The organism is Prevotella sp. P2-180 (assembly GCF_002251435.1).
In the GTDB taxonomy this organism is placed as follows: Bacteria; Bacteroidota; Bacteroidia; order Bacteroidales; family Bacteroidaceae; genus Prevotella.
Genome location: NZ_NPJI01000082.1, coordinates 57,672 through 115,342, shown reverse-complemented (window position 1 = coordinate 115,342; position 57,671 = coordinate 57,672). Strand labels below are relative to the sequence as shown.

The 57,671-nt window shown below is 46.3% G+C and carries 50 protein-coding genes, 1 tRNA gene and 1 riboswitch (2 of these 52 cut by a window edge); of the genes, 35 read left to right on the top strand and 16 right to left on the bottom strand.

The window, feature by feature from the left end; genetic code table 11:
• The 3 genes from CIK98_RS11815 to CIK98_RS11805 all read left to right on the top strand — a co-directional run.
• Positions 1–1,016, top strand: partial view of an outer membrane beta-barrel family protein gene (locus tag CIK98_RS11815; RefSeq protein WP_172409926.1) — the 3' end only. The gene continues 1,081 nt to the left of window position 1, outside the view; only the last 1,016 of its 2,097 coding nucleotides appear in the window; the start codon falls outside the window, past its left edge; its stop codon occupies positions 1,014–1,016.
• A 200-nt stretch (positions 1,017–1,216) separates the two neighbouring features.
• Entirely contained in the window at positions 1,217–2,491 is a 1,275-nt protein-coding gene (locus tag CIK98_RS11810) for an ATP-binding protein (RefSeq protein WP_094384457.1), read from the top strand.
• A 291-nt stretch (positions 2,492–2,782) separates the two neighbouring features.
• Positions 2,783–3,754, top strand: a complete 972-nt coding sequence (locus CIK98_RS11805; protein ID WP_094384455.1) for a lysophospholipid acyltransferase family protein — start codon at positions 2,783–2,785, stop codon at positions 3,752–3,754.
• Positions 3,755–3,818: 64 nt separating this feature from the next.
• On the opposite strand, the gene CIK98_RS11800 is transcribed toward CIK98_RS11805, so the two are convergent.
• From CIK98_RS11800 to CIK98_RS11795, 3 genes are all read right to left on the bottom strand, one after another.
• Positions 3,819–4,136, bottom strand: coding sequence for a heavy metal-binding domain-containing protein (locus tag CIK98_RS11800; RefSeq protein WP_094384453.1), 318 nt, complete (start codon positions 4,134–4,136; stop codon positions 3,819–3,821).
• 23 nt (positions 4,137–4,159) lie between these two features.
• Positions 4,160–4,351: a hypothetical protein gene (locus CIK98_RS17720; protein WP_141210526.1), complete on the bottom strand. Its 192-nt coding sequence runs from the start codon at positions 4,349–4,351 to the stop codon at positions 4,160–4,162.
• An 82-nt stretch (positions 4,352–4,433) separates the two neighbouring features.
• Entirely contained in the window at positions 4,434–4,952 is a 519-nt protein-coding gene (locus CIK98_RS11795) for a GNAT family N-acetyltransferase (RefSeq protein ID WP_253249716.1), read from the bottom strand.
• A gap of 94 nt (positions 4,953–5,046) precedes the next feature.
• Between CIK98_RS11795 and CIK98_RS11790 the strand changes: the two genes are divergently transcribed.
• The 6 genes from CIK98_RS11790 (at position 5,047) to CIK98_RS11765 (ending at position 13,395) form a co-directional block, all read left to right on the top strand.
• Positions 5,047–5,334, top strand: a complete 288-nt coding sequence (locus CIK98_RS11790; protein WP_141210525.1) for a hypothetical protein — start codon at positions 5,047–5,049, stop codon at positions 5,332–5,334.
• 99 nt (positions 5,335–5,433) lie between these two features.
• Positions 5,434–5,660, top strand: a riboswitch (cobalamin riboswitch).
• A 37-nt stretch (positions 5,661–5,697) separates the two neighbouring features.
• Positions 5,698–7,623, top strand: coding sequence for a TonB-dependent siderophore receptor (locus CIK98_RS11785; RefSeq protein WP_172409925.1), 1,926 nt, complete (start codon positions 5,698–5,700; stop codon positions 7,621–7,623).
• Positions 7,624–7,635: 12 nt separating this feature from the next.
• Entirely contained in the window at positions 7,636–8,769 is a 1,134-nt protein-coding gene (locus CIK98_RS11780) for a YncE family protein (protein ID WP_141210524.1), read from the top strand.
• A 3-nt stretch (positions 8,770–8,772) separates the two neighbouring features.
• Positions 8,773–9,918: a hypothetical protein gene (locus CIK98_RS11775; RefSeq protein WP_094384445.1), complete on the top strand. Its 1,146-nt coding sequence runs from the start codon at positions 8,773–8,775 to the stop codon at positions 9,916–9,918.
• A gap of 19 nt (positions 9,919–9,937) precedes the next feature.
• Positions 9,938–11,446: a DUF4465 domain-containing protein gene (locus CIK98_RS11770; protein ID WP_094384443.1), complete on the top strand. Its 1,509-nt coding sequence runs from the start codon at positions 9,938–9,940 to the stop codon at positions 11,444–11,446.
• Positions 11,447–11,823: 377 nt separating this feature from the next.
• Positions 11,824–13,395, top strand: coding sequence for an AAA family ATPase (locus CIK98_RS11765; protein WP_216358973.1), 1,572 nt, complete (start codon positions 11,824–11,826; stop codon positions 13,393–13,395).
• A 67-nt stretch (positions 13,396–13,462) separates the two neighbouring features.
• Here CIK98_RS11765 and CIK98_RS18230 read toward each other — a convergent pair whose 3' ends face one another.
• The 5 genes from CIK98_RS18230 to CIK98_RS11745 form a co-directional block, all read right to left on the bottom strand.
• On the bottom strand, positions 13,463–13,639 hold the full coding sequence (locus CIK98_RS18230; protein WP_172409924.1) for a hypothetical protein: 177 nt from the start codon (positions 13,637–13,639) through the stop codon (positions 13,463–13,465).
• Positions 13,640–14,361: 722 nt separating this feature from the next.
• Positions 14,362–14,856 carry a DinB family protein gene (locus CIK98_RS11760; RefSeq protein ID WP_141210523.1) on the bottom strand — a complete coding sequence of 165 codons (495 nt, stop codon included), beginning with the start codon at positions 14,854–14,856 and terminating at the stop codon, positions 14,362–14,364.
• Positions 14,857–14,865: 9 nt separating this feature from the next.
• Positions 14,866–14,976 (bottom strand): VOC family protein, encoded by a 111-nt coding sequence (locus CIK98_RS18535; RefSeq protein ID WP_253249715.1) that lies wholly within the window; start codon positions 14,974–14,976, stop codon positions 14,866–14,868.
• A 25-nt stretch (positions 14,977–15,001) separates the two neighbouring features.
• Positions 15,002–15,523 (bottom strand): GyrI-like domain-containing protein, encoded by a 522-nt coding sequence (locus CIK98_RS11750; RefSeq protein ID WP_094384435.1) that lies wholly within the window; start codon positions 15,521–15,523, stop codon positions 15,002–15,004.
• Positions 15,524–15,624: 101 nt separating this feature from the next.
• Entirely contained in the window at positions 15,625–17,775 is a 2,151-nt protein-coding gene (locus tag CIK98_RS11745) for an outer membrane beta-barrel protein (protein ID WP_172409923.1), read from the bottom strand.
• A gap of 498 nt (positions 17,776–18,273) precedes the next feature.
• Here CIK98_RS11745 and CIK98_RS11740 point away from each other — a divergent pair, with 498 nt between their 5' ends.
• Genes CIK98_RS11740 through CIK98_RS11730 form a run of 3 tightly spaced genes read left to right on the top strand, consistent with a single transcriptional unit; the run spans position 18,274 to position 22,153 of the window.
• Positions 18,274–19,281 (top strand): esterase-like activity of phytase family protein, encoded by a 1,008-nt coding sequence (locus CIK98_RS11740; RefSeq protein WP_094384517.1) that lies wholly within the window; start codon positions 18,274–18,276, stop codon positions 19,279–19,281.
• A gap of 32 nt (positions 19,282–19,313) precedes the next feature.
• Positions 19,314–21,509 carry a ribonuclease R gene (rnr, locus tag CIK98_RS11735; protein WP_094384431.1) on the top strand — a complete coding sequence of 732 codons (2,196 nt, stop codon included), beginning with the start codon at positions 19,314–19,316 and terminating at the stop codon, positions 21,507–21,509.
• Positions 21,506–22,153 (top strand): hemolysin III family protein, encoded by a 648-nt coding sequence (locus CIK98_RS11730; protein WP_094384429.1) that lies wholly within the window; start codon positions 21,506–21,508, stop codon positions 22,151–22,153. Before rnr ends, CIK98_RS11730 begins: the two co-directional genes overlap by 4 nt.
• A gap of 105 nt (positions 22,154–22,258) precedes the next feature.
• Here CIK98_RS11730 and CIK98_RS11725 read toward each other — a convergent pair whose 3' ends face one another.
• Positions 22,259–23,257 (bottom strand): malate dehydrogenase, encoded by a 999-nt coding sequence (locus CIK98_RS11725; RefSeq protein ID WP_094384427.1) that lies wholly within the window; start codon positions 23,255–23,257, stop codon positions 22,259–22,261.
• 305 nt (positions 23,258–23,562) lie between these two features.
• Here CIK98_RS11725 and CIK98_RS11720 point away from each other — a divergent pair, with 305 nt between their 5' ends.
• The 10 genes from CIK98_RS11720 to CIK98_RS11675 all read left to right on the top strand — a co-directional run bounded on the left by CIK98_RS11720 (position 23,563) and on the right by CIK98_RS11675 (position 36,612).
• Positions 23,563–24,816 carry a peptidase U32 family protein gene (locus CIK98_RS11720; protein WP_094384426.1) on the top strand — a complete coding sequence of 418 codons (1,254 nt, stop codon included), beginning with the start codon at positions 23,563–23,565 and terminating at the stop codon, positions 24,814–24,816.
• Positions 24,813–25,232 (top strand): SufE family protein, encoded by a 420-nt coding sequence (locus CIK98_RS11715; protein WP_094384424.1) that lies wholly within the window; start codon positions 24,813–24,815, stop codon positions 25,230–25,232. The genes CIK98_RS11720 and CIK98_RS11715 overlap by 4 nt, the downstream gene beginning before the upstream one ends.
• A 76-nt stretch (positions 25,233–25,308) precedes the next feature.
• Positions 25,309–26,412: a redox-regulated ATPase YchF gene (ychF, locus tag CIK98_RS11710; RefSeq protein ID WP_094384422.1), complete on the top strand. Its 1,104-nt coding sequence runs from the start codon at positions 25,309–25,311 to the stop codon at positions 26,410–26,412.
• Positions 26,413–26,457: 45 nt separating this feature from the next.
• A complete protein-coding gene (lgt, locus tag CIK98_RS11705; protein ID WP_094384420.1) occupies positions 26,458–27,267 on the top strand; it encodes a prolipoprotein diacylglyceryl transferase in 810 nt (269 codons plus the stop codon).
• A 34-nt stretch (positions 27,268–27,301) separates the two neighbouring features.
• Entirely contained in the window at positions 27,302–29,632 is a 2,331-nt protein-coding gene (locus tag CIK98_RS11700; protein WP_094384418.1) for an alpha-xylosidase, read from the top strand.
• A 2-nt stretch (positions 29,633–29,634) separates the two neighbouring features.
• On the top strand, positions 29,635–31,515 hold the full coding sequence (locus tag CIK98_RS11695) for an AAA domain-containing protein (RefSeq protein WP_094384416.1): 1,881 nt from the start codon (positions 29,635–29,637) through the stop codon (positions 31,513–31,515).
• Positions 31,516–31,526: 11 nt separating this feature from the next.
• Complete coding sequence (locus CIK98_RS11690) at positions 31,527–32,297, top strand: DUF1295 domain-containing protein (RefSeq protein ID WP_094384414.1); 771 nt, start codon at positions 31,527–31,529, stop codon at positions 32,295–32,297.
• 15 nt (positions 32,298–32,312) lie between these two features.
• On the top strand, positions 32,313–33,539 hold the full coding sequence (locus CIK98_RS11685; RefSeq protein ID WP_094384515.1) for an NADH:flavin oxidoreductase: 1,227 nt from the start codon (positions 32,313–32,315) through the stop codon (positions 33,537–33,539).
• A gap of 3 nt (positions 33,540–33,542) precedes the next feature.
• On the top strand, positions 33,543–35,771 hold the full coding sequence (locus CIK98_RS11680; RefSeq protein WP_094384412.1) for a cell wall metabolism sensor histidine kinase WalK: 2,229 nt from the start codon (positions 33,543–33,545) through the stop codon (positions 35,769–35,771).
• Position 35,772: 1 nt separating this feature from the next.
• Complete coding sequence (locus CIK98_RS11675; protein WP_094384410.1) at positions 35,773–36,612, top strand: SDR family NAD(P)-dependent oxidoreductase; 840 nt, start codon at positions 35,773–35,775, stop codon at positions 36,610–36,612.
• Between the two features lie 92 nt (positions 36,613–36,704).
• Here the strand turns inward: CIK98_RS11675 and rnc are convergent, their stop codons facing one another.
• The 4 genes from rnc to CIK98_RS11655 all read right to left on the bottom strand — a co-directional run bounded on the left by rnc (position 36,705) and on the right by CIK98_RS11655 (position 40,522).
• Positions 36,705–37,739 (bottom strand): ribonuclease III, encoded by a 1,035-nt coding sequence (gene rnc, locus CIK98_RS11670; RefSeq protein WP_094384408.1) that lies wholly within the window; start codon positions 37,737–37,739, stop codon positions 36,705–36,707.
• Positions 37,729–38,991 carry a beta-ketoacyl-ACP synthase II gene (fabF, locus tag CIK98_RS11665; protein WP_094384406.1) on the bottom strand — a complete coding sequence of 421 codons (1,263 nt, stop codon included), beginning with the start codon at positions 38,989–38,991 and terminating at the stop codon, positions 37,729–37,731. Before fabF ends, rnc begins: the two co-directional genes overlap by 11 nt.
• An 83-nt stretch (positions 38,992–39,074) precedes the next feature.
• Positions 39,075–39,311 (bottom strand): acyl carrier protein, encoded by a 237-nt coding sequence (locus CIK98_RS11660; protein ID WP_094380983.1) that lies wholly within the window; start codon positions 39,309–39,311, stop codon positions 39,075–39,077.
• A gap of 206 nt (positions 39,312–39,517) precedes the next feature.
• Positions 39,518–40,522 carry a 4-phosphoerythronate dehydrogenase gene (locus CIK98_RS11655; RefSeq protein ID WP_094384404.1) on the bottom strand — a complete coding sequence of 335 codons (1,005 nt, stop codon included), beginning with the start codon at positions 40,520–40,522 and terminating at the stop codon, positions 39,518–39,520.
• A 171-nt stretch (positions 40,523–40,693) separates the two neighbouring features.
• Here CIK98_RS11655 and CIK98_RS11650 point away from each other — a divergent pair, with 171 nt between their 5' ends.
• The 7 genes from CIK98_RS11650 to greA all read left to right on the top strand — a co-directional run bounded on the left by CIK98_RS11650 (position 40,694) and on the right by greA (position 46,530).
• Complete coding sequence (locus CIK98_RS11650; RefSeq protein ID WP_094384513.1) at positions 40,694–41,299, top strand: DUF4254 domain-containing protein; 606 nt, start codon at positions 40,694–40,696, stop codon at positions 41,297–41,299.
• Between the two features lie 3 nt (positions 41,300–41,302).
• Complete coding sequence (locus tag CIK98_RS11645) at positions 41,303–42,355, top strand: glycosyltransferase family 9 protein (RefSeq protein ID WP_094384402.1); 1,053 nt, start codon at positions 41,303–41,305, stop codon at positions 42,353–42,355.
• Positions 42,356–42,390: 35 nt separating this feature from the next.
• Entirely contained in the window at positions 42,391–42,555 is a 165-nt protein-coding gene (rd, locus tag CIK98_RS11640; RefSeq protein WP_094384400.1) for a rubredoxin, read from the top strand.
• Positions 42,555–43,493, top strand: a complete 939-nt coding sequence (locus CIK98_RS11635) for a cation diffusion facilitator family transporter (protein ID WP_172409922.1) — start codon at positions 42,555–42,557, stop codon at positions 43,491–43,493. Before rd ends, CIK98_RS11635 begins: the two co-directional genes overlap by 1 nt.
• Positions 43,494–43,511: 18 nt before the next feature.
• Positions 43,512–44,504 carry an NAD(P)-dependent oxidoreductase gene (locus tag CIK98_RS11630; protein WP_094384398.1) on the top strand — a complete coding sequence of 331 codons (993 nt, stop codon included), beginning with the start codon at positions 43,512–43,514 and terminating at the stop codon, positions 44,502–44,504.
• On the top strand, positions 44,495–45,463 hold the full coding sequence (locus CIK98_RS11625; protein WP_172409921.1) for a phosphatase PAP2 family protein: 969 nt from the start codon (positions 44,495–44,497) through the stop codon (positions 45,461–45,463). Before CIK98_RS11630 ends, CIK98_RS11625 begins: the two co-directional genes overlap by 10 nt.
• A gap of 596 nt (positions 45,464–46,059) precedes the next feature.
• A complete protein-coding gene (gene greA, locus CIK98_RS11620; RefSeq protein ID WP_094384394.1) occupies positions 46,060–46,530 on the top strand; it encodes a transcription elongation factor GreA in 471 nt (156 codons plus the stop codon).
• A gap of 95 nt (positions 46,531–46,625) precedes the next feature.
• On the opposite strand, the gene CIK98_RS11615 is transcribed toward greA, so the two are convergent.
• The gene (locus CIK98_RS11615; protein WP_094384392.1) at positions 46,626–47,015 is read right to left on the bottom strand and encodes an HIT family protein; all 390 of its coding nucleotides are present in this window, start codon (positions 47,013–47,015) and stop codon (positions 46,626–46,628) included.
• 73 nt (positions 47,016–47,088) lie between these two features.
• Complete coding sequence (locus CIK98_RS11610; RefSeq protein ID WP_094384509.1) at positions 47,089–48,180, bottom strand: mannose-1-phosphate guanylyltransferase; 1,092 nt, start codon at positions 48,178–48,180, stop codon at positions 47,089–47,091.
• Between the two features lie 139 nt (positions 48,181–48,319).
• On the opposite strand from CIK98_RS11610, the gene CIK98_RS11605 reads away from it, so the two are divergent.
• From CIK98_RS11605 to CIK98_RS11580, 6 genes are all read left to right on the top strand, one after another.
• Positions 48,320–48,401 (top strand) — tRNA-Leu (locus CIK98_RS11605).
• Between the two features lie 210 nt (positions 48,402–48,611).
• On the top strand, positions 48,612–49,934 hold the full coding sequence (locus CIK98_RS11600; RefSeq protein ID WP_094384390.1) for a TolC family protein: 1,323 nt from the start codon (positions 48,612–48,614) through the stop codon (positions 49,932–49,934).
• A 54-nt stretch (positions 49,935–49,988) separates the two neighbouring features.
• Positions 49,989–51,074 carry an HlyD family secretion protein gene (locus CIK98_RS11595; protein WP_094384388.1) on the top strand — a complete coding sequence of 362 codons (1,086 nt, stop codon included), beginning with the start codon at positions 49,989–49,991 and terminating at the stop codon, positions 51,072–51,074.
• Positions 51,075–51,078: 4 nt separating this feature from the next.
• The gene (locus CIK98_RS11590; protein ID WP_094384386.1) at positions 51,079–52,767 is read left to right on the top strand and encodes an MFS transporter; all 1,689 of its coding nucleotides are present in this window, start codon (positions 51,079–51,081) and stop codon (positions 52,765–52,767) included.
• A gap of 125 nt (positions 52,768–52,892) precedes the next feature.
• Complete coding sequence (gene cysS, locus CIK98_RS11585; protein ID WP_094384384.1) at positions 52,893–54,383, top strand: cysteine--tRNA ligase; 1,491 nt, start codon at positions 52,893–52,895, stop codon at positions 54,381–54,383.
• A 20-nt stretch (positions 54,384–54,403) separates the two neighbouring features.
• A complete protein-coding gene (locus CIK98_RS11580) occupies positions 54,404–56,380 on the top strand; it encodes an OPT family oligopeptide transporter (protein ID WP_094384382.1) in 1,977 nt (658 codons plus the stop codon).
• 860 nt (positions 56,381–57,240) lie between these two features.
• Here CIK98_RS11580 and CIK98_RS11575 read toward each other — a convergent pair.
• A protein-coding gene (locus CIK98_RS11575; RefSeq protein ID WP_094384381.1) for a glycoside hydrolase family 32 protein crosses the window boundary here: on the bottom strand, positions 57,241–57,671 show its 3' portion. 1,132 nt of this gene lie beyond the right edge of the window; only the last 431 of its 1,563 coding nucleotides appear in the window; the start codon falls outside the window, past its right edge — the gene reads right to left on this strand; its stop codon occupies positions 57,241–57,243.

Sequence of the window (57,671 nt, the reverse complement as noted above, 5' to 3'; positions counted from 1 at the left end):
ACATCATCGACCACAGCCGGCAGGACTATGAGCCGACAGAAGAGACGACCGCCGACAAACTCCCTGCCTCACTATCTTCCCGCCGCACGGAAAACATATTGAACATCTATGGCGGAGGAACTGTGAATCTGAGCGACAAACTATCAGCTGAACTGTCGCTTGCCGCTGAACATTCCAAGACAACGCTATGGGACGAATGGGACCTCTATCCAACACTGTCAGCCACCTACATGCCAAGCTCAGGACACATGTGGCAACTCTCATTCTCCACCGAGAAGAAATATCCCGAATTCTGGGCAATGCAGAATGTAACATCATATTACGGAAGTTACTACGAGCATATTGTAGGCAATCTTGCACTCAAGCCGTCGAAGGAGTACTCTCTTTCGCTCGTACATGTGCTTCACAACAAATATATGTTCCGCGGATGGTTCAGCCATACCAAGGACTACTTCACACAGACCATGTTCCAGAATCGTGACCAACTTGTGGAGATAGCCAAGTTCGACAATTTCGACTTCTACCAGAATGCTGGTATAATGATTAGCTCACCATGGAGACCGGTTTGGTGGCTCGACACACAGACTACCGTCTTCGGCGAATGGATGCGCGTGAAGGACAGCGACTACTACGACTGTCCCTTCGACCGCAACATTGCCTACGCAATGCTGTCGGCCAACGCCACCTTCCGTTTTGTGCGAAGCCACGACCTCTCGCTCACCGTCAACGGCTTTGCGCGCACCAAGTCGTATCAGGGACCGCTCGACCTTCCCGCATCTGGTAATCTCGACCTCAGACTCCGCTATGCCTTCCTCGGAGGCAACGCCTTCCTCACCCTCTACTGCAACGACATCTTCCAGACAATGATGATCACTCCTGAGAGTCACTGGGCTGGACAGAACATGCGCAGCCAATACTCCTGCTTCCGTACCGTAGGCCTCTCCTTTACCTACCGCTTCGGCGGATACAAAGCAAAGAACCGCGAGGCTGTTGACACGTCGAGGATGAAAAAATAAAAGCAGGTGCGGTGTCTCACCGCACCCCAATGAATATGTTGGTTAGGCGGGACAGGGGACAGGTCAGTGATCTTTTCCACAAATCACCGAATAAATCTTCCACAAATCACCGAATAAATCTTTCACAAATCACCGAAAATTACAAAAAACTTTGGAAGATAGTATTTTATTTATTAACTTTGCACCCAAAACTACAGAATATGGCAGAATATAAGAAAAGAATATCTGACAGGATATTAAAACGTAAGGTGCAAGGAAAGGGAGCTGTATTGATTGAAGGTCCCAAATGGTGTGGCAAGACCACGACAGCCAAACAATTGGCTAAAAGTGTTCTTGACTTGGGAAACTCCACTGTGCTTATGCAAAGTAGGCAAATGATAGAGATTAGCCATAAGGCTCTTCTCGACGGTGACACTCCACGCCTGATTGACGAATGGCAAGCCTTGCCACCAATATGGGATTCCATCAGAAGTGAGGTGGACAGCAGAGGTGAGCCGTCTCAATTTATCTTGACGGGATCATCAGTATTACCTGAGGCAAACACTCTTATTCATAGCGGTACAGGACGCTTCGGCCACATAAGGATGCGCCCGATGAGTCTTTTCGAGTCAGGAGAGTCAAATGGTAAAGTAAGCCTGTTGGACTTGTTTGAAAACAGACCTTTTGAACTGCAACGTAATGAGCTTACTATAAACGACATTGCTTTTCTCACTTGTCGTGGTGGATGGCCGTGGGCAACGTTGATATCCAAGGATTTGGCACTCGACCAAGCATTTGACTATGTGGATTCTGTTGTAAACAGCGACATTTTGCGTGTGGATAAAGTCAGACGAAGTCCTGAACGCACTAAACTTCTTTTACGGTCGTATGCAAGAAATATATCCCAACAAATTTCATACGCCACAATACGCAAGGATATGCTTGCCAATGATGCCAGCACACTTGACGAAGACACAGTGGCTGACTATATAAAGGCATTGAAAAAACTGTTTGTCGTAGAAGACCTCGCGGCATGGAATCCAAACATCAGAAGCAAGTCTGCCATAAGGACAAGCGATACGAGGCATTTTGTTGACCCAAGTATCGGTACTGCGGCATTGGGCTTGGGACCGAAGGACCTGATGAATGACCTGCAAACATTTGGCTTGTTTTTTGAAGACCTTGTCGTACGTGACCTTCGAGTGTATGCCGATGCTTTGGACGGTGAGTTATATCACTACAGGGACAGTAGCGGTTTGGAGTGCGACACCGTTCTGCATCGTCGCAACGGCAGCTATGCTTTGTTTGAGGTGAAGCTTGGAGGTGAGGAACGCATCAATGAGGGGGCTACCAATATGCTGGCTCTTGCAAATATCATAGACCGCAACAAGATGCCTTCGCCGTCGTTCATGGCTGTTATTACCGCAGTAGGGCAATATGCATACCAGAGAAAGGATGGTGTGATAGTATTGCCGATAGGATGTATAAAGGATTAACTTTCCTCATAAAGAGGTGTAACGGAATGGTTTGATAGGTTGAGCGGGACTGGGGACATGTAAGGGTGTCCCTCTTCGCCGCAGCCGCCCCAGTGGATAACATCTCCCTGCCCGATGATTTCCGTGAGAAGATAGGGCGTTTTTTTGGGGGGATGTTCCTTGGAATTGTTAAAATGGTGGAAATAAACCCGACGTTGCGTTATAATGGCGTGTTATTATTTTGCGATAATGGATATTTTTTGTACCTTTGCGGTGTAAATATGAACAGAACAATTCTCCGAAATAACGATTATGAAAAAAACTCTTTATTATATCCTTCTCTCGATATGGTATCTCATGTCATTGCTGCCATTTTGGGTGCTATATGGCGTGAGCGATTTTCTTTATCTGATAGTATATCGGTTGTGGGGTTACCGCAAGAAATTGGTACGTAAACATTTGGCGGAGTGCTTCCCTGAGAAGGGTGAGGCTGAGCGCAGGAAGATAGAGCGGGAGTTTTACCACTGGTTTTGCGACTATCTTGTAGAGACGCTCAAACTGCTAACAATAAGCAAGGAGAACGTGAAGCGCAGGATGAGGTTTGAGAATGTCGAGATGATGAAGCATAGTTTCGACAAAGGGCAAAACGTGTCGATTTTCCTTGGTCATTATTGCAATTGGGAGTGGGTGTCGTCAATTACAGTGAATTATGAATGTTATCTCGATAAGGTTGTCTTTGGACAAATATATCATAAGTTGGAGAATGAGGCGATGGATAAGGTGTTCCTGAAACTCCGTGGACGTATGGGAGCCGTGTCTATACCTATGGCAGAGACTTTGCGCAAGATTGTCGATATCCGCAAACATAACCAACAGTGGATAATAGGATTCATAGCTGACCAGGTGCCGATGTGGAACAACATTCATCTTTGGCTTGACTTCCTCCATCACGACACACCTGTATTTACCGGCACAGAGCGAATAGCACGCAAATTCGATACCGATGTCTATTATCTTGACGTTAGGCGTGAGCGTCGAGGCTATTATGTGGCACGCTATGAGCTTCTGGCCGAGCACGCCTCACAGTCGTCGGAGTCAGAGTTGACAATACGCTATTTCAGCCTTTTGGAAAAAAGCATCCGTCGCCAACCAGCCTTCTATCTATGGACTCACAACCGCTGGAAGCGCACCCATGAGGAATACAATATCCGCTATGATGCCGAGACAGGACGAGTGGATTTGGGCGACTTGGAGGAAATCAAGAGACGCAAGGGGATAGTGTAACTGCTCTCAAAGGGTCAGTGGGACAAAGGGTCAGAGGGACAGGTACCTCGACCCTTTATGGATATTAAATCACCACTGCCGTTCCACTTGCCGTAACCATAAGCATAGAGCCATTGGCTCCCAGCGCCTCGTAGTCGAGGTCGATGCCTACTATGGCATTCGCCCCCATCATCTGCGCACGCTCCTGCATCTCACGTAGCGCTGTATCCTTGGCCTCACGCAGCACGCTCTCATACGATCCGCTTCGTCCGCCCACAATATCGCGGATGCCGGCGAAAAAGTCCTTCACGAAGTTGGCGCCAATGATGGTCTCACCAGTCACCAAGCCTTTGTACTCTCTGATTGGATGTCCCTCAATAGTGGGAGTTGTTGTTACTATCATAATATAAATTTTCTATTCTGTTATCAACTTTCTTTTGATTTATTATTCTTGTTCTTTACCAACAATAGTGCATTTACCGACAAGATACAGCACATGGCTATTGGCAACGGATGGTGGTTTTCCTGATTATCACCAAACATTGAGATGCAAAGGAAAACTACGCCCAATACCAATAAAACCACAACGACTATTACAAACATTTTGTCCTTATTCATATTTTTCGTTTTTATTCATTAGACGCTTTCATGCATGTTAATACTACAGTTTTTCTCGATTTTTTGTACCAAGATAGATAATTCAAAAAACCAATCTCAGTACCCTTATCGGTTTGTCGGCACCTTGATAGAGTTTATTGTCAAAGGCGGTTTCACCAGTAGGTATGAATCCGCATTTCTCCATCACTCGTCCCGAAGCTGGGTTGCTGATGAAGTGTCCGCTGATGAGAGACTTGATGTCGGTTGTATTGCGGATATGCGTTATCATCAGTCGAAGCGCCTCGGTGCATACGCCCTTGTTCCAATATGGTTTGCCCACCCAATAGCCCACTGTCGGTTCTCCTTCCCGAGCAGGGAGAGAGCATTCGCACGACGGTCCGTAGCCCATGGCTCCTATTGCCTCGCCTGTCTCATTCCATACGATAGCCCATGTGGTGGGATTGTTAAACACGTTGCGGATTATCTCCAGGCTATCATCTTCTGAAAGATGCGGAGGCCAACCAGCCCGCGGCCCTACCTCAGGGTCGCTGGCATACTTATACAAAGCCTTGGCATCTGTGTCAAGCCAATGGCGAAGGGTTATTCTTTCTGTTTTCATCATTCTTTAATTTGGATGCAAAAGTACTGCGTTCTTTGCAAATATCAAAATAACTGGGACAGAAAGCAAGAATATGTGACGAATGGTATGAAGCAACATGATAAAAAGAAGTGAAATTTACCTCTCCTGCAACAGTCGCAAACCTATGGGTATGTACATCAATAAAGGCAATAACGATTTCTGTGACATCGTGGCTCACGATAATGACGAAAATTCCTTGGCATGTGTGCTTTCTGTGGTATATATTTGGGCAAGGAACGAGTATGTCATTCACCGTGAATACGCCACTGGCAAGGATTATGCCGATCTTGTGATGATTCCTCGCCGCAACGTCAGCAAGCCGGCACTCGTCATTGAATTGAAGTTCAACCATTATGCAAGATAGAAAGTAATTACCCAATAGGTAATGTATGAATTTTATTAAAAAAAGCAAAAAGTATCATCATTTTTCTCTTCCTATTTTATCTTTTTCAAAAAAAACTATAACTTTGCAACCGCATTTGGTTCTCCCCCTTATAGATATTATTTATGAGGCTACGGAGCTAAGATGGGAACGCAGTGAGAATCTGCGACATTACCCGATGCTGTAAATCCTTTTTAGGCTGACCAATTGTGTCACTGGATAGCAAAACACCAGAGTTTTGCAGATGTCCGGGAAGACCGTGTCAGCGAGGATAAGTCAGAAGACCTGCCATTTGCCAGTAATAACATGTGTCTGCGGGACTACGGACACGGAAATACAATATTTATGATGTTATTGTGTGGCAATAGTACTGCCCATACTTGCGTTGTGGCTATGCTCTTGTTCTTGTTCAGTATTACTGTGCAAGCGCAAAACGTGCGTCTTGACTCCGTGTATCACATCAATGAGATTGTCGTTGATGGACATAAGGAGGTGAGTGCCAACCAAGTTATTGGCTATGAGCAGATACAGGCATTGCCATCGTCATCTGTTGCCGATGCATTGAAATACATGGCGGGCGTGCAAATCAAGGACTATGGTGGTCTGGGTGGACAGAAGACCATCAACGTCCGCTCGCTTGGTTCCCAACATGTAGGGGTCTATCTTGACGGTGTGCGCATCACCAATGCACAGAACGGCACTGTTGACCTCGGCAAATATTCCTTGACAACGCTTGAGTCGGTCAGCCTCTTCAATGCCAACAAGACCGAGATGCTCATGACCGCCTCGGAATACGCCTCCGCTTCCACGGTCTATCTGAAGACACACCGCCCCGACTCCACGTCACTCTCCGCCTCATACGCTTATTCTTCGTTTCACACCCATAAGGCTGCGGCAACTTTCAGCTACAAGAATTGGCTTCTTCTCGATGCTGCATATACATCATCGGTTGGTGATTATCCCTTTGAATATCATACAGAGTATGAAGACACAACGGGAACCCGACGCAATTCAGACATCAAGATGTTCCGCATAGAAACCTGTGCTTTTTGGAAGGGTTTCCAATGGCACACGTATTACTTCGACTCTCAAAGAGGACTGCCAGGAGGTATTGTCCGTCGACTCTCCGACACCTATACTGATGTGGGGCGCGAGTGGGACCGCAACTTCTTCTCCCAGCTCACATGGCGTGAGCAATATGGCGACCTGAGCCTCCGTGCCATCGGCAAATATACCAATGACTACCTGCACTACCGCTCCGACTATCCGGAGAACATTTCCGTTCACTCCAACAACAAGTACCACCAGCAGGACATCTATGGTGCCGCAACGGGAGCATACCGTTTCGGAGATTTCGGTGTCTCCGTGTCATCAGACCTCCGCTGGTCGGATTTGACGTGCGATGTGAAAAACTTCCACTATGTCTATCGTCTTGACAGCAAGACTTCCGTCTCCGCCTTCTACAACCATCGCGGACTGAACCTCACGGCAAGCGGACTATATACCCTCGTGAGCGACCACACGAAGGGCAGTGCCAAGCCGCTTTCCCGGTGTACATGGAATATGCTTGCCTCATACGCCATTGGCCGATGGCAAGCGCGCGCATTCTACAAGAGTGTCTTCCGTGTACCTACTCTCAACGACCTCTACTATACGCTCGTGGGCAACCGCAATCTTAAACCGGAATACACAAAGCAGTTGGATCTGGGGATAACCTACCAGGACAACATTTTCAACATCCAGTTAGACGGTTATTACAACCGTATAGAGGACCGCATCGTGTGCCTTCCCCTTAAAGGCTCCTACCAATGGACCATGCTCAACTACGGCTATACCCGATGCCTCGGCTTAGACCTCTCGGTGAATGCGCATTACAAGAACCACTCCCTCCTGCTGACAGGCACCTTTCAGGACGACCGCAACCGCACCGACCCAACAGAGGATGCGTATAACGACTTTATAGCGTACTCACCCCGGTGGTCGTTCACCGCCGTCTATACCTTTATATATAAGGGGCTGACAGCTTCGCTTTCCCACATGTTTGTGGACAAGCGATACTGGACAGCCGAGAATGCCATCGATGATCCGCTCACGGCTTACAACTGTACGGACATAAAGGTTGGCTATCGCTTTGCCCCAAAAGCATGGCATGGGCATAGTTTGACAGCCGAGGCAGAATGTCAAGACCTCTTCGATGTGAGATACGAGATGATACAGCGATGGCCAATGCCAGGCAGGCGTTTCGGCATAACGATAAAATATACACTATAAATATATATAAAGATGAAGAAGTTTTTACTGTTTTTGCTGCCTTTGATGCTCCTTGCATCCTGCAGTTCAGACGATGCTCCAGACAATGAGACACCTGTCATCGACCCAGTGCTGACGGGTGAAGACCTGATTGTCTGCAACGAGGGCAACTGGCAGTCGGACAACGGACAACTGTCCTACTACAACTCTGCAACTGGAGTACTGACCAACCAGTGGTTCCGCTCCATCAACGGCATGAAACTGGGCGACACTCCCAACGACATCCTTCAGGTGAACGACACGCTGATAGCTATTGCCGTCAACTGGTCGAACATCATCCAGTACATCCACCCCGATGGTACAGCCTGCGGTGCCACAGAGAACGTGCCCAACAACCGCCGCATGTGTTCCGACGGAACGTATCTCTACATCACCAGTTATGCCCATCGGTGTGGCGACAAGACCTTCGAAAAAGGCTATGTTGCCAAGATAGATGTCATGACAAAGGAGGTGGTGGCCACGTGTGAGGTGGGATGGGAACCCGAAGCCGTCAAACTCTATGAAGGACGACTCTATGTCTGCAACACGGGAGGATACGCCTTCTCGGAGAATCATGAATATGAGACGACGATAGAGGTTGTAGATGCTAAGACGATGCAGTCCCTGCGCAAGATTGACACAGGGTGCATCAACCTCTATGCTGAAGCCTCCCAGGCCGGGCCATATCTCTGTGTTAACTCCTGCGGCGATTATTACAGCGTGAAGCCCCATACCATTGTCCTTGACTGTAGGACGGAGACATTCCGCACATACGACTTCCCCTGCACCTACAATACCACCGACGGGGAGAAATTCTACACCGTAGGGTCGGAATTCTCTTATGATACAGGAGAATACAACTATTATCAGAAGACCATCAACCCGACGGACGGCACCGTGACCGACGGAATATTATGCGATGCCATCACGGAGAAACTCCGTTCGCTGGTGTCACCCTATGAAATATACATGTCGCCTTATACGGGAAACATCTATTTTACCGATGCCCGGAGTTATGCCACGGCTGGCTACCTCTATGGCTACAGACCTGACGGTACGCCGGTGTTTGCCGAGCAGAAAGTATATATCAATCCTGCACACATAATTGCATTACCAAAATATAAATAAAAGATGAAAACAAAAATTTTCCTTACAATGTCATCCCTGCTCATGAGTCTTGGGATGACGGCGCAGACACAGACAGTTACTGTCGTTGAACTGCATCCCGCACCGGGGCAGTTTGTCAATACGCTGCCTGTGGCAAGCGAAAGTGTCAAGCTGCCAACCTTTGATGACGGCATCGAGGTAACCCACGAGGAAATGTGCCAAAGGGCCACTGAGAGTCTCAACAACAACGAGTTGGTCCATCTCGGTACGTATGGCGGCTACGTCACCGTCAAGTTCGACCATGCCGTACAGAATCTCCGAGGTTCCGATCTCCGCATCACTGGAAATGCCTTCTATGCAGCCTCCGACCCTGTATATGGCAGCGAGACCATCGGCGGAAGCATAGAACCGGGTATCGTCTATGTCGGAGTCGGCGACGATGTGGAGACCTGCCAATGGTATGAACTGGCAGGCTCGGAGTATTACACCAGTGAGATACACGACTTCTCCATCACTTACTACAAGCCAACGGCAGAGACTGGCGAGCACCACCTGTCATCCTCTCTCTATGATGATTACATCCGATGGGAGGCAACGTGGACAGAGAACGGTGAGCGTCGCGACTCCACGGGCTATCACATGAAGAACTCCTTCCACCGTCAGACCTACTGGCCGCTATGGGAAGAGGGCGAGACACTGACATTCAGCGGTGGCAAACTGCCCAACAACGCCATCGACCAGTCGGGCAATGGAACCTACTGGGTGCAGTATCGCTATTCGGCCGACTCATACGGATATGTTGACGCGGCAGGTAATGACGAGGACGCTTCGACCTTCGACATTGACTGGGCGGTGGACAAGGACGGCAACCATGTTGACCTCAAGGAGATAAATTTTGTCAAGGTGGTGTGCGGCATCTTCCAATACTGTGGCTGGCTTGGCGAGACAAGTACCGAGGTAAGCGGGGTTCAGGATCTTCACCTCGTGGAAGGTTATGACGACAATCCCATCATCATCACTCCAAGAGAGAAACCCTCTGGCATAGAGAGCGTGTCAACGTCAACACCTTCACCTGCCAACGGCTTGTGGTATGACCTCACCGGACGCAGGGTGAGCAAGCCGACAACAGGACTTTATATACGCAACGGGAAAAAGGTTTATATTAAATAATCATTAAAAATTCAACATTATGAAAAAGATTTTTACTATCATGGCATTATGCCTTTTTGTATTGTGCGCTTATGCACAGAACTACACGCTCCGCACCCTCACATTCGAGGACGCAGACTATGTTTCCACAACCCCCAACTATCTTGGTTTCTACAACTGGTCATCGCTCATCGACTCACCGCAGTATGGCGGCGACCTCCTCTACGGAGAGAACCATGGAGATACCACACAACAGTATTCAGACGTAAACTATCGCTGGTATGACAACGGAAATACTTATCTCTACTCTGAACTTCCCGAGAACTGGGGAACTAAGATGTACTGGGGTGGTGGACATGCCATTTCCAACTATTGGAATGGTAACCTGTCTGACGGAGATTATTCGCACCAACTTTCCGTATATGTTCCCAACAACAGCGGAAACGGACAAGGAGGACACGGGCATAACGGTTCAAACAATTTCTGTGTACACTATGGCTATCATGATGATTCAGGTTACTCAGCTGACAATTTGCCATTTATCTGTTTTGCTGATAGCGTAGAACGTACTATACAAGGCATGTACATAGACAATACAACATATTTTGTCAATAGCATTACAAATGGCAATGGATTAACCACATCTCTTTCTTCCACACAATATGTAAGAGTTGTAGCTACCGGATACAAACTTGATGGAACACAAACTGAATCAGTGAGCAAAAATCTTGCAGTGGGTAATAGTTTTATAAACGATTGGGACTATTGGAATCTTAGTGATCTTAGTAGTGTTTATAAGGTGACATTTAATATAGTCAGCAATTGTGAAAATGAATACGGAATGTCACAACCTGCCTATTTCTGCTATGATGATGTAACCGTCAGAGTCAATAATGAAGAGGGTTCTTTCTCATCTGCAATAATGACACGTCAAAACAATGCGAGCCAATCGGATGAATCCTTGAGGTGTTTCACTGTAACAACCGATCCAGATGGATGTGTTCTTTCAGGCGATGTACCGACAGATGTTAAAATTTCATTAACTCACAATGGAAAGTCTTCTTTACAACATTATCTTCATGGCGGTGATAACAATATTATAACTATTGAAGGTCTTTCGCCAAATATGGAAATACAAAAAATAGAAACCAATATTTTTATAGATGATTTGTTTGGTATTTCTGAGATTACTGCGTCAATCGGAGACAACGAGATTGCAAAGTTAAGTATGCAGGGACTGTTTGCAGGTGCTGACGAAAGTTTCATTATTGCAGAAAATGACAAGACATACGAACTGAGCTTAGACGAAAGCGTATCGCACTTGTGTACAGACAATCTCATCATTACCCAAACATGTGCGGCAGAATATGCTGGAACGCACTATTTCAATATCTACTACACCTTGTCAGCCCCCACGGGTATAAGCAATGTCATTGACAGCGACAATGAGCGTAAAGACAATTCTTATTATTCACTTGGCGGCACACGGGTTGCCAATCCAACCAAGGGTCTATATATCCAGAACGGAAAGAAGATTCTCATCAAATAATCCAACCATTTTTTCACAGCTAATAGGTAATCAGCCGACATTGCGGCTGATTACCTATTGTTGTGAAGAAATACTAATTCCTAAGAATCCAATCTCAGTACCCTTATCGGTTTGTCGGCCCCCGTGATAAAGTTTGCTGTAAAAGGCTGTTTCTCCAGTTGGGTTGGCATCTAAAGACTATCTACTATTGTTAATTACAAAGCTGCGGGTGATAAAAATCGCTGTAGACGAATGGTATAAACAATATCAGAAAACCAGGCGAAATGAGACAAAAAAGAAAAAATCTTTCTTCATTGGATGATTTCTTATTTTTTATTTGTATCTTTGCCACCAAATCGCAGGCTTACCTCTCCTGCAACAGTCGCAAACCTATGGGTATGTACATCAATAAAGGCAATAATGATTTCCGTGACATCGTGACTCACGAGTATGTTGACAAGTCGTCATTGATACCACTCATCAATGCCATGCTCAACTCTGAGAACCGATATAGTTGCGTTACACGCTGCCGCCGCTTCGGCAAGTCGATGGCGGCAAAGATGCTGTGTGCCTACTACGACAGGTCGTGCGACTCACGGGAGCTGTTTCGGGGATTGGAAGCGGAAAGGGACGCATCGTTCGGAACTTATCTGAACAAGTACTATGTCATCAGCATAGACATGACCGATTTCACTACGAAATACAGGGGTGAGAAGAACATCGTGAAACTCATTCAACAGGAAATCATGGATGAGGTGTTGGAGATATTCTCTGAGATAAAGGTAAAAGATCGGGATGACCTGATGGACATCCTCTATCGCATCAGCGAGAGCACAGGCGAGCGTTTCTTTATGATAATAGACGAGTGGGATGCGATACTGCGTGAGATGGGAACAGACGAATTCATCACTACATCATACGTTGACCTGCTTCGCCGCCTCTTCAAGGGCTCAGGTTCAAACACCGTCTTTGCCGGAGCCTATCTCACCGGCATTCTGCCAATCAAGAAATACGACACTGAGTCGGGATTGAACAACTTCTGCGAGTACTCAATGATTGACCCAGCCTTCCTTGCCCCCTGCTTTGGATTTACAAAGGAAGAAGTGAAGATGTTATGCAAGAAACACGGAATGGACATGAACGAGATGGAGAGTTGGTATGACGGATACCGTATCGGAAAGGCATCACGTATGTTCAATCCATATTCTGTCATGAGGGCAATCAACGACGAGGAATTTGGAAGCTACTGGACAACCACGGGAGCCTACGATTCTGTTATTACCTACATTCAGATGAATTTCGATGGACTGAAGGATGATATCATACGTATGTTGTCGGGGGAGCATGTATATGTTGATACAACGGAGTTTCGTAATGACATGCGAATAATAAGGAGCAAGAACGATGTTCTCACCGTGCTGATACACCTTGGCTACTTGGCATACGATGGAGACGCACAGGAATGTTATCTCCCAAACAAGGAGGTGGCTGATGGATTCCTTAATGCGGTGGAGGATACCTCATGGGTACGGCTTGTCGAAGCACTCACTGCTTCCCGGAACCTTCTCACCGCCACCCTATCTGGCAATGAGCAAGCCGTGGCAAAAGGCATCGACCAGGCTCATGACGAGCACACCAGCATACTCTCCTATAATGACGAAAATTCCTTGGCATGTGTTCTTTCTGTGGCATATATATGGGCAAGGAACGAGTATGTCATTCACCGTGAATACGCCTCTGGCAAGGGTTATGCCGACCTCGTGATGATTCCCCGTCGCAACGTCAGCAAGCCAGCATTGGTAATAGAACTGAAGTTCAATCATTCCGCCGACACTGCCATCGACCAAATAAAACGCAAAGAATATCCCACGAAGATAGCCGAATACACAGGCGACTTACTCCTCGTGGGCATCAACTACGACAAGGAGACAAAGCAGCATACTTGTAAGATAGAAAGATACACGATATGAAAAAAAAACTCAAATTGAAGTCCCAAGCCTTGCATAACCTATTTTGTTTTTCTAAAAGGAAATATCTTCATCTTGATATTTTCTTGTTCTCATAAGCAAGCAGAAACACAAACAGAAATTCCACTACAAGCATTACTACCGCAAGAATGAACGGCGGAAATGCGAGTCCCACCAGCACTATTGTTTTACATTCTATGGGTTCCCCAACGATGGCCGTACCTACTGGCGCAAGCTGGTGTTTCATATTGCCGGACAGTCTCACTACACCACCGCCTACTCTTTATTTCGTTATGTTGTGGTGGTCAACCTTCAGAGTGAACAATGACAAGTAGAGTCAACGTGTATCATAAATAATAAATTAACTTGTCAACCTGTTTTATGAATAAGACGATAAGTAGTCAACATAAATAGTTAAACTACAGTCATGGTCGTACCATAGCTGGTGTCACGGTCGTACCATAGCTAGTATCACGGTCGTACCATAGCTAGTATCACGACCGTTCCACAGTTATGGAACACTCGTCTCAACAGTTATGGAACGACCGTCTCAACAGTTATGGAACGACCGTCTCAACAGCGTTCCTTGCGGATTCCAATCCGTAAAGGAAGCGCATCGTGATGTTCGTCTACAGGTTCTTAATCAACTCTTCATTTTCCATAGGTTATAGAGTATTTTCCTTGCAAAATTTCCCCCAAAAACAGCGAAAATGCAAAAAAAAGGTAGAAAAGACACAACCATTTTCATCAAAAAGCCCTATGGCTATGCGGTCTTAGCCCCTTTTTCAGAACCTCTGTCATCACGACGGAAAGTCAACATGTTGATAAACAGATATTTAATAAAGCAAGGTGACAGTGACAGACGTTTTGTAACTTTTTATTTTTTCCATTTCAAGCTTCGTTTGTCTGATTGCACCCTACCTTTCAGGACGAATACTACTTCCGAAAATCAATTAAATGACTTAAATTTCATATTAATTCGTGTATCTGCCCAAAGTGTAGATTCAGGTGATTGATATATCCGCGTATCATGGCGTCGAGCGTAACCCTACAACCCTCGTAGTCAATCCAGTAGTTGTTGAGTTTCTTCTCATCCACGGAGCGTATAAGATGGCAGATGTGCTCATTGTAATATTTCAACAGCATCACCAGCGTATGCCAATCCTCATGCTGATAGTCCTGTAAAGCTATCCAGAGGTCGTTGTCTTGAGTGTAGTCAGGGAAGACGAGCATGCCCATCTCTGTATTTGGCATCGAGTGTCCGCAACGAGGTGCATACTGCAGGCGCACCATACGCTGGTGGTTGTTGGATGCCGAGTCTATCAGATGTCCCACGAGCATCTTCACCGTACGGTTTTGGCTGTTCCTTTTCAGGCTCACTTGCTCTTCTGAGAGGGAGAGCAACATTGGAATCTCCCTATTCATAACCGTTTTAATATTGTCAATTACTTCTTGGTATTTCATATTTCTCTTTTATTTAATAAACGACGATATCTCTATCAAGTTGCCTTCCGGGTCAGCCACATAGTAGGTGTGTTGCCCCCATGGCTCTGTAGTAGGGGCAAAAACAGGCTTTGCGCCCATGTTTTCCGCACGCTCATACTCCTTGTCAACATCTGCAAATGTGGGAATTATCCAACACAGGTACCATCAGTCCACACTTATAATCGGGAGAATTGAAGTCACCCATCGTGTACCATTCCACATTCACTGCCATTACTGCCTTGTATTCAGGATGTTGCGGCAACCATTCATTATATACATAGGTGTAGTTGTTGTGGAAAGCTGCCATACCGCCCTCAAAATGGAATTTCAGCCATTTCTTGTAATCCACCTTGCGCACTTCCATTCCCTCGGGCACATTGCCACCCTTGTAGTTGCCACTGATGAAATAGTCGAAAGTGCCGGCTGCCATATCGCAGTCGCATAGTGCATATTCACCGATGTTGTTTTCAGCCACAGCTGCCTGCTTGTCGTCGAGCGGCTTGCCGGCCTGCATCATCGGGATACACAGTTGTTCGCTAAACTCTTTCCAGAAAGCAGGGCATTCCTCCACCCCTTTCTTCATCTCAATCTTCTTAACGATGCCTATCAGTTCAAGGCCTTTGTTCTCAATAATTTCAAATTTCATATTAATTATTATATTAAATTCGGATGCAAAAGTACTGCGTTCCTCGCAAATATCAAAAAAACTGGGACAGAAAGCCCATGAATGTGACGAATGACATCGGGTTACATTCTGGCTTTCTGACTCTTACCGGCTCCTGTGCCCTTATATTTGCTTCGAGCCTCATTGAACTTCCAGGTGAGGTCGAGCGAGAACATTCTGCGGGCACGGTTTTCTATGGTCAGTTCGCGAATGCCATATACGGTGGTACCGGTCTTGTTGGTGTTGAATATGTCATTGCAACGGATGTCGGCAGTAAGTGTTCCGAGAGCCTTGAGATTGAAGTCGCGCTGCACACCTATAGCCACATTGAACGCCTGGGTTGACATGCGGAAGTTGTCATAGTCGCCCTTGCTGATATATTGCATAAAAGCATTAATACGGAATCCCTTTGGCAATTCGATGTCGTTGTTCCACTGCACCTGCACAAACGGATGGTTCATCTTCTTCTCCGTGCCATCGACGGTTAATGTCTTGTAGTTCTGCATCACCAGGCCAGCCGACCACATCGGGTGCCACTTGCCAATAGTGGGCTTATACGACGGCATGATAACGAGTTGGTCATATCCATCTGAGCAGTTTTTGGGGTGTAAGATACTGAGCAGTGGATCATCGCTTCCAGGATAAGGTTCGGTGAGCAGAGTAACCACGTCCTTTGTGCGAGCATAGTCAATCATCATACTAAATGCCTTGTAAGCCGCATTCAACACCACATTGTGCGTATATGTCGGTTTCAGATAGGGATTACCCGTCTGATAGTTGTATTTATTGATATATAAGGTAGAGCTTGTGAGTTGGTCGTAAGCCGGTCGCTTGATGTCCTTGCGGTAGGAGAGGCTCAACTGCCATTTCCCAATAGGCATAGCCACTACAGCCGTAGGAAACCAATCGCCATAAGATCTGCTCACGTCCTGCTCCTTTATACCAAAGTTGTAGTAATCGTTGCAGATATTCTCATATCTCAATCCCACCTGTGCAAAGACACGTCCAAACTGTCTTCCATATTCCACGAAAGCCGATGTTGCCGTCTCCTTGATTTTGTTGTCAGTAGCCTTCATGGGCAATGTCTCCGTTGTCTCATACGAGTAGGCATCCTTACGGTTGTTGTGGCTATATTCGCCTCCCACCGAGAGATTTCCCTTGAGCACGGGATAGGTGAAGATGAGCTTTGTGGCCCAGAAGTTATTGCCGCTGAGAGTGAGATTATCTACAGAGCGCATCGTCTTGTTGCCTTGAGGGTCGATAGTAGTCTCGGTGGTGCCGTTGGGTTCGTTGACATCATCGAAGAGTCCGTCGATGTTGAAGTCGATACCGAGCTTCCCCACCTTACCATTATAATAAGCGTTGAAGATATGCTTCTTGGATGATGTGTGTTTGAAGATGTCGCTCTCCGAACGTTCTATGAATATGCCGTTCTCGTAGGTGTCGGTGTGCAACCATCCGTCATAGCTATCCTTCGGATGTCGGTCGTATTTGTAGAACGCACCTATCGAGTGATTATCGTCGAACATATAGTTCACTTGCAGCTGTGGCGACCATGCGCTCCACTTGTTCTTCATATTCTGATTGCTGTGGCCTACATAGAAGTCATTACCGGCATAATAAGTAAGGTCATTTTTCTGATATGACTTATAACTGTTGTAAGAGCCACACCAGAACGAACCCGTGACGTCGAGCCCACCCACACGATAGTTGAGGTCGAGATTGTTACTGATGGCCGGACCATACTGATATTGAGTGCCAAGATTCTCCCTGAAACTGAATCCCTCGCCCTGAGCCTTCTTCAACTGAATCCTCACCACAGCCTTCACGCTCGCAGCATAGCGGGCACCGGGATTCTGCACCACATCCACACTCTTGATCTGCTCCGAAGAGATGCGGGTGAGTTCCTTCATGTCCTGCACCTTCCTGCCATTGATATACACCTCGGCACCTCCACGTCCGAACACCTCCACGCCACCGTCCTTGTCGGCTTTGAGTTGTGGTATGCGGTTGAGCACATCGGTTGCCTTACCGGCCTTCACAAGGATAGTACCATTGACAATAGTGCGCATGGCGTCGCCCTTCGCCCTCGACTTAGGCAAACTGCTTTTCACTGTCACCTCATTCAGAGTGAAAGTGGTGTCGTTGAAGTTGGTCAACTTCTTTTCTGTCTGTGCATCAGCTGCCTGTGTGGTCATCATCATTGCGACAGCCAAAATCATAATTGCTTTCATATTCTTTTCTATTATAATTATATTCTTTTTAATTTTTCCATAAATGCGATATTCATTATGTTTTTGTTCTTTTGACGTTAGAAACATACGATTAGCTGCAAACTGTCGACAAAAATGTGACGAAAAGACCGAAATTGTGACGAAAAGCCCCAAAATGTGACGAAATGATGTTTTTTTGACGATAAAAGTCCAAAATGCCGTTGGACAGGTGTGGACAGGAAATGGACTGGAATACTCAAGCGAGATTCCTCCACGCGAGACTTTCGCTTCACTACCCGCCGACGTACTGCCGCCTGAGAATATCCTTTCATGTGTCTTTATGATAATACAAAATAAAAGACTCTTGTCCGTATGGCAGGGATCTTTATTAATATATAAGGAATTAACAATAAACGTTAAATAAGTGAAGATTTTGCATTTCTTATATTTACAAATAAAGTCATTGTCAAAAACATTAGCTATCTTTGCAAAAAATAAAAGTATATGACAATGAATTATATGAAATTGGTTTTTACATGCTTTGTGGGGCTGGCTTCACTTTCTTTGCAGGCTCAGGAAATAAAGAAAGAACTTAGGGCGGAAGAAAACACTCAAGTGGCTTTCCCGCAAACAGTGGCTGCCGGAAACTATAGCGGAATAACATGGCTCGGGGGAAACGAATATGCCGTCGTGTGCGATAAGTCGAGGTCTGATGGTTTCTTCGTTTTCCACATTAATACCGATCCTGATACGGGACAGATATCACATGCTTATTGTGACGAGTTTCGAAGTGCTGATAGGGCCAATCGCGACCAAGAAGGTATTTGCTATGTGCCTAAAGACTCGGCTATATGGATTAGCGGTGAGGGCGACAACCGAATAAGGGAATACAACCTCAAAACCGGAGAACGTACAGGACGGGAACTGGATATTCCAGATAGTCTCAAACAGTCGTATCCGAACATGGGATTTGAGGCGTTGACATATAATGCAAAGACTGGACGCTTCTGGACCGTGAGCGAGAGTGTGCTGCCAATAGATGGAAAACCATGTACACCAAAATACAAGACAAAGAACCGCTTACGCCTGCTATGTTTCGACGAGAGCCTAAAACTGGTGGCGCAATATCCTTATGAGATGGATATGCCAGAACTAAAATCAAATTCTGCCGAAAACTATTGTATTGGAGTAAGTGACCTCTGTGCCTTGGATGACGGCCGCCTGATAGTGCTGGAACGCGAACTCTATGCACCGCGACTGATATTAGGCTCGTTTGTGGTGTGTAAACTCTATGTGGTCGATCCTGAGGAAACAGGTTATGCCACATCGCTCCACAAGAAACTCCTTCTTAGATTTAAGACCCCCAGCAGCGGCTTGAAAAAAGATTTCGCTAACTATGAGGGAATGTGTCTCGGACCGAAACTTAACGACGGAAGACAGGTGATAGTAATGATGGCTGACTCGCAAAACCAGATGCAGGGTGTTTTGAAGGATTGGTTGAAGACTGTGGTGGTGAATGAACAGTGAGGAATATAGTAAAACTTGCAAATAATATAACTATGGGAAAGAAAAAAGGTGGAAAAAGAATGAAGAAAAAAGACTTGGAGAACGCTTTGACCAAGTTGTTCAGAGATAATCCCGAGTCGACTTTCAGTTATAAATATATATTCAAGACTCTCGGTCTTGACACACATCCGCTTAAGATGATGGCCATCGACATAATGGAGGAGATGGCATGGGATGACTTCCTTACCAAAGTGAGTGAGTTCTCCTATTGCCTCAATACCAAAACACAGGTGCAAGAGGGAGTCTTCAGGCGTAAGTCAAACGGAAAAAACAGTTTTATACCTGACGACGGAAGCCAACCTGTATTCGTGGCAGAACGTAACTCAATGTCGGCGCTTGACGGAGATAAGGTGAAGGTGACCTTTATGGCAAGGAGGCAGAAACATATGAAGGAAGCCATGGTTATAGCTATTCTTAAGAGAGCGAAAGACCAGTTTGTGGGTAAGCTGAAGGTGGACAAGGACTTGGCTTTTCTTATTACACAAGACGGATTGCTGCCCTATGACATAATCATACCAAAGGGAAAGACTAAGGGTGGTAAAACAGGCGACAAGGCTGTTGTGAAGATAAAGTCGTGGCCCGACGCCGAACATAAGAACCCTATTGCCGAAGTGGTGGACATACTGGGACCTCAGGGCGACAACAACGCGGAAATGCACTCCATTCTCGCTCAATATGGACTGCCATACAAATATCCGAAGAATGTGGAAGCTGCAGCTGAAAAAATCTCAGAGAAGATAACCGAACAGGACATTGCCGAGAGGGAAGACTTCAGAGATGTGTTTACCTGCACCATCGACCCTTACGACGCAAAAGACTTCGACGATGCCCTGTCTATCAGACTGTTAGACAATGGTCTATGGGAAGTGGGCGTGCATATTGCCGACGTGTCGCACTATGTTAAAGAGGGTTCGGTGATTGACAAAGAGGCGGTAAAGAGGGCTACGAGCGTATATCTCGTAGACAGAACCATACCGATGCTTCCGGAAAGGCTTTGCAACTTCATCTGCTCGCTTAGGCCAGACGAGGAAAAACTGGCATACAGCGTGATATTCGAAATGGACAACAATGCAGACATAAAGCGGTGGCACTTGGCACATACAGTGATAAAGAGTAACCGACGCTATGCTTACGAAGAGGTGCAGCAGATACTTGAAGACAATGGAGTGGTGGACGGACAGGGAATGCCTGCTCCTCCAGCTCCAAAGGGTGGGTACAAAGGAGATAATGCCGCAATGCTTGTTCAACTTGACAAACTTGCCAAACTGCTCAGGACTAAGAGGTTTAAGAACGGGGCCGTGAAATTTGACCGGGAGGAACTGCACTTCGACGTTGACGAGAAAGGAAAACCAATACGCTGTTTCTTCAAGAAGTCGAAAGACGCTAACAAGCTTATAGAGGAGTTTATGTTGCTGGCTAACCGTACCGTGGCGGAAAGCGTAGGAAAGGTGAAGAAGGGGACAAAGGCAAAGACACTGCCTTATAGAATACACGACCAACCTGACCCTACAAAACTGGAGACTCTAAGGCAGTTTGTAGTGAAGTTTGGATACAAACTGAAAACATCGGGCACCAAGGGTGCAATATCGAAGAGCCTTAATTCGCTGATGGACGAATGTGCGGGAAAGAAAGAGCAGAAACTCATAGAGACTGTGGCCCTGAGAGCTATGATGAAAGCGAAATACAGCATACATAATATCGGACACTATGGACTCGCTTTTGACTACTACACTCACTTCACGTCGCCCATCAGACGATATCCTGACACCATTGTCCACCGACTGCTCACGAAATACCAGAATGGCGGACGGTCAGTGAACAAAGACCACTGCGAAGAGCTTTGCGAACACTGTAGCGATATGGAGCAGGTGGCTCAGAATGCTGAGCGAGACTCTATTAAATATAAAATGGTGGAGTTTATGGCCGACAAGGTTGGCGAAGTGTATGATGCCCATATAAGCGGTATACAGAGCTATGGCATATATTGTGAGATTGACGACAATCACTGCGAGGGTCTTGTATCGATGCGCGACCTCGACGACGACTATTATGAGTTTGACGAAAAAAACTATTGTCTCGTGGGACGCCGCCGTCACAATGTCTACCAGTTGGGTGATCCTGTTCGCATAAAAGTGGCTGGCGCAAACGTTGAGCGCAAGCTGTTGGACTTTACACTTGAAAAGAAATGATACGTTATACACAACGGGAGGAACAGTGGAACTCATGGTCGCACGCAGCTGGAATTGTGATGGGTGTGGTCGTGGGTTCCATTTTCCTTTATCTGTGTTTTAAGGGTGACAATCCTTGGGCTCGTACAGGAGTTATTCTATACCTCTTCGGCATGCTCGCCTCGTATGTCGCCTCTACGGCATATCATGCCACACGGATGAGGAGCAAATGGAAGGAGAGATTGAGAAAATGGGATCATGCAGCCATCTATTGGCATATTGCCGGCTCTTACTCACCGCTCACGCTTGTGGCTTTGAGACAAGAGGGCTATTGGGGTTGGAGCCTGTTCGCCTTTGTATGGCTTTGCGCCATTGCGGGCACTGTTGTGAGTTTTAGAAAACTAAAGGAACACAGTAACCTGGAGACGTTTTGTTTTGTGGGGATGGGATTATCTGTGCTCGTGGCTTTCAAACCACTTATTAATAGCGTGAGTACTGCGGCTGTGTCGTGGATTATTGCCGAAGGCGTGATGTATATCACGGGAGCCGTGTTTTATAGTCTCAACCGCCGCCGCTTCATGCACTCAGTGTTTCACTTCTTCGTGCTTGCAGGCAGCATCTGTCATATAGTTGCGGTGTGGGACGTGCTTATGGAGTACATATAAAAAAGAAAGAGGCAAATCTCACGATCTACCTCTTCCTACATGAAAAAAAAATTAATGTGTTATGACAAAATTTACAATTCGTCTTTGACCAATGCAATGTGAAAATTAGAGATTTGGATTAATCTCATTCCACTTTTCTACTGGAGGTACAATGTTCAATGTAACAAGCTCGTCACGCATCTTGCAGAGGTGAGCATAGCTTGCATCGAGCAAGGCCATCTCCTCAGCAGTGCCTTCCGGCATCTTGTAGCTGCAACCGTTGGTGTCGAGAGTGGTGTCCATTGCCATCATGATGTTTTGGTACTTCTCGTTCTTTACGTATGTTCCAGCAGGCCATGCGAAAGGCTCACCGCCCATGACGGCACGAATCATCTCAACAGAGCAGTATGCTGGACTCTGCCATGAACTGCGTCCGCGGAGCTGGATAATCTTGGCGCCACCCTGTACTACATCGTTGCGCAGTTTCTCCCACTCTTCCTGTGGCAGTGCGTCTGTACCTATTATTTCGCTCAGCGGCTTGCCCTGAATCTTCACCTTGCTACCGAATACAGCCATCTGCTCGCCGTGACCGCCAAATGTGCGGCAACCGGTAACCTCGTCGCTTTTTACGCCAAACTTCTTGCAGAGCTCGCTGCGCAGGCGTGTAGAGTCAAGAGCCGCCAATGTAGTTACCTGAGATGGTTTCAGACCAGAGTAAAGAAGAGTAACAAGGCCTGTGAGGTCTGCAGGGTTGAAGATTACAACCACGTGCTTTACGTCAGGGCAGTATTTCTTGATATTCTGGCCCAGTTCCTCAGCTATCTTGCAGTTGCCGGCAAGGAGGTCTTCGCGTGTCATTCCTGCTTTGCGTGGAGCACCACCCGAAGAGATGATGTATTTTGCATCCTTGAAAGCTTCGGCAACGTCGGTCGTGGCGGTGAGATTCACACTGTCATATCCACAGTGGAACATCTCTTCCATCACACCCTCCATACCTGGAGCATATACGTCGTAAAGACACACATTGGGAGTCAGCTTCATTGTAAGAGCTGTCTGAACCATTGTTGAACCGATGGCGCCGCCGGCACCAACAATCACTAATTTGTCGTTAGTTAAAAATGCCATTTTATTTATTAATTTAAAAAGTTTATGCCTTCTTATTCGTGTTTCGGGTGGTGTCATTGTCACATTCCCGCACTTTCAACTGCAAAGGTAATAAAAAATACTTGACTATGGATATTTTTTATCTTTTTTTAATTCTTATTTCTCAGTTTTTTAGATTACTGCAATGTAGACTTTACATAACTTACCCAGTACGCAATAAATAATGTATTAAATAACCTTATTCCCTTGGCTATTACGAAAAAAAAAGCTAACTTTGCACCCTCGAAACAACTATCTTGTTGTCGCATAAAGAAAAATCGGTTTTAATGGATAATATCAGAAACGAATATGAAATAATGGCTCCTGTGGGGTCAAGGGAATGTCTGCAAGCTGCTATACAGGCTGGTGCCGACTCGATATACTTTGGAATTGAGCGGCTGAACATGAGGGCTCATTCGGCTTCCACGTTTACCATCGACGATCTGCGCGACATTGCATCCCAATGTCAAGAGCACGGAATGAAATCATATCTTACCGTCAATACCATCATCTATGGGGAGGATATTCCTCTGATGAGAGAGATAGTGGATGAGGCATACAAGGCAGGCATAACCGCAGTAATCGCAAGCGATGTGGCTGTAATGACATATTGCCGGCAGGTTGGGCAGGAGGTGCATTTGTCTACTCAGCTGAACATTAGCAATATTGAGGCCTTGAAGTTCTACGCTCAGTTTGCTGACGTAGTAGTGCTGGCGCGTGAACTGAATATAGAACAGGTGGCTGAGATATTCCGGCTTGCAGAGGAACAGAATATTTGCGGACCAAGCGGCAAGCGCATTAGGATAGAGATGTTTTGTCATGGGGCTCTCTGCATGGCAATAAGCGGAAAATGCTACTTGAGCCTCGCTAATGCCGGAAGGTCGGCCAACAGGGGGGAATGTGTGCAGATTTGCAGAAGGTCGTATCTCGTGACTGACCGTGAGACAGGCAACGAACTCGAGATAGACAACAAGTATGTGATGAGTCCTAAAGACCTGAAGACCATACGATTTATCGACCGTCTGATGAATGCCGGGGTGAGAGTGTTCAAAATTGAAGGAAGAGCTCGTGGGCCGGAATATGTCTATACAGTGGTGAAATGCTACAAAGATGCTATACAAAGCGTGATTGATGGCACATTCACAGAGGAGAAGAAAGATGTGTGGGACGAAAGGCTGGCAACGGTGTTCAACCGGGGATTCTGGGACGGATACTATCAAGGACAGATGATCGGGGAATGGAACAAACACTATGGGTCGTGTGCCACGGAAAGGAAGGTGTATATCGGACGAGGTGTGAAGTATTTCAGTAAACTAGGAGTGGCTGAATTCACTGTTGACGCTGCCGATTTCAAACTTGGCGACAAACTGCTTATTACGGGTCCAACCACTGGAGTGATATATTTAGATGCTACTGAAATACGCCTTGAACTTGAGCCAGTGGACAAGGCTCCGAAAGGCACTCATGTGTCTATACCAGTTCCTGGAAAGATACGCCCCAGCGACAAATTGTTTAAATTGGAAAAACAAGAAGAACTATGACAATAAATGAAATTCAAGATGAAATAATCGAAGAGTTCTCTGGATTCGACGATTGGATGGACAAATACCAGTTGCTTATAGACTTGGGCAACGAACAGGCACCGCTCGACGAAAAGTACAAGACTGAGAGTAACCTTATAGACGGATGTCAAAGCCGTGTGTGGCTTCAGTGTGACTATGAAGATGGAAAACTCGTGTTTACTGCCGAGAGCGACGCTCTGATAGTGAAAGGCATCGTGGCCCTGCTCATAAGGGTTCTTAGCGGTCATACTCCAAAGGAAATAGTAGATGCAGACCTGTACTTTATTGACCAAATTGGACTGAAAGACCATTTGAGCCCCACAAGAAGCAACGGACTGCTCGCAATGATGAAGCAAATGAAAATGTATGCTGTAGGATACAGCTTGAAAAATTAAAAAATTAAAGGATTAAAGGATTAAGGTGGACATACGACTTGTCAACTCGTTCACTTGTCAACTAAATAATAAATTTATGTCATTAAAATGTGGTATTGTAGGACTGCCTAACGTAGGCAAGTCAACACTGTTCAACTGTCTGTCAAGCGCAAAGGCACAGGCAGCAAACTTCCCCTTTTGTACTATTGAGCCTAACGTAGGAGTAATCACTGTGCCAGACGAGAGGCTTACAAAGCTTGCCGAACTGGTGCACCCAGGAAGAATAGTGCCGGCAACATGTGAAATAGTAGACATTGCAGGACTTGTGAAGGGAGCAAGCAAGGGAGAGGGTCTCGGAAACAAATTCTTGGGAAACATAAGGGAGACCGACGCAATCATCCACGTACTCAGATGCTTCGAGGATGATAATATTACCCATGTAGACGGGACAATAGACCCAGTGCGCGACAAAGAAATTATTGACACCGAACTACAACTTAAAGACCTTGAGACCATTGAGTCGAGGCTGCAGAAACAACAGAAAGTTGCGGCCATCGGCAACAACAAGGACGCAAAGATTGAAGTGGCGGTGTTACAGGCTTTTAAAGAAGTCCTGGAACAGGGGAAAAACGCTCGAACTGTAGCGTTTGACTCAAAAGAAGAACAAGATGCTGCGCGCAACCTCTTCTTGCTCACCGCAAAACCAGTGCTCTATGTGTGCAACGTGGACGAGGCTTCTGCTAAGAGTGGAAATGAGTTCACAAAAAAAATAGAGCAACTCGCAAAAGAGGAAGGAGCCGAGGCTATGGTTATAGCTGCAAAGACAGAAGAAGACATAGCGGAACTCGAGTCATACGAAGACAAGCAGATGTTTCTAGAAGAACTCGGACTGGAGGAAAGTGGCGTAAACCGTCTCATCAAGAAGGCTTACTCACTGCTCAACCTTGAGACATTCATCACTGCCGGAGAAATGGAAGTGAAGGCTTGGACCTATCACAAGGGATGGAAGGCTCCTCAGTGTGCAGGAGTGATACACACAGACTTCGAAAAGGGTTTCATACGTGCTGAAGTGATAAAATACGATGACTACATCCAGTTCGGATCGGAAGCTGCAGTGCGAGAGGCTGGAAAACTTGGCATTGAGGGTAAGGAATATGTAGTGCAGGACGGAGACATCATGCATTTCAGGTTTAATGTTTAGTATTTGTCAACTTGTCAACTTGTCAACTTGTCAACTTTTGAAAATATGGAACTATACATTAATTGGAATCCCAGTGTTACCACCATTTTCGGACTCAGGTGGTATGGATTGTGCTGGTTGCTCGGACTGCTCGGGGCCTACCTCATAGTGAAGAAGCTATATAAGCATCAGGGTTTAAAGGACTCACTCTTTGAGCCCCTGTTCTACTACTGCTTCTTCGGAGTGCTTGTAGGAGCACGACTCGGCCACTGCATCTTCTACCAACCCGACTATTATCTTACCTCATTCCCGCATTTAGTGGAAATGATTCTTCCTATACATTTCATGCCTGAAGGAGGATGGAAATACACCGGATATGAGGGACTGGCAAGCCATGGAGGAACACTCGGACTGATGATAGCCCTGTGGCTGTATGTGAAGAAGACCAAGCTGAGCCTATGGACAGTGCTTGACAACATTGCAATAGCGACTCCTATTGCAGCCTTCTTCATACGCATTGGAAACCTGATGAACTCAGAGATAATAGGAAAGGTGACCGATGTGCCTTGGGCTTTTGTGTTTGAGCGTGTGGACATGCTGCCTCGACATCCAGGGCAACTATATGAGGCCATTGCCTATCTCATACTTCTTTTCATTGGTTTTGCCATATACAAGAAGCACCCTGGGCGTGTGGGCACTGGATTCTATTTCGGACTTTGTCTTACATATATTTTCACCGCCCGATTCTTCATCGAGTATACAAAGGAGATACAGGAAGCCTTTGAAGCCTCTCTCCCGCTCGACATGGGACAATTGCTGAGCATACCATTTGTGATACTGGGAGTGACTTGCATGCTAAGATATAAAAAGAGATAAATGACTTGAATAAAACGAAACAATATTATTAACAATGACCAAAACATCTATCATCGCAGCATTGCTGTTCGGGACTATGCTTAACACGCAGGCCCAAATCAAAACTAATGAGGGAATAAGCTACCTCATGAATCAACCAAAGGATGTGTCGGCTGACTTCAGCGATATTGCCAATACCTACTTTTTTGCCGATAGCCTTGCGGCCTTCGACGCTGAAAAGGGCGTTGGAAAGGTGAAGTGGGAACGATATCGTATCGCACCAAGACAGGCCTTTAATACTAATGGGTTCTGGCCACAGAAGCAACACATGCTTGACTTTCCTGAAACAGCTTACGATAATGCGCCGGAGCTGAAGTTCCAACTGAGGTTTGTCAGCCCGCGTACTGTGCGCATCACCATGCTCACCACACCTATAGAACCAAAAGACAACGATGCCGATGACCTGATGTTTTGTTCCGTGCCGAAAGACAATGACAAGTCGTGGAAAATGACCGACAAGGGAAAGGCCTTTGCATGGTCGTCGCCTTACGGAACCATAGAGGTGCAGAAATACCCTTGGCGCATCGTTTTGAAAGACAACAAGGGACGAGTTCTCACTGAGTCAAGAACACTTGCTGACAACGATTCCACACAAGTAAAAATCCTTCCGTTTAACTTCATAAAAAGAGGGTCCGACAACTCAAGAAGTATTAACCCGGTATTCTCACTTGCACCGCAGGAGAGAATCTATGGCTGCGGCGAGTCGTTCACATCACTTAATAAAGTAGGACAGAAAGTGCAACTCTTCGTGACCGACCCGCAAGGTCCTGAGACTCCAGGAATGTACAAGCCTGTGCCATTCTATTTCAGCAATCGCGGATATGGAGTATTTATGCACACTTCCGCACCTGTCACAGCCGACTTCGGCAAAAGCTACATCGGCACTCAAAGCTTGTATATGGCAGACGAGAAGATGGATTTCTTCGTGTTCTTCGGACAACCAAAGGACATTCTCGACGAGTATACTGACATTTCGGGAAAGAGTCCTATGTTGCCGCTATGGACATTTGGTACATGGATGAGCCGCATCACATATTTCTCACAGAAGGAAGGACTCGACATTGCCGCCAACCTGAGAAAATATAAGATTCCCGCCGATGTGATACACTTCGACACCGGATGGTTTGGAGTTGACTGGCAGTGTGACTACCAATTTGCAGCTGACCGCTTTGAGAATCCTGTAGAAATGATGAAGAAGATGCGTAGCGACGGATTTCATGTGTGTCTCTGGCAATTACCGTATTTCACTCCCAAAAACAAATTTTTCGATGAACTGCTCGATGGTGGCATGGCAGTGAAAAATGCATGTGGATCGTCTCCATACGAAGATGCAGTGCTTGATCTTAGCAATCCTAAAACTGTCAGTTGGTATCAGCAAAAGATTGCAGGACTCGTAAGGCAGGGCGTAGGAGCCATAAAGTGTGACTTCGGCGAGGCTGCACCGCTCGACGGATTCTATCATAGCGGAAAGGGTGGACTCTATGAGCACAATCTGTATCCGTTGAGATACAACAAGGCTCTGTGGGAGGCTGTAAAAGAAAACTCAGCCGACAGCGAGGGAGTGATATGGGCACGAAGTGCCTGGGCAGGGTCGCAACGATATCCATTGCACTGGGGAGGCGATGCTGCCACGACCAACACTGGCTTCATTGGTGACCTGCGTGGTGGACTCTCATTCGGACTCAGCGGTTTCTCCTTCTGGAGTCATGACATAGGTGGATTTGTGACAGAAACACCCGAAGATCTCTACCGGCGCTGGCTGCCATTTGGATTTCTGTCAAGCCATAGCCGTGCACATGGTGCTCCCCCCACCGAACCTTGGCTTATTAGCAAGGGACTTACCGATGCATTCCGTGAGAGTGCAGAAATGAAATACAAACTCATGCCTTATGTTTATGCACAGGCTAAAGACTGCTCTGAGCGAGGACTGCCAATGGTAAGAGCACTGCTCGTGGAGTTTCCCGATGACCCTGGAGCATGGCTCGTGGAGGATGAGTACATGTTTGGTTCACAAATGCTCGTTGCCCCACTTCTCGAAACTGGCAAGTCGCGTATGTGTTATCTGCCTGCTGGAAAGTGGATTGACTATCAAAGCGGAAAGGTGTACGAGGGCGGTTATAGGGAAATAAGCGTAGGAAAGATTCCTTGTGTCATTCTCGTTCGGGATGGAAGCATCATTCCTCACGCTCCTCTCGCACAGCGAACAGACCAGATACGTTGGGACAAAATAGAAATGAAACATTACCGCTCGGCTGACAACATAAAGTGTAGCGGAATCGTTTATCGCCCTGGCGATGCAAATATTGAAAAGATCTCAGATCGTTAAAAATGACAGAATCTCCCATACTCGCACTTCAGCAACAACGCATACTCCTTGAAATAGAATATAACGTGGACAAGGAGGAACATAAAAAACAAATGGAAGCCAAGGGACTCGAGCGCTTGGCCAAGAGGGGCGATGTGTGGCTTAACGTAAGATTCGGCCGCAGCTACTACAATTCGTTAAACCAGCTCTCGGTGGAAATACTGAGAACACAAGACAATGAGATTGAACACAATTTCGAGTTCGGACGACCGGTATATATCATCTTTACTGAAAAGCCGAGCAACAAAAACGAAAAGAGGACAAAGTCGATAAATGGTACAGTGAGCTACGTGGATGGTGACAGAATGGTGGTTGTAGTGCCTGACGGCACCGACACAGTAGGAATGCAGACTGCATCGTCGCTCTACGTACAGCTTGGCTTCGATGAGACAACCTATCGCCTTATGTTTGAGGCTCTCGACCGGACCATCAGTGCCAGAGGCCGTCTTGGCTATCTGCGCGACCTCTTCTATAGCAACCATAAAGCCGAAACATTTACGTTTGCCCCGCTAAGCTTCCCGTTTCTGAATGTGTCACAGGAAAGGGCAGTAAACGAGGTGCTTAGGGCAAAGGATGTTGCGGTGGTGCACGGACCGCCTGGAACAGGAAAGACCACTACGCTCGTGGAAGCCATCTATGAGACATTGCGACGAGAGAACCAGGTTCTTGTCTGTGCGCAAAGCAATATGGCTGTTGACTGGATTTCAGAAAAACTAGTGGACAGGGGAATTAATGTGCTGCGAATAGGCAATCCTACAAAGGTGAACGACAAAATGCTTTCCTTTACCTACGAACGACGCTTTGAGAGTCATCCTGACTATCCACAGCTTTGGGCTATAAGGAAAGCCATACGCCAGTTGCGGGCAAACCGAAAGCGAGGCGACAACAGCTTCCACCAGAAGATGGAACGACTGAAGGAGCGGGAGATAGAACTCGAACTGAGAATAAGAAACAAACTCTTCGGAGAGGCGAGGGTCATTGCATCCACTCTTGTGGGCAGTGCAAACCGACTGCTCGACGGAATGAAATTCGGTACGCTCTTTATCGACGAGGCGGCACAGGCTCTCGAGGCCGCATGCTGGATTCCTATTCGGCGTGCCACAAGGGTGATACTTGCGGGCGATCATTGCCAGCTACCGCCTACAATAAAAAGCATTGCTGCCATGAAAGGCGGACTCGACAAGACGCTTATGCAACGTATAGTAGAATGCAAGCCTGAGGCAGTAACACTGCTGAAAATGCAATACCGAATGAACGAAGACATAATGCGCTTCTCTTCTGACTGGTTCTACAATGGACAAGTGGAAGCGGCACCAATGGTGAAGTATAGAGGTATACTCGATCTTGATAAGGCAATAGAATGGAAAGACACGTCTGGCAATGCTTACCACGAGGAATTCGTAGGCGATAACTTCGGACGTATAAACAAAGAGGAAGCTCAGCTTACACTACTTTCGCTTGCTGAATATTTTGTGCGCATAGGCAGACAGCGAATCATTGACGAGCGTATCGACGTGGGAATAATATCACCTTACCGTGCACAAGTACAATATCTGCGGCATCTGATAAAGAAGACCGACTTCTACAAACCTTTCAGAAAGATAATATCCGTAAATACCGTTGACGGATTCCAAGGTCAGGAGCGTGACATCATCGTGATATCAATGGTGCGCAGCAACGAGGAAGGACAGATAGGATTCTTGAGAGACCTGCGCCGAATGAACGTGGCTATCACGAGGGCAAGGATGAAACTCATCATCCTTGGAGATTCTGCCACTCTCATCCGGCATCCATTCTATCGTCGACTGAAAGAATACATTGACAGTTTGAGTGAAACATATTAATATCAATCGTTATGGATCATACCTTATATATATATAACGCGACGCTTTGGACGATGACAGTCATCGCTGTCTTCGTATTTGCATGCCTTTATTTCGTGAAGGCAGGCTATGGTATATTTCGAACCAAGGCATGGGGATGGTCGATAGACAATAAGGTGGCATGGGTGCTAATGGAAGCACCTGTGTTTATAATAATGCTATGGATGTGGACAAGCAATGGGGCGACAACCGCTTTGCCAGCTTTCTTTGCATTCCTGCTTTTCCAGATGCATTATTTTCAACGATCGTTTGTCTTCCCCCTGCTGATGAAAGGAAAGAGCCGGATGCCCATTGCCATCATACTTATGGGTGTCACGTTTAATGTAGTGAATGGCATCCTCTTGGGCAAGGGACTCTTCAGCTTTCCTCCGTCTAGTTTCAACGAGGGAACGGCATTTTTCCTCCGTCCACTGTCACTATTTGGCATCGCTGCTTTCTTCCTTGGCATGGGCATCAACCTACACTCCGACCATGTTATCCGCCATTTGCGAAAGCCTGGCGACACCAATCACTATCTGCCCTCCAAGGGGCTATACCGCTATGTCACCTCAGCAAACTATTTTGGAGAACTCATAGAATGGATAGGTTTCGCTCTCTTCACCACCATACCCGCCGCATGGGTTTTCGTCATCTGGACAGCTGCCAACCTAATTCCCCGTTCAGCTGCCATACATAAGTGCTATCGCAAGGAATTCGGCGATGCCGTGGGAAAAAGAAAAAGAATTATTCCATTTATATATTAATAAATAGAGATGATTATGGTATCAAAACTCTTCACACCAGTAAACATAGGACCGCTGACTCTGAGGAACAGAACAATTCGCTCTGCAGCCTTTGAGAGCATGTGCCCGGGCAATGTTCCGAGCAAACAGTTGCTTGACTATCATCATTCGGTAGCCGAAGGAGGCGTAGGAATGACCACAGTGGCATATGCCGCAGTGTGCCAGAGCGGACTCTCCTTTGACCGTCAGCTTTGGATGCGCCCGGAAATTGTCCCAGGCCTCAGGGAACTAACCGATGCCGTACACAAGGAAGGTGCAGCCGCATCTATCCAACTCGGTCACTGCGGCAATATGTCGCACAAAAGCATCTGTGGTTGTTTGCCCGTGGGAGCCTGTAGCGGTTTTAACCTCTATTCGCCCACTTTCGTCCGCGGATTGCGTGCCGACGAACTGCCGGAGATGGCACGTAACTATGGCAATGCCGTGCGTCTGGCTCGAGAGGCTGGTTTCGATGCTGTTGAGGTGCATGCTGGACATGGATATCTTATCAGCCAGTTTCTTTCTCCTTCCACTAATCACCGCAAGGATGAGTTTGGAGGATGTCTCGAAAACCGAATGCGCTTCATGGATATGTGTATGGACGAGGTTATGAAGGCAACAGGGAACGACATGGCTGTGTTAGTGAAGATGAATATGCGCGATGGATTCAAGGGTGGAATGGATATCGATGAGGCTCTTTTAGTGGCAAAAAGACTGCAGCAGGATGGTGCACACGCACTGGTGTTGAGCGGTGGCTTCGTTAGCAAGGCTCCGATGTATGTGATGCGTGGCGAGATGCCAATACGCACCATGACACACTACATGGACTGCTGGTGGTTGAAGTATATGGTGAGATTAGTGGGCAAGATGATGATACCTTCGGTGCCATTCAAGGAAGCTTATTTTCTCGACGATGCACTGAAGTTCCGCATGGCTCTGCCCGATATGCCGCTTGTGTATGTGGGAGGATTAGTCTCAAGAGACAAGATAGACGAGGTGCTCAATGCCGGTTTTGAGGCAGTACAGATGGGCCGCGCACTACTCAATGAGCCAGGCTTCGTTAACCGAATGAAGGCAGAGGAAAACGCCCGTTGCAACTGCCGTCACAGCAACTACTGCATTGCCCGAATGTACACACTCGACATGGCTTGTCACCAACACTTGGATGAGGAACTACCACGATGCCTGAAGCGTGAGATTGAGGAAATAGAGAAAAAAGGATGATATATGAATAAGCTACTGACCCTATTGGCTCTTTTGGTGCTACTGACTTTCATCGGTTGTTCCGACAAGGGGACTGCGGGCAAAACTAAGGGTACTGACAGCACACACGCGAAAGAGTATATCACCAAAATAAGCCTTCAGGAGCCCGACCGCGCCCTTGCCATCATCGACACAATGGAGATGAACAAGGAGGCGTTGTCGTATGAACTGAATTACTTGCGTTTTGCTATCTATGTAAACGGTTTCTCCGATATGAAGATGGCGGAATATTATGGCAAACAGGTGTTGAAGGACTCCGTTGAGCTAAAGAAAGACGTGAAATGCCATTTCACTATTTTGAACACACTTGCCGACATTGCCAACCAAAACAGCCAATACGCCCAAAGCATAAAATACGCGAAGGAGGCCTACGACCTGGCAAAAAAAAACAATGTCAAAGAGTATGAGGTGTCGGCTACGGAAGCCTTAGCGCTGAGTCTCATAAAACTTGGCGACGACGAAAATGGATTCAAACTCTTTGCTGAGGGAAAGGACGAAATTCTCAAGTCGTTGGATCAGGACGTTGACTTCAGGAAGGTTAACAATGCCTACTCCTTCGTGGGCAACTACATGGAAAGTCTCATGACAGCCAAAAGATACTACGAGGCGGGACTGCTGATTCCTGACCTGCTCAACATCACAAAGAAAATGGAGGCGGTGGACGACGTGATGGACGGGGTGGTGGAATACCGCCAGCTCCACACCTACGGAATGCTGATGAAGTACTACGACAAGACGGGCAACACAAAGGAGTCGGAGAAATATCTCGCACTGATACAGAAGTCGCAGCTCGCGGGAACGAGTTTCGTGGAGGCCCTTGTTTCGGAGCATTACCTAAACGTGGGCGACGTGAAACGCCTTGCGGAGATGACCGCCAGCATAAGGGAAAACGCAGTGGCAAACAACGACACCCTCTCGGAGTTTTTCGTGGAATATGTGCTCGACTATGAGAAATATATAAGTAAGGCTCAGGGCAACTACCGCGAGGCTTTCGAGAAGGCGGAGGTGATAAGCAGCGTGAAGGACTCGATAGCCAAGCGCACAAACGAGGAGGACGGCGCACGACTGGCTAAAATCTACGAGACGCAGGAGAAGGAACGCCTCTTGGCGGAGAAGGACGCGCAGTTGTCGTGGCATAAAGGCATCTTCGTGGTCGTGGCGGTGGTTTTGGCGCTCGCCTTAGTGTTCATTGTCATGCTGCTGATGTTTAACCGCAAGGTGAATCGCCGCAACAAGACCATTGTCTCAACAATTAACCAAATGATGGAGAAAGAGGGTGAGCTGACACGACTGCGCCTCAGCGACGACGCGAAGAACGTGGATCCCGACGAAATGCGCCTAATGCAGAGCCTCGAAATGCTGAAGGACGACATGCCGATGGACGACATTTCCACTGCATTGGGCTTTACAGACGCTGCCGACTTTGCCAAGAAGTTCTACACCCATTTCGGCATCCACGCTGAGGAATACCGCAAGTGGTCGAGACAACTCAGTGAGCAGGAGAATACGGGCGTGAAAGAGGCGAAGCAGATGAGAGATTCGTTCATCAGCAGCATGTCGCATGAGATACGCACTCCGCTAAACCAAATTTATGGTTTCGTGCAGCTGCTTACCGATCCAAATATACAGCTCTCCGATGACGAGAAACGACAGTATAACGACATTATAGGTGACCAAACCAGATACATGACACGCTTAATAAACAAGTTTCTTGAGATTTCAGAATACGAGAGCAACGATGAGCCGCTGCCATGCGAGAAAGTCTCAATAGATGAATTGTTTGATGAAGTAAATTCCGTTGTGCCTCGACCAGCTGACGGAGTGGAGCTTACCTTCTGCAACAGTAACAACGTTGCAGAGCTGAAAACCAATCGCAAAGGACTCTCGCGCATCCTTCTGTGCATAGTGGGTAATGCAGTGAAATTCACTTCTTCGGGCTATATTAAGGTGGAATGCAACACAAATGTTGAAGGCAACATGATTTTTTCTGTCACCGATACTGGTATTGGAATACCGATGGGTGATGAGGAGCGCATCTTTGACCGCTTCTACAAAGTTGATAGCTTTGTCCCAGGCCCAGGACTCGGCCTTTCATTGGCACGGGTGATTGCCGGCCGAATAGGAGCAACCATTGTTGTAGATAGGAGCTATAAGGATAAAGGCTCGAGATTTGTTGTAACATTATTTAATTGATATGAAGAAATTAGCAATAATCACTGGAGCTGACGGATGTATGGGCTCTGAGATAGCGCGGGCTGTGGCTATTGAGGGCTTTCATGTAGTCATGGCTTCAAGAAATATTGAACGCGCAAAGCAAAAGCGAAAGTGGATAATATCTGAATCGGGAAATCCTGATGTAGAGATTATTTACATCGACCTTGCCTCTCTGAAGAGCGTAAGGGCTTTCGTCGAGGAGATATTCAAGCGCGAAGCGCCTGTGGCTTTGCTTATGAACAACTCTGGCATAATGGAACAACAGGGACGCACCATCACCGAGGATGGTATGGAGCGTACTGTGCAGGTGAATTATGTTGGACACTACCTGTTGTCAAGACTCCTTGTACCTAAGATGGAAAGGGGAAGCAGGATAGTGTCGATGACGTCGCTCACTTACCGATGGGGTAGGATAGACTTCCCGACGTTTTTCAATTCAGGATGCCGCGGATCGTATTGGCGTATATTCCCGTATTTCAACTCAAAGCTTGCCATTACGCTTTTCACCATAAAACTCGCCAAGGAACTGAAAGACAAGGGTATAATGGTTAATTGCGCCGATCCAGGCATTGTGGCCACAGACATAATATACTTCAAGATGTGGTTTGACAGTCTCACACGTGTGTTTTTCGCTCCCTACATCCGCACGCCTCGCCAAGGAGCTGCCACGGCTATCCGTCTTCTTCTGTCGAAGGATGTTGAGGGGCAGACTGGTACATTCAACCTTTCCTGTCATGAGAAGAAATTGGGTAAGAAATATACCCAAAGTCCTATGCTCGAGAAGTTATGGGCTGAGACAGCAAAAAGGGTTGGGTTATAATTTGTCTCTAAACAAGAAAAAGACAGGAGGAATCCCAATAGTCCTCCTGTCTTAATGATATAGGATATTGAAAGGATTTCATAAGGAAGAACCTATTCGGCGAAAGCAGCAGCTTCGGCTGCGGCAATGATGTCTTCACGCGACTGTGTCTTTGGCTTTGCCGTAATGTCAGAGAGGTCGAACTCGTCGCTCTGGATGGTTGTTGGATTTGATGTCTCAGTCATTTCGACAGCCTGTGGCTTAATGTCCTTTTCTTTATGTTCACAGTTATCTTCCTTGTTTGCAGTAATGATGAAATCGTTCTTCTCTTCGGTGTCTGGCACGTTAAGTATAGGACTTTCTTCCATTTTTGTCCTGTTGCCTTTAGCTTCAAAAACAGCATCAATAAACTGCGGCTCGCGTTTCAGTCTTTGAAGGGTTTCCTTAGCAGCATTTTGCTGGCTTTCTTTTTTAGAGTAACCTAATCCCGATGCACCTTCAAGTCCTTCTATCAAAGTCTTGTAGTTGAAGGTTGGGCTACCAGTATTGTCTTTTCCCTGACTGATAAGTTTGAAATCAAGTCTCACCTTGTTTTTTTGACTCCATTCAATGAGTTTGCTTTTGAAGTTCACCTCTTTGTATGCCACTTTATCGATGTTGATAAGTTTTTGGAGAATCTGTTTCTGCATGAATTTCATGCAGTAGTTGTATCCCCTGTCGAGATATATGGCGCCTACGAGTGCTTCGAAAGCGTTACCTCCAACATAGCTGTTGTGAGTGTTGTTGTGTCCTGCCGACAGTATGAGTTGGTTAATACCCATTTCCTGTGCTAGCTTGTTGAGAGTGTCTCTCTGTACGAGTTTACTTCTGGTGTTGGTGAGAAATCCTTCCCGTTTTCCTTCGAAGTGCCTGTATACTATATCGCCCACTACAGCGTCGAGTATGGCATCGCCGAGGAATTCAAGCCTTTCGTTGTTTACTGGTTTTCCCTTTGCGTTTCTTTTGGCTACGCTTTTGTGCATAAGTGCCATTTTGTAGTATTCTATATTTTGTGGATAGAATCCCAAAATGGAGTAAAGAGAAGAAAAAAGCTCCTTCTCCTTTCGGAAAGGGAGCCTTAATCTGTCAAAGAGTATATTATTCAGCATACTTTTTGAATACTACGCAAGCATTGTGTCCACCAAAACCGAAGGTGTTGCTAATGGCGGCGCGTACTTCACGCTTCTGTGCTTTGTTGAATGTGAAGTTGAGGTTGTAGTCAATCTCTTCGTCGTTGTCGCCTTCCTCGTGGTTGATGGTTGGAGGGACGATATCGTTTTTCACAGCCAGAATGGTGGCCATGGCCTCAACAGCTCCTGCAGCTCCGAGCAGGTGACCTGTCATTGACTTTGTAGAGCTGATGTTGAGTTTGTATGCAGCCTCTCCGAATACCTCTTTGATGGCCTTTGCTTCAGAAATGTCTCCCACGTGTGTGGAGGTGCCATGTACGTTAATGTAGTCGATGTCTTCAGGCTTCAGACCAGCGTCTGCCAGTGCATTCTCCATTACGAGGCGAGCACCGAGACCTTCTGGATGAGAGGCTGTGATGTGATATGCGTCGGCGCTCATGCCTTCGCCCACCATCTCTGCATAGATTTTTGCTCCGCGAGCCTTTGCGTGCTCAAGTTCCTCAAGAATGAGACAACCAGCTCCTTCACCCATGATGAAACCGTCGCGTGATGCGCTGAACGGACGTGAGGCGGTCTGAGGAGAGTCGTTACGAGTGCTCAGTGCATGCATGGCGTTGAATCCGCCTACGCCACAACCGCATATGGCTGCTTCTGCACCACCGGCAACGATGGCGTTGGCTTTCCCGAGACGTACGAGGTTGAATGCGTCAGCAAGTGCGTTTGTAGAAGATGCACAAGCCGAAGTCGTTGTATAGTTGGGGCCGTGGAAGCCGAAGTTTATAGATATCTGTCCTGCTGCGATGTCAGCAATCATTTTAGGGATGAAGAACGGATTGAACTTTGGACCGTCTTCTTCGTGTATACCGTAGTACTTCACTTCATCCTCGAAGGTCTTTATACCACCGATACCCACACCAAAAACCACACCAATGCGGTTTTTGTCTACGCTTTCCAAGTCCATGCCACTGTCCTTTACGGCCTGCATTGCCGAAATCATGGCCAGCTGTGTGTAGCGGTCCATCTTGCGAGCCTCTTTACGGTCGATGAATTCGGTGATGTTTAGATTCTTAACTTCGCATGCGAACTGTGTCTTGAACTTTGAAGCGTCAAACAATGTAATAGGCGCAGCACCGCTCACTCCATTGACTAGGCTATTCCATGTCTCCTCTGGAGTGTTGCCGACGGGAGTAACAGCTCCCATACCTGTTACAACTACTCTTTTTAATTCCATGTAAAAAATTGTTGTTGAAAAAGTTGAATGAAGACAATTGGGAATTTCAGAATGTGAAATTCCCAATTGGCATAGATTCAAGATTATTTTGAATTCTCTTCGATGTAAGCGATAGCGTCGCCTACAGTGCCGATCTTCTCAGCCTTGTCGTCTGGGATAGATACACCGAAAGCTTTCTCAAATTCCATGATGAGCTCTACAGTGTCGAGAGAGTCTGCACCGAGGTCGTTAGTGAAGCTTGCTTCTGGCTTTACTTCTGCTTCGTCAACACCGAGTTTTTCTACGATGATTTCCTTTACTTTAGATTCAATTTCTGACATAATTTTGTTGTTTAAAATGTTAATACTGATTTCTATCTTAAAGTTTTCGGGTGCAAAGTAACTAATTTTTAGTCAATTATGCAAATGTTTTTAAAGAAAAAGTGATGAAAATTGCACACGCAACCCTTGATTGTGCATGTTTTTTGACCAAAATCAAGCATTTTATGCTCTTTTTTAGTGTGAATAATACATTTTTCAGTATGTTGTCACACTTCATATTTCTCTCGTCTGAGACGATAATTTCCACGTTGTTCCTCAAAACCTTCTGGATGTGACTTTAGAAGGACTGTGTCGAACAGAGGGTCGTAGAGGTCAAGTGGTGTGTTGAAACTGAAACTGGCTGGCAAGTGTGGAGGTGACACAAGACCTGGATTGGGCACGTTGAAAAATCGGCACAGTGAATCAATCACCATATTGTCGGCATTGGTCTTTCCGTCGGCTGAGTAGCCTGCTATATGTGGCGTGGCTATGTAGGCTCTTCGAAGGAGCTCCCTATCGATGTCAGGCTCGTTTTCCCATGTGTCTATCACTGCATTGGATATTATGCCGCAGTCCATAGCTTCAAGCAGTGAACGCTCGTCTACCACGCCGCCACGGCTTGTGTTGATGATCGTAATGTCGGGGCGTGACATGCCCATAAGAAAATTGCGGTCGGCCAGATGGTAGGTGTGATGTGGACCGCTATGTGTTAGAGGCACGTGGAAGGTGACAACATCGGCGTTTAGGCGGATGTCGTCGAGACTGACGAATTTTGGGTCGGGAATGAAGGGGTCGTTGACTATTACTCTCATGCCATACTTTTCCCCGATGCGTTTGACCTGTTTGCCTACATGTCCGCATCCCACAATGCCGAGCGTGGATTTGTCGAGACGGAGGTGCTTGTCGCGCTGAAGACTGAGCAACGTGGTTTCGATATATTGTCCCACCGAGGAAGCGTTGCATCCCGGACAGTTGACCCAGCGTATTCCAGCGCTATCGAGATATTGGGTGTCGAGGTGGTCTATTCCTATGGTGGCAGTGGCCACAAACTTCACATTGGTGTGTTCGAGCAATTGGCGATTGCAGCGTGTCCTTGTACGTACTATGAGTGCGTCGGCATCAGTTAGGTCGTCATGTGTGATGTCAGCTCCTTTGATGTATCTTACATCTTTCGTTATCCTTTCAAGAACTTCCCTGATATATGGTATTTTGTCGTCAACTATAATTTTCATATTTTATATAGATTAGGTGAACAAAAAAGATGATTTTTTGATTAATCTGCCGCAAAAGTACATAAAAACTCTAAAAAATAACCATATTTAGGGGAAAAAGTACGTTTTTTGTTTGATATTTGAAAAAGAATGCTTAGATTTGCAGATAAAAACGAAAAAAAGAATAACAAAATGTCATTTTCAGAACATTGCAACAAGGTATTCAATCAAGCAATTAGAGACTATCATCTGACAGACAATGTTGACGTACAGATGAATAATCCCTATGATAGAGGCACTATTGATTATAGTCTGTACATGAAGTGTTGGATAGACACAGTGCAGTGGCATTTCGAGGATATCATACGCGACCCTCATATTAATGCCGACGACGCTGTGGCGCTAAAGAGGCGCATAGACCGGAGCAACCAAGACCGTACTGACTTGGTGGAGGAGATAGACAGTTATTTCCGCCAGCAGTATAGCCATGTGGTTCCACTTCCAGAAGCTCGCATCAACACCGAGAGCCCAGCATGGGCTATTGACCGTCTTTCCATATTGGCCTTGAAGATTTATCACATGAAAGAGCAGACAGAAAGGACTGATGCTACGGTGGAACACTGTCAAAAGTGCGAGGCCAAGCTAAGTGTGCTCATTGAGCAGCAGCAGGATCTTGGCACTGCCATCGACCAGTTGCTTGAGGATATTGAGGCTGGAAGAAAGTATATGAAGGTGTATCGTCAGATGAAAATGTATAACGACCCATCTACCAACCCCGTGCTTTACGGCAAGAAATAGGAGATGAAAAAAGAGCATATACTTATAATGCGCTTTTCCGCATTAGGTGATGTAGCCATGATGGTGCCTGTGGTCTATTCATTGGCCATGACTTACCCTGATGTAAGAATAACAGTGCTGAGCAGGAAATTTGCGCGCGCCTTCTTTGATGACTTGGCGCCTAACGTGTATTTCATGGGTGCAGACCTGAACATGGAGTATCGCGGAGTAAAAGGCCTTAACGCCCTTTACAGAAGGTTGATGGCCAAAAATTTCACTGCAGTGGCTGATTTCCATAATGTGCTTCGTTCTGACTATCTCAGACTTAGGTTTAATCTCGACCGCTATCGTGTGGCTCATATTAATAAAGACCGTGCGGGGCGAAGAAAGTTGACTGCAAAGGGAAAAAAGTGTCTGAAGCAGCAAGATTCTCCTTTCAAGAAATATGCTGATGTTCTTGCCAGACTGGGTTATCCCATCGAGAATAATTTCAAGTCGTTGTTTTCAGAAGAAGGCGGCAACTTGAACCTTTTGCCGGCACTGTTCGGACCGAAAAATTCTTTTGAGAGGTGGATAGGCATAGCCCCATTCGCTGCACATGAAGGGAAAATATATCCTGAGAGACTTATGTGGCAGGTTGTCGACCAACTTTTGGCCTGCGATCCACAAGTCAAGATATTCCTCTTTGGAAAGGGTAAGAAGGAAGAGGCTACCTTCGAGGAATGGTGTGCGAAAAACCAGCGATGCGTAAGTGTATCGAAGCATCTGGAAACTATGCATCAGGAACTGATACTGATGAGCCACCTTGACGTAATGGTGTCGATGGACAGTGCCAACATGCATATGGCCTCGCTCGTGGCTACGCCAGTGGTAAGCATATGGGGCGCCACTCATCCTTTGGCAGGATTCATGGGATGGGGGCAGAGTCTGGATAATGTCGTGCAGTTGGACCTCCCGTGCCGTCCGTGCAGCATCTTTGGCAACAAGCCTTGTCTTCGTGGCGACTACGCTTGTCTGCGAAATATAGCCCCGGAGTATATTGTGGAAAAGGTTATGAAGATAATTGGTTCAAAATAATATTCACTTATTTAATTTAAAGAAAGGAAAGAATTATGAAAAAGTACATTTGCGACACTTGTGGCTGGGTTTATGATCCTGAAGTAGGCGATCCTGAAGGTGGAATAGCTGCCGGAACTGCATTTGAGGATATTCCAGATGATTGGGTTTGCCCTCTATGTGGTGTAGGTAAGGACGATTTCTCTCCAGTGGAAGAATAATGGTCATTAGTCAGAAAGAACGCGAAAAGAAAATTTATCGCGTTACACTCGCCGGAAGCATCATAAACATGGTGCTCCTGGCGTTTAAATTTGTAGCTGGTGTATTGGGAGGATCGGCGGCAATGATTGCCGATGCTGTCCATTCCCTTTCCGACTTTCTCACCGACATTGTCGTGGTGGTGTTCGTGCGCATCAGCGCGCGGCCTAAGGACCTTGACCATGAATATGGACATGGAAAATATGAAACACTGGCAACCTCCATTATTGGTCTCGGATTGATTGCCGTGGGAGTGACTATATGTTATAACGGAATACTCTGCATTTTCAGGGCTATGAAGGGGGAAGATTTGCCCCAACCGGGAATAATTGCCCTCTTGGCGGCTCTTGTGAGCATTGCTATGAAGGAATGGGCATACCAGTTTACGGTTAGGGTGGGGAAGAAGGTGGATTCTCCTGCCGTAGTGGCAAATGCGTGGCATCACCGCAGCGACTCCTTCTCTTCAATAGGCACGGCAATAGGCATCGGTGGCGCCGTACTGCTCGGACATCGTTGGGCTGTACTCGATCCTATTGCGGCTGTGCTGGTCAGTCTATTCATTATCAAGACTGCGTTAACGCTGCTTAGACGGTCGGCGGACGAACTGTTGGAGAAAAGCCTGCCTGAGGATGTGGAGAAAGAGATTGTTGACATTGTAAGTAAGGAACCTGTAGCAAGCGAGATACACCATCTCTGCACCCGCCGCATAGGAAATGCCGTAGCTATTGAGATGCATGTAAGAATGCCTGGAAATATGACTCTTTATGAGTCGCATCTGCATGCCACGCAGATAGAGAAAAGGCTGCGTGAAAGGTTTGGCGAAAACACACATATTGGACTTCATGTTGAACCGCAAAAAGTAGATGGGCAATATGTGAAACCAAATATTACGAAAGTATAATAATACGAAACTTGAATTATGAACATATTGATAACAGGTGCAACGGGGTTCATCGGAAGTTTTATCGCTGAAGAAGCGGTAAAAAGAGGCATGGACGTGTGGGTGGCTGTGAGAAACACAAGTAGTCGGAAATATCTCAACGACGAGCGTATAAGGTTTCTTACACTAGATTTCTCCTGTCAGGAACAGATGGCTTCCCAAATGAAAGGTCTAAGGTTTGATTATGTTGTACATGCCGCTGGCATTACAAAATGTGTTGACGTCGCCGACTTTCACCGTGTGAACACCGAAGGAACAAGGCTATTTGTTGAGGCATTGCTACAGACACGACAGCCGCTCAGGCGTTTTGTTTATCTGAGTAGTCTTAGCGTGTGTGGGGCTGTAAAAGAGACCCCGCCTTACCAGCCTATCAGTGAAGACACTCCGCCACAACCCAATACCGAATATGGCAGAAGCAAGTTGGCTGCAGAGGAATGGCTTGCTACAGTAAATGGTTTGCCATATATCGTGCTTCGTCCTACGGGTGTATATGGTCCACGGGAGCGCGACTATTTCATGATGGCAAAGAGCATCAGACAGCACATTGATTTCGCTGTAGGCTACAAGCCGCAGGCACTTACCTTTATCTATGTGCTCGATGTGGTGCAGGCTGTGTTTCTCGCACTTGAGAATGGGAAGATAGGCAGGGCATATATCATAAGTGACGGATGCGACTACGACTCCCGTCACTTCAGTGACCTTATACGCCATGAACTTGGCAATCCGTGGCTAATGCGCATAAAAGCTCCTCTTTGGCTGCTTAGGATTATAACATATGTAGGCGAGTATGCAGGAAGGCTGACAGGTAGTGTTTCTGCCCTTAACAACGATAAGTACCATATCTTGAAACAGCGCAATTGGCGCTGCGACATTACTAGAGCCCGTCGTGAACTTGGCTTCAATCCAGAATATAATCTCGAACGCGGTGTGAAACTTACCATTAAATGGTATATCGACAATAAATGGTTATGAACATAATAATACTTTTCCAAAAAGAAAAAAATCCAAAGAAAGGATTGCTGGCTGCTGAATATGCTATGTTGTACTATCTTGTGGCCACGCTTATCTTGATGTTTTTTACATACACTAAGTTGCATAATCCAGAGTCGATGCTCTTTGGCAGAGTCAGGATATTGGCCATGACATTTGCTCTTTGGGCTGTATACAGGATGCTCCCCTGTCGCTTCACGCGTTTCTGTCGTATTGCGGCTCAACTGGCTCTTTTGTCGTGGTGGTATCCCGACACGTATGAGTTTAACCGCATGTTTCCTAATCTCGACCATTTGTTTGCACGTTGCGAGCAGTGGTTGTTTGGTTGTCAGCCCTCATTGTTGTTCGCCGATTTTTTCTCCCATCCCGTGTTCAGTGAGCTGATGGATTTGGGATATGCATGTTATTATCCTTTGATAGCTGTTGTCATTGTTTATTTTTTCTTTTGGCGATACAATGAGTTTGGCAGGGCGTCGTATGTCATTCTTGCTTCTTTTTTCACCTATTATATATTATATATAGCAATTCCAGTGGCTGGTCCGCAGTATTATTATCATGCTGTAGGTATAGAGGAAATAGCCCGCGGAGTGTTCCCTGATGTCCACGATTGGTTTGCCACTCACCAGGAGGCAATGAAAAGTCCGGGCTATACCGACGGTTTTTTCTATCAGATGGTTACCGACGCCCATAATGCCGGTGAGCGTCCCACGGCAGCCTTCCCGAGCAGTCATGTGGGTGTGAGCACCATCCTTCTGCTACTTCTATGGCGGGTTGGCAACACCCGGAGGCTTTTGCTTTGGCTTACGCCTTTCTATGCTCTGCTTTGCCTCTCCACAGTATATATCTATGCCCACTATGTAATAGATGTTTTTGGCGGGTGGATTTCTGCTGTTTTGTTCTTTTTAGTGTTTTATTATCTTTATCCTTATATAAAAGACTGATTTAAAGTGCTTTAAGGAAAAATGTGGGTACAGGAATGCGCACAGATGATACGATTGTGTGCGAACACAACATATTGATATGTATCAAAATATATCAGAAAAAAATCAAAAATCGATGGGTAAATGATACGACTTATAGAAAAACGTCGTACCTTTGCATCGTCAAAAGACAAATAGGTAATAAAGCCTACAAGGTAAAGAATTGTTCAGGAAATTAATTTGATTTTTAGTTATAGAGGTTATTTAGGTAATAAGATTGATTTGTTTCGTTTGATAGGTTAGTTATTTAGTTTTTAGTTAGGTAATAGGTTAGTATTTTAGGTAACGCAAAAATAGAGTCGTGAGACTATTGATTTGCACAAGAATTTGTATCTCAATATGGCCTGGCAGCGGCGACGTTGTCAGGTCGTATTGTTTTTTATGCGAAAATATTTGGTGGTTTCAAAAAATATACTTACCTTTGCAGCAGAAATGGTAAGATGATTATAAAACTATGTGGGATTCCGACATTAAAGGATGTCGGAATTCTGTTTTTTTTCGTCTTTGCCCAACTAACAATACGAAATTTGTTTAACCCTTAAATTATTACAATTATTATGGCTTATATGTCGCAAGAAGGCTACGATAACATGGTGGCCGAACTAAAACGTTTGGAAAGTATTGAGCGTCCTAAAGCGTCAGCAGCTATAGCAGAAGCCCGTGATAAGGGCGACCTCAGTGAAAATTCCGAGTATGATGCCGCCAAAGAGGCACAGGCACATTTAGAAGATAAAATCAACAAACTCAAACTTGCTATCAGCGAGGCAAAGATTGTTGACACATCTCGCTTGAGCGCTGATATAGTACAGATACTTACAAAGGTGGAGATGACTAATCTTGCTACAAAGGCAAAGATGTCTTATACCATTGTAAGTGAAAACGAAGCAGACTTACGTCAAGGAAAAATCTCTATCAAAACCCCCATTGCACAAGGATTGTTGGGAAAAAAGGTGGGTGATGAAGTTGAGATAAAAATACCGCGTGGAGTGATAAAGATCAGAATAGATAACATATCTATTGCTCAATAGTCCCAAAATGAAGAGTATAAAAATGAAGAATGAAGAATAAGTTGTGCATAATCTGCGTTTGTCTTATTCTTCACTCTTTATTTTTTCACTCTTCTTTATAAATTGTTTCTTATTGCTTCGGCAATCTGATTAAACTCATCCTCTGTGAACTTGAGCTTGTCCTTACGGAAATCCACGTCAGCTTCTGAATTCATAGGAATGAGATGAATGTGGGCATGGGGAACTTCCAAACCAAGTACCACCTGAGCCACCTTTCGGCATGGAAAAGCCTTTTTCAGTGCCATTGCCACCTTCTTTGCAAACACCTGATATTCTGCTATCTCCTCGTCGTCCATGTCGAATATATAGTCCACTTCGCGGCGTGGTATTACTAATGTGTGGCCCTTTGCCACAGGGTTGATGTCGAGGAATGCGTAGAATTTTTCACTCTCCGCACATTTGTAGCTTGGTATCTCACCAGCTGCGATTTTTGAAAAAATGTCCATTATGTTATTCTTTTTAATGTTATGTCTATTATCTCCTTTTATCTTCGTTCCGCTACTTTTTGCAAAAGAAGAGCTAGATATACTTGTCTCCAAACTTCATCTGAACTTCGTTCACATATTTTCTCATAAGTCCAGAGGTGTCGCCCTTTTTGCATATCAGCAACACGTTGTCGTGCTCTGCCACAATAAAGCCTTCAAGACCGTTTATTACGGCCAATTTGTCCTTGGGTAGTTTCACTACATTGTTTTTGCTGTTTTCCATTATCACTGTTGAGTCAATCACAACATTGTCGGTATCGTCGCGTCGCAGACATTCATATATGGAATGCCATGTGCCGAGATCCGCCCATCCGAAGTAGCACTTCATTACGCATACGTTGTCGAGACGTTCGAGCACGCCATAGTCAATCGACAGATTAGGAAATGAAGAGTAGTATTTTTCAAGAAACGAGAGAAGATTGGGTATGGTGACCTCTTCAGGACTGATTTTTTCCTTTATAAGCGACGTTAGCTCAACAAACAGCTTTTCGCAACTTTCTATGAAGGTGCTGATGTTTGAAAGGAAGATGCCAGTGTTCCAGTAAAACTCGCCACTGTCTACAAACACTTGGGCAAAGTCACGCTCAGGCTTTTCTGTAAACGAACGCACGTGGTAAACACCCTTGGTCATTGTCGGGTCGCCTAACTGGATATAGCCGTATCCAGGCTCTGGACGTGTGGGTTTCACACCCATGGTGATATATACATTGTGCTGTCCCACGAGTTCCAAGGCTTCATTTACATTGTCGGCAAAAGCCTGCTCGTTGAGAACAAAAAGGTCTGAAGGCGACACTATGACGCGTGCGTCTTTATCCTTGCTCGCAATCTTCAGCATTCCCCATGCCACACTGGGAGCCGTGTTTCTATTTACAGGTTCCACAACAATGTTCTCATCGCATACTTGTGGCAGTTGTTCTTTTACAAGCGATGCATATTCTGTGTTGGTAGTGATGAAGATATTCTCTTTTGGCATTATTTTGACAAAACGATCGTAGGTGGCTTGAAGCTGAGTCCTGCCAAATCCAAAAAAGTCAATAAACTGCTTTGGATGATTGTCTCGGCTACAGGGCCACAACCTGCGACCCTTTCCTCCTGCAAGTATAATACAATAGTTTTTTAGGCTCATATTACATATTATATTTATGGGTTTGACGTTTTCGCCCACTAAATTACATATAAATATTGAATAATAGTAATATTTTTAATTTTTTTAGCTGAAAAATTTGCCAGTTAACAAAATTATGTGTACCTTTGCACGCAGAAAAGCCCAGATGGCGGAATCGGTAGACGCGCTGGTCTCAAACACCAGTGGAGCAATCCGTGCCGGTTCGACCCCGGCTCTGGGTACTTATAAATTTTCAAACGCCCTGCAAGCATCAACTTGCAGGGTGTTTTTTTTTGGAGTATCCTCTACCTTCTACCCTCTACCTTCTACCTTTTACCCTCTTCCTTCTTCCCTCTTACACAAAAGGAAAATATGAACAGTTTGTTCCCTTTTATGAATATGTGTATCTAAAAAGAAATGAGTACCTTTGCACCCGATTTATTTAAATTGATATGAAATTATTATTGTTCACATTTTCTTTAATGCTTTTCCCTAAAGCTATAGAGGCTCAGGAGAAGCTTACACTTAAGCAATGCCTTGATATTGGCATTGAGAATAATTTGACGCTGAAAGTTGCTAGAGGAGAGATTGTAAAAGGTAAACACAACATCAGCGAAAACCGTTCAAGACTGTTGCCGCAGATAAATTTCGCGGCATCGCTAAACGACAACTTCGACCCACCTGTGTCTGTAACCGACGGTACGGCTTATGGCAAAACCTACAACGTGACGAAAACGTTGCAGTATAATTCTTCGGCGGCATTGTCATTGCAGATGCCTTTGTATAGCCAGACCGCACTCACCGCACTGGAAATCTCAAAGACACTTGACAACCTTAACCAGCTTTCTTATGAAAAAGCCAAGGAAGACTTGATAATGCAAATTTGCAAGATTTACTATCTGATTCAAAACACAACAGAACAGATATCCCTAGTAAATGACAACATTAGACGGCTCACGGAACTGAAAGACATCGCGCAAGCTTTCTTCGACAATGGTATGGCGCTCGAGGTAGACCTAAAGAGAGTGAATGTCAGCCTTGAGAATTTCACCGTTCAACTCGACAATGCCAAGGCGATGCTTTCTGAGCAATATAACATGCTGAAATATGTTATCGACTATCCGTTTGAGAAAGATATCGTTGCGGAGGAAATGTCTGTAAACGAAATTAAGATGGCCGAGCTCTCTGGACTAAATACCAGCCTTTATGAATTCCAGCTTATGCAGAAAAAGTTGCAGCTGGCCGAGCAACAAAAGAAGTTGGCCAAGGATGGTTATCTTCCTACATTGGCATTGAGTGCCAACTGGGCATATACTGCCTATACCGACAAGTTTAAAAACTGGTTCCACTCCGGAGAGTCAAACCATTGGTACCAGTCTAATGGCATTGGTCTGTCGCTACGTGTCCCCGTGTTCGACGGATTCGAAAAACGGTCGAAAATACGTAAGGCGCAGGCAGACATCGACAATGCAAAACTGTCGTACGAGAACTTGTTGAAAAACATGCAGACACAGTATGCAAACGCAATTAACGACCTTGCCAACAATCGTCGTAACTTCAACAAGCAACGCGAGAACTATCAGCTTGCCGAAGACATCTATGGTGTGACTGTCGACCGCTATCGTGAAGGCATCGTCTCGATGGTGGAGGTGCTGCAAGATGAAATGAGCATGAGTGATGCACAAAACAACTATCTCACCGCCAATTATAACTTCAAGATATCAAACCTTAACGTCTTGAAACTCACCGGACAACTGGGTAAGTTAACGGAATGATAAGAGGGAAGAGGGTAGAAGGAAGAGAATAAAAAACAATTAATACACATAACAATGGAAGATAAAGAAAAGCAGATGACAGCCGAAGAGAAGGCTAAGAAACTGAAAAAGCAACGTGCAAGACAAATGATTGTAAGCCTCATAGGTGTGGCTGTGCTCGTATGGGGTTTAATAGAGGTGGTATTCATGTTTCTCGATTTCAAAAACAACGAGACCAGCAATGATGCACAAATAGAACAGTATCTCTCACCTGTCAACCTGCGTGCCACAGGATATATAAAGAAAATATATTTTACTGAACATCAGAGCGTTAAAAAAGGAGATACGCTACTTGTGCTCGACGATAGCGAATATCGCATACGGGTGATGGAGGCAGAGGCCGCCCTTAAGGACGCTATGGCTGGCAAGGCGGTAATGGGAGTCACTAAGCAGACTACAGAAAAGTCGGCCGACGTGTATGAGGCATCGATAGCTGAGATAGAGATACGCCTTTCTAAACTCGAGAAAGACCGTCAGCGCTATCAGAATCTCGTGGAGCGCAATGCTGCCACTCCCATTCAGCTTGAACAGATAGAGACGGAATATGCTGCTACGAAAAAGAAACTCGACGCCACACGCAGACAGCAGAAGGCTGCTTATTCGGGAGTTAACGAGGTGAGCAACCGTATTGCAAATACGGAGGCGGCCATAGAAAGGGCAACCGCCGCGTTGGAAATGGCAAAGCTCAACCTTTCTTATTGCGTGGTGACTGCTCCGTGTGACGGAAAACTCGGACGCCGCTCTCTTGAGGAAGGACAGTACATCAATGCCGGACAAACCATTACCTACATACTGCCAGAGTCGCAGAAGTGGGTTGTCGCAAACTATAAGGAGACTCAGGTGGAGAATCTCTACGTGGGTCAGAAGGTGCGCATGACTGTTGACGCTTTGAGCGACAAAGTGTTTGAGGGTAAGGTGACTGCCATTTCCGGTGCCACCGGATCAAAATATTCTCTCGTGCCTACCGACAACTCAGCAGGCAACTTTGTGAAAATACAGCAACGTGTGCCGGTACGCATTGATTTTGTCAATCTGTCAAAGGAAGACAACGACCGTCTGGCTGCGGGCATGATGGTGGTTGTGAAAGCGGAGAGAAGATAATAATATGAACAAGAATTTCCCGTTCTATGACTGGGTGCCCAAGCCTCTCGGAATAATCTTTCTGATTTTGCTTTTCATACCTATCATGACCGTCAGTGGAGTCTATTCGGCAAACAGCAGTGAGATGGTCGGTGGGCTGGGCATACAGTCTGAACATATATCGTTTGTGGGATTTGTCACCTCGGTGGGAATGGCGGCTTTCTCGCCGTTCTTTTATACCGTGGTGTGCCTTAGACGCCAAAAACTGATGAGTCTCATCGGATTTCCCATCCTTATTGTTTTAAGCTACGTATGCGCACGCACTGAAAGTGTGTTTGTGCTCGGACTGTGCAGCTTGATTATGGGTTTTGTGCGTCAGACGCTGCTCATGACCACTTTGTTCACACTTATAAAGTACGGATTCCATATTGAGGCCACCAACAACCTCACGGCAGGTAATGAGCCTCTAAAAGAGGAGGATTGGGACAAACTCGACACCGAGAAGACCACCTCCATGCCCACCATCTATTTCTTCTTCATGGTGCTCGGACAGATAGGAACATGGCTTACGGCATGGTTTGCCTATTATTATGAGTGGCAGTATGTCTATTACGTCATGATGGCATCTATGCTGGTTGCAGTGCTCGTCACACTTGTGGCAATGCCTTTCAATCCTTATCCAACGAAACATCCGCCGCTGTCGTTTTCCAAGTTCGGCAATGTTGTGGTGTTCTCTGCCATGTGCTGTTCTTTTATATATATAATGGTATATGGAAAGACGCTTGACTGGTATGACGACCCGACCATACGCTGGTCTACGGTTATCTGCATCGTCTCAACCATTTTGTTTGTCTATTTAGAGAAGACACGCCAGTCGCCGTATTTCGTGCTTGAGGCACTGAAGTGGCGTAGCATACAGGGAGGCATTCTGCTCTTTCTCGGCTTGATGATACTCAACTCAAGCCAGATGTTTGTAAATATTTTTGTTGGAGTGGGAATGAAGTGCGACAACCTGCAGATTGCCGAATTGGGCAACTGGACCCTCGTGGGCTATTTCCTCGGATTGGTGGCCGCCATCATTGCCAGTGCCAAGCACATACATCTGAAGTGGCTGTTTTCCATGGGATTCGTTTTTATTGGCCTTTCTGCCTTGTATATGTATTTCGAGGTGCAGACCGATGGTATGTACGAACGTATGAAGTGGCCTGTCATTATACGTGCCACGGGCATGATGTTGCTTTACTCGCTGACGGCAGTATATGCCAACCAGCGCATGCCATACCGTTTGATGTCAACTTGGGTATGTATCATGCTCACTGTGCGTATGATAATAGCACCAGGCATTGGTTCTGCTATCTATACCAACGTGTTCCAGCATCGCCAGCAGCATTATATCACCCGTTATGCTCAGGAGTATGACCGTATGAATCAGACAATTGCGGCTAATTACGACCAGGCTGCCCGTGGGATGATGTATCAGGGAAAGAGTGAGACCGAGGCCCAGCAAATGGCATCTATCTCCACGAAGGGAAAAGTGCAGGTGCAAGCCACTATTACAGCAATAAAGGAAATGTCTGGTTGGACCATCTATGCCTGTCTCGTTTGTGCTTTGATAGTTGTTGTTGTGCCCTGGCCAAAACGCGACATCAGCCGCGACACAAAGGAATGGTTTATGTCAAAGACTTTGACTCCGCCGTCGTGGAGAGGAGAATAATTGATATCTCCCTCCTCTTTCCCTCTCCTCTCTCCTCAAAAATGTGAAAAAGAGAGCGAATTATTTTGTATTGTCAGCAATTTATTTTAACTTTGCACGCTGAAACCGTTTAAATATATACTATTATGGAACAAAATTTGCTGATTTATAATACACTTACCCGCACTAAGCAGCTCTTCAAACCGCTGAATGCTCCTAATGTAGGCATGTATGTTTGTGGACCAACCGTATATGGCGACCCGCATCTTGGCCATGCACGTCCAGCCATCACCTTCGACATCCTTTTCCGCTATCTGAAACATCTCGGATATAAGGTTCGTTACGTCCGTAACATCACCGATGTGGGCCACCTTGAGCACGATGCCGACGAAGGTGACGACAAAATAGAGAAGAAGGCACGGCTCGAGCAGCTTGAGCCAATGGAGATAGCACAGTACTACACTAATCGCTATCACGACGCCATGAAGGCGCTCAATGTCCTGCCGCCAAGCATTGAACCTCATGCCACAGGACATATCATCGAGCAAGAGGAACTCGTAAAGGAAATCATGGCTAACGGCTATGCCTACGAGAGCAACGGAAGCATTTATTTCGACATTGAAAAATATAATAAAGACCATAAGTACGGCATTCTGTCGGGACGTAACCTCGACGACGTGATTAACAATAGCCGCGAACTTGACGGAGTAGGGGAGAAACGCAATCAAGTAGACTTCGCTCTCTGGAAAAAGGCGCAGCCTGAGCATATCATGAGATGGCCAAGCCCATGGAGCGACGGATTCCCAGGATGGCACTGCGAGTGTACAGCCATGGGACGAAAATATCTCGGAAGCGAATTCGATATTCATGGAGGTGGCATGGACCTCATCTTCCCGCACCACGAATGCGAGATTGCACAGGCTGTGGCAAGCCAGGGAAAGCCGATGGTAAAATACTGGATGCACAACAATATGATTACCATCAACGGACAGAAGATGGGCAAGTCGCTTGGCAATTTCATCACACTCGAACAGTTCTTCACCGGCAATCACGAGCTTCTGAAGCAGGCGTTCAGCCCAATGGCCATACGCTTCTTCATCCTTTCTGCCCATTATCGCGGCACCGTCGACTTCTCAAACGATGCCCTTGTGGCAAGCGAGAAGGGACTCGAGAGGCTCATGAACGGACTTGCCGACCTCGACCGCATTCAGCCACAGGCCGACTGCGACGCAGAGACAAAGAAGATGGTGAACGAACTGCGACAGAAATGCTACGACGCCATGAACGACGACCTCGCCACTCCTCTTGTCATCAGCCATCTGTTTGAGGCATGCTCTGTGGTGAACAAACTGCTCGACCACAAGGCCACCATCTGCCAGGATTGTCTCGAAGAGCTGAAGTCAACCATGCGCCTCTTTGCCTTTGACATACTTGGTCTTGCCGACGAGAAGGCCGCCAACAACGAGGCACGCGAGGAAGCCTACGGAAAGGTGGTAGACATGGTGCTCGACCTTCGCTCCAAAGCCCGTGCCAACAAGGATTGGGCTACCTGCGACCAGATTCGTGACGCCCTCAAAGCCGCCGGTTTCGAAGTGAAAGACACAAAAGACGGATGTGTGTGGAAGCTTAACAAATAAAATATTAACACTTTAATCTAATGACTGAAAACGAAAACATCCAGTTGCCTGAGAATGCTTTCCGGGAACTGAAGGAAGGGGAACAGTATCAGCCGATAATGGACCCGCGAAAAAATTATTCAGAGGTGAACGCATGGTCGGTCACATGGGGAGTGCTTATGGCAATGCTCTTTTCTGCCGCTGCCGCATACCTCGGTCTGAGAGTAGGCCAAGTGTTTGAGGCCGCCATTCCTATTGCCATTATCGCTGTAGGCATGTCCACTGCCGCAAAAAGGAAAAATGCGATGGGCGAGAATGTCATTATACAGAGTATCGGAGCCTGTTCCGGTGCTGTGGTTGCAGGAGCCATCTTCACTCTGCCTGCCATTTACATCCTTCAGGCCAAGTATCCAGAGATGACGGCCTCGTTCCTTAATATCTTTATTGCCTCGCTGCTTGGAGGTATCATAGGTATCCTCTTCCTTATTCCGTTCAGGAAATATTTCGTAAGCAATATGCACGGCAAATATCCATTCCCAGAGGCCACTGCCACCACACAGGTGCTCGTAAGTGGTGCAAAGGGTGGTGGTCAAGCCAAGCCGCTGCTTATGGCAGGTGCCATAGGAGGTCTCTACGACTTCATTGTCAGCACCTTCGGATGGTGGAACGAGAATTTCACCACCCGTTGCTTCGACCTCGGACAGCAGATTGCCGACAAGGCGAAACTCGTGTTTAAGGTAAACACTGGTGCTGCCGTTTTCGGTCTTGGATATATTGTAGGTCTAAAGTATGCCTTCATCATCTGTGTCGGTTCATTGGCCGTATGGTGGCTTATAGTTCCAGGCATGTCTCTGTTCTGTGGCGACATGGTGCTCAACCAGTGGGATCCCACCATCACAAAGGCTGTCGGAGAGATGAGCCCTGAGGAGATATTCCGTGCCTATGGCAAAAGCATCGGCATTGGCGGTATTGCCATGGCAGGCATCATCGGCATTATCAAGTCGTGGGGCATCATAAAGAGTGCCGTCTCGCTTGCAGCTAAAGAGATGAAGGGCACCCCTAAGGCCGATAAGGAAGAATTGCGCACCCAGCGCGACATCTCCTTTAAGTTTATTGCCGTGGGCTCAGTGGTTACCATCATCGTCACATTCCTTTTCTTCTGGTTTGGAGTGATGGAAGGCAACCTCCTTTTTGCCGTGGTAGGCATACTGTTGGTGGCTGTCATAGCCTTCCTTTTCACTACAGTAGCCGCGAATGCCATTGCTATCGTGGGCACCAACCCCGTTTCGGGCATGACGCTTATGACGCTCATCCTCGCTTCTGTGGTAATGGTGGCTGTGGGCATGAAAGGCACCGGCGGTATGGTGGCTGCACTGATTATGGGTGGTGTGGTATGTACGGCATTGTCTATGGCAGGCGCCTTCATCACCGACCTTAAGATAGGCTACTGGCTTGGCACTACGCCAAAGAAGCAGGAGTCGTGGAAGTTTCTTGGCACCCTGGTGTCGGCAGCCACTGTAGGAGGTGTGATGATGCTTCTCAACGAGACCTATGGCTTCGCCTCCGGCCAGCTGGCCGCTCCTCAGGCCAATGCCATGGCAGCAGTCATCGACCCACTGATGAACGGCATTGGTGCTCCGTGGGTGTTGTATGCCATTGGAGCAGTCATAGCCATCGTTCTCACCATGCTGAAGATTCCAGCCCTTGCCTTTGCCCTTGGCATGTTCATTCCCATGGAGCTTAACATACCTTTGCTTGTAGGTGGTGCCGCCAACTGGTATGTCACCACTCGTTCCAAGGACGCTGCAGTAAACAAGGAGCGCGGCGAGAAGGGCAATCTGCTTGCTTCAGGATTCATTGCCGGTGGCGCGCTGATGGGAGTTGTAAGTGCATTGCTACGTTTCGGCGGCGTGTCGTTCAACTTTGAGTCATGGTGGGCAAATCCTCTCAGCGAGGTCTGCTCTCTCATAGCCTACGCACTCCTCATCGCCTATTTCGTTAAGGCGACGAAGAAGTAAGACAGTGATCATCATCTGAATAACGACAATACCAAATAAAAGTTTTTCCGCTTTTATTTGGTATTTTGCCTCCAATTAGAGAAAGTACCTTTTCTCACAATGTCCTTCCTATCATATTTAATACTCATCCTTTGGTTCAGCCTCTCATCCATATTCATGACAATGCGTAATTACAAGACGGATGTCGTCAGACCCCTACACTCTACATTGTTTAAGGGTAAGTGTCTTGTATTCAGATAGTTAGTGAATGTAGGGTGCCTCTCAGCCCTACATTCACCCTACATTCACTCTACATAAAACCACATCGCTGCAATTTTCTGCTCTAATGTCAATAATATTCACAAAGCATCAGCATGTCATTTTCACTTCGTTCGCCTATGGCCCGATGGTTGTAATGGCGGAATACAGGCTAACGCGGATGTGAATGATGTAGGGTGAATGTAGGGTGAATGTAGGGTTGAGAGGTACTATACATTCTGCAACATGCAGATTATCAGCGAGTAAGGTGCTAATGATGTAGGGTGTAGGGTGCCACGCAAGTTAGCGTCATACGGGCGGCAAGGAGACGATAACGTCGATTAAGCATAACGTCTTCTGCTGCCCTGTCACTATTATGACAGCCGACTGTCATAAGCTGACAGTCTGTGAAGCATAAGCTAACCTTCGGCGAAGTATATGCTCTCTTTAATAAATTTCCAAGTTATTATTAGGAATTGTTCTCACACATCAAGGATGAAAGGTAATATTTAGGCGGCAATTCCCAAACCCACAAAATAAATCGAGCTGAGAATTGCCGCATTAATCAAATTATTACATGTTTGCAAACTGTTTTGCAGAAATAGGATGTGTCAATGGGCAAGTTAATATGTGCTGACCTTTATATCGCTAATGTTGATGTTACCACCATAGCTGTTGATAGACCAGCAGTTTTTCTGCAATCCGTAGATACGTTGCGTGGTACCATATTCACCATTGATATACATGACAACCACCGAATTGTCGGTGTAGATATCAACCTTGTAGGTATTGTCGGCAGGACGGGGGAAGATATATCCGTCGGCACCTACGATAAATCCCTTTCCCTCGCTGCCTTCCTGTTCGAAGTTTACCTTGCGGCGACCATTCTCCCACTCCGGATTAACCACGAGAGAATAATATTTTGTTGCGTCGGTGCCACGTGCGAAGGAAACGCCCCATTTGTCGGCCTCTCCTGCTTTTACCAAAAAGGAAATGTGGTTGTGGTAGCCCAAGCGGCTGAAAAGCGCATATCCGTTGCCGCTAATGGTACCCG

Coding starts and splice junctions, on each gene's coding strand:
- CIK98_RS11810 (WP_094384457.1), top strand. CDS start 1,217: ATGGCAGAATATAAGAAAAGAATATCTGACAGGATATTAAAACGTAAG.
- CIK98_RS11805 (WP_094384455.1), top strand. CDS start 2,783: ATGAAAAAAACTCTTTATTATATCCTTCTCTCGATATGGTATCTCATG.
- CIK98_RS11800 (WP_094384453.1), bottom strand. CDS start 4,136: ATGATAGTAACAACAACTCCCACTATTGAGGGACATCCAATCAGAGAG.
- CIK98_RS17720 (WP_141210526.1), bottom strand. CDS start 4,351: ATGAATAAGGACAAAATGTTTGTAATAGTCGTTGTGGTTTTATTGGTA.
- CIK98_RS11795 (WP_253249716.1), bottom strand. CDS start 4,952: ATGATGAAAACAGAAAGAATAACCCTTCGCCATTGGCTTGACACAGAT.
- CIK98_RS11790 (WP_141210525.1), top strand. CDS start 5,047: ATGATAAAAAGAAGTGAAATTTACCTCTCCTGCAACAGTCGCAAACCT.
- CIK98_RS11785 (WP_172409925.1), top strand. CDS start 5,698: ATGATGTTATTGTGTGGCAATAGTACTGCCCATACTTGCGTTGTGGCT.
- CIK98_RS11780 (WP_141210524.1), top strand. CDS start 7,636: ATGAAGAAGTTTTTACTGTTTTTGCTGCCTTTGATGCTCCTTGCATCC.
- CIK98_RS11775 (WP_094384445.1), top strand. CDS start 8,773: ATGAAAACAAAAATTTTCCTTACAATGTCATCCCTGCTCATGAGTCTT.
- CIK98_RS11770 (WP_094384443.1), top strand. CDS start 9,938: ATGAAAAAGATTTTTACTATCATGGCATTATGCCTTTTTGTATTGTGC.
- CIK98_RS11765 (WP_216358973.1), top strand. CDS start 11,824: ATGTACATCAATAAAGGCAATAATGATTTCCGTGACATCGTGACTCAC.
- CIK98_RS18230 (WP_172409924.1), bottom strand. CDS start 13,639: ATGAAACACCAGCTTGCGCCAGTAGGTACGGCCATCGTTGGGGAACCC.
- CIK98_RS11760 (WP_141210523.1), bottom strand. CDS start 14,856: ATGAAATACCAAGAAGTAATTGACAATATTAAAACGGTTATGAATAGG.
- CIK98_RS18535 (WP_253249715.1), bottom strand. CDS start 14,976: ATGGGCGCAAAGCCTGTTTTTGCCCCTACTACAGAGCCATGGGGGCAA.
- CIK98_RS11750 (WP_094384435.1), bottom strand. CDS start 15,523: ATGAAATTTGAAATTATTGAGAACAAAGGCCTTGAACTGATAGGCATC.
- CIK98_RS11745 (WP_172409923.1), bottom strand. CDS start 17,775: ATGAAAGCAATTATGATTTTGGCTGTCGCAATGATGATGACCACACAG.
- CIK98_RS11740 (WP_094384517.1), top strand. CDS start 18,274: ATGAAATTGGTTTTTACATGCTTTGTGGGGCTGGCTTCACTTTCTTTG.
- rnr (WP_094384431.1), top strand. CDS start 19,314: ATGGGAAAGAAAAAAGGTGGAAAAAGAATGAAGAAAAAAGACTTGGAG.
- CIK98_RS11730 (WP_094384429.1), top strand. CDS start 21,506: ATGATACGTTATACACAACGGGAGGAACAGTGGAACTCATGGTCGCAC.
- CIK98_RS11725 (WP_094384427.1), bottom strand. CDS start 23,257: ATGGCATTTTTAACTAACGACAAATTAGTGATTGTTGGTGCCGGCGGC.
- CIK98_RS11720 (WP_094384426.1), top strand. CDS start 23,563: ATGGATAATATCAGAAACGAATATGAAATAATGGCTCCTGTGGGGTCA.
- CIK98_RS11715 (WP_094384424.1), top strand. CDS start 24,813: ATGACAATAAATGAAATTCAAGATGAAATAATCGAAGAGTTCTCTGGA.
- ychF (WP_094384422.1), top strand. CDS start 25,309: ATGTCATTAAAATGTGGTATTGTAGGACTGCCTAACGTAGGCAAGTCA.
- lgt (WP_094384420.1), top strand. CDS start 26,458: ATGGAACTATACATTAATTGGAATCCCAGTGTTACCACCATTTTCGGA.
- CIK98_RS11700 (WP_094384418.1), top strand. CDS start 27,302: ATGACCAAAACATCTATCATCGCAGCATTGCTGTTCGGGACTATGCTT.
- CIK98_RS11695 (WP_094384416.1), top strand. CDS start 29,635: ATGACAGAATCTCCCATACTCGCACTTCAGCAACAACGCATACTCCTT.
- CIK98_RS11690 (WP_094384414.1), top strand. CDS start 31,527: ATGGATCATACCTTATATATATATAACGCGACGCTTTGGACGATGACA.
- CIK98_RS11685 (WP_094384515.1), top strand. CDS start 32,313: ATGGTATCAAAACTCTTCACACCAGTAAACATAGGACCGCTGACTCTG.
- CIK98_RS11680 (WP_094384412.1), top strand. CDS start 33,543: ATGAATAAGCTACTGACCCTATTGGCTCTTTTGGTGCTACTGACTTTC.
- CIK98_RS11675 (WP_094384410.1), top strand. CDS start 35,773: ATGAAGAAATTAGCAATAATCACTGGAGCTGACGGATGTATGGGCTCT.
- rnc (WP_094384408.1), bottom strand. CDS start 37,739: ATGCTGAATAATATACTCTTTGACAGATTAAGGCTCCCTTTCCGAAAG.
- fabF (WP_094384406.1), bottom strand. CDS start 38,991: ATGGAATTAAAAAGAGTAGTTGTAACAGGTATGGGAGCTGTTACTCCC.
- CIK98_RS11660 (WP_094380983.1), bottom strand. CDS start 39,311: ATGTCAGAAATTGAATCTAAAGTAAAGGAAATCATCGTAGAAAAACTC.
- CIK98_RS11655 (WP_094384404.1), bottom strand. CDS start 40,522: ATGAAAATTATAGTTGACGACAAAATACCATATATCAGGGAAGTTCTT.
- CIK98_RS11650 (WP_094384513.1), top strand. CDS start 40,694: ATGTCATTTTCAGAACATTGCAACAAGGTATTCAATCAAGCAATTAGA.
- CIK98_RS11645 (WP_094384402.1), top strand. CDS start 41,303: ATGAAAAAAGAGCATATACTTATAATGCGCTTTTCCGCATTAGGTGAT.
- rd (WP_094384400.1), top strand. CDS start 42,391: ATGAAAAAGTACATTTGCGACACTTGTGGCTGGGTTTATGATCCTGAA.
- CIK98_RS11635 (WP_172409922.1), top strand. CDS start 42,555: ATGGTCATTAGTCAGAAAGAACGCGAAAAGAAAATTTATCGCGTTACA.
- CIK98_RS11630 (WP_094384398.1), top strand. CDS start 43,512: ATGAACATATTGATAACAGGTGCAACGGGGTTCATCGGAAGTTTTATC.
- CIK98_RS11625 (WP_172409921.1), top strand. CDS start 44,495: ATGGTTATGAACATAATAATACTTTTCCAAAAAGAAAAAAATCCAAAG.
- greA (WP_094384394.1), top strand. CDS start 46,060: ATGGCTTATATGTCGCAAGAAGGCTACGATAACATGGTGGCCGAACTA.
- CIK98_RS11615 (WP_094384392.1), bottom strand. CDS start 47,015: ATGGACATTTTTTCAAAAATCGCAGCTGGTGAGATACCAAGCTACAAA.
- CIK98_RS11610 (WP_094384509.1), bottom strand. CDS start 48,180: ATGAGCCTAAAAAACTATTGTATTATACTTGCAGGAGGAAAGGGTCGC.
- CIK98_RS11600 (WP_094384390.1), top strand. CDS start 48,612: ATGAAATTATTATTGTTCACATTTTCTTTAATGCTTTTCCCTAAAGCT.
- CIK98_RS11595 (WP_094384388.1), top strand. CDS start 49,989: ATGGAAGATAAAGAAAAGCAGATGACAGCCGAAGAGAAGGCTAAGAAA.
- CIK98_RS11590 (WP_094384386.1), top strand. CDS start 51,079: ATGAACAAGAATTTCCCGTTCTATGACTGGGTGCCCAAGCCTCTCGGA.
- cysS (WP_094384384.1), top strand. CDS start 52,893: ATGGAACAAAATTTGCTGATTTATAATACACTTACCCGCACTAAGCAG.
- CIK98_RS11580 (WP_094384382.1), top strand. CDS start 54,404: ATGACTGAAAACGAAAACATCCAGTTGCCTGAGAATGCTTTCCGGGAA.